Raw genomic sequence first — 57,671 nt, 5'->3', positions numbered from 1 at the left:
GTAGAATTTGATACTTAGATACATATATATCTTTAGGAGAGGCTAAATAATTAAAATTAGAGGATCTTAAAAATCCATAATTATTATCAGGTATTATTTCTAAAACACCTTCATTAAGATGTTTCTTAAGTTTTTTTTTAGGAATAGTAAAAAAATATTTTTTAGTAAAAATATATTCTCCTACTCCTACAATATTGAGAGTCTTCTCAATAATCATAGTTTTTTTGCTAGATAAAGATAAAATAATGAAAAAAAATTTTTTTTTCGAAAAACTTGAAAGCATAAAACATCGTTTTGATGAACTTTCAGAATTAATAATTAGCCCAGATATTATCGCAGATCATAAGAAATATGGATCTCTTCTACGTCAATTAAAAGACCTTGAAAAAGTCGTTGAGATCTATAGAATTTATAAAACTTATAAAGAAAACGTTTCAGAAGCAGATAAAATCTTAATCACAGAAGAAGATCCAAAGATAAAGGAATTAGCCCATATTGAGAGATATAAAGCTTTATCCGTTTTGTCTGATCTAGAAAAAGATATTCTGAATATTCAGAAAAAACAGGAAGATGATAATAATGCTATTATTGAACTTCGTGCTGGAACTGGAGGAAACGAAGCTTGTCTTTTTGTTGAAGATATTTACCGCATGTATACAATGTATTTCAAATACATGAGATGGAAATTTGAATTATTGAATGCGCAAGCGTCTGATGTTAAAGGATATAAACAAATCATTTTAAATGTTTTTGGAAAAGGAGCATATGGAATATTGAAATTTGAATCAGGGGTACATAGGGTGCAACGGGTTCCAAAAACAGAATCTCAAGGACGGTTACATACTTCAGCAATAACAGTTGCAGTTTTTCCAGAGATAGAAGATATAGAAGTTGATTTGAATCTTTCAGATATAAAAAGGGAAACTTTTCGATCAAGTGGAGCGGGTGGACAAAATGTTAATAAAATTGAATCTGCTGTACGTCTAAAACATATTCCAACTGGAATTTTTGTTGAATGTCAAGAAGACAGATCCCAACATAAAAATTATGAAAAGGCTATGAAAGTCTTGCGTTCACGTATTTATCAAATTGAATTGGATAGTAAAAAAAAAGAACGGGCTGTTGAAAGAAAATCTTTAGTTTCAACAGGAGACCGTTCTGCAAAAATAAGAACCTATAATTATCCCAAAGGACGGGTAACGGATCATAGGATAAATAAGTCTATTTATACTCTTGAAGAATTTATGAACGGAAATATTCAAGAAATGATTGATGCTTTTAGATCTATTGAAACTCTCGAAAAATTTATTTAACAACATACTAAAATTTTTTGTCTAAGACCATTAATAAGATCTTTTTTTTGCATTTTTCGTTTTCCCTCTATTTTAGCCTCAAAAACTAAAATATATCCATCTTTGGCAGAAATTTTTATTTCTGATGATGTTATTATTACTCGTCCTGAATACTCATTCTTTTCTGTAATTAAAGTTTTACCCCTATAAATTTTCATTCTTTTTTTATCTTTTTTCGAATATAGAAATGTCCAAGCGCTTGGATGTGGACTTAATCCTCTAATCTTATTGAAGATGACTTTTACTGAAGAATTCCAATTAATACGGCAATCCTGTGTTGAGATTTTTGGAGCAATTTGAAAATTTGAAGAAAGTTGAGGAAAAGGCTTTATTTTTTTTAGGAGTACTCCTTCTATAGTTTCTAGAACAAGATTAGATCCTATGTATGCTAAGCGATCATAAAGATCGCCAAAGGTTTCTTGCTTTCCAATCTGGACTTCTTTATTAAGAAGAATTTTTCCCATATCTACTTTATCGTTTATAAGAAATGTCGTTAATCCAGTATTATTTTCACCATGGATAATAGCCCAGTGGATGGGAGCTGCTCCCCTATATTCAGGTAATAATGAAGCGTGCAAATTAAAAGTTCCCATTTTGGTAAGGCTCCAAACTTCTTTTGGTAGAACTCTAAAAGAGACTACAACTTGTATATCTGCTTTCCATTTTTTTAAAGATTCTAAAAAAAAATATGATTTAAGATTTGTTGGTAATAACAAAGGGAATCCTAGGGATTTAGAAATTATTTTTATTATAGATTTATGCTTTTTAAAACCCCTACCATAGGTTTTATCAGGGGGAGCAATCACTCCCATTATAGGATATCCTTTTTCCCAAATTTTTTTCAAAGAAACTGCAGAAAAAATGGTTGTTCCAAAAAATACAATTCGTTTACTCATATTTAATATATTATAGTTATGCCAACGTGGACTTGTGAATTAATTGCTTATATTGCAGATTTTCCTGTAGAATCTACGAAATCTGAACTCATTGATTATGCGCACCGAAATGGAGCTCCTAAAGAGGTAATAGAAAACCTGAGAGAACTAGATGATTATCAGGTATATAACACAATTCAGGATATATGGCCAGATTGTCCAATATCTGATGAAGATTATCTCTACAATAAAGAAGAATATGAACTTTAAAAAAATATTTAATAGGTTTTTTGGGGGTAAAAACGAAAAAGAACTTAGAGTAATTAAAGAAAACTACTTAAATAAGATAAAAGAAAAAGAGCCTATTATAGCCTCGTTTTCTATAGAGAGATTACGCTCTAAGACTGAGGAATTTAAAATTCAAATTAGAGAAAATACCAAAAAAATTAGAGAAAAAATTAAAGAACTTGAAAAAAAAGTTCAAAATACTCATTTATACGCTAAAGAAAAAATTGAGATTGATAGATTAAAAAAAGAGCAATTAAAGATTGAAAGAAATACCCTAGAACTGATACTTCCTGAAGCTTTTGCTTTAGTAAAAGATACTGCACGAAGATTTAGAGAAAGTAATACCATTTGCGTTTTGGCTACGCAATTTGATCGACGTCTTTCTATAGAAAAAAACTATGTTACCCTTTTAGGTAATAAAGCTATATGGAAAAACACTTGGGATGTTTTAGGTAAAACGGTTGTTTGGGATATGGTGCATTATGACGTTCAGCTTATTGGAGGAGTAGTTCTACATCTAGGAAAAATTGCTGAAATGGCAACTGGAGAAGGAAAAACTCTAGTTGCTACTTTACCAATTTATCTGAATGCTCTTCTAGGTAGAGGGGTCCATATCGTTACTGTTAACGATTATCTAGCTAAAAGGGATGCTGCTTGGATGGCTCCAATTATGGAATTTCATGGATTAAGAGTAGATTGTATAGATAATCATACTCCTAATACTTACTCTAGGAGAAAAGCATATGAAGCGGACATTACTTATGGCACAAACAGTGAATTTGGTTTTGATTATTTGCGGGATAACATGGCAAAACTACCTGAAGAAGTAGTTCAACGTAATCTTCATTATGCAATTGTTGACGAGGTAGATTCAGTTTTAATAGACGAAGCAAGAACCCCATTGATTATCTCCGGATCCGGAGATAAAAACAATCGTAATATCTACGATAAGTTAAAACCTAAAGTAGTTCATTTAATTGAACGTCAGAGTATGGAACTTAGCAAAATTCTTAAAGAAGCTTGTTATCTCCTTAAATCAGGAGATAAGGAGAAAGGAGGATTTAAACTACTTCAAGTATATAGGGGATTACCAAAATTCAAAACCTTAATTAAGGTTTTACAGGAAGAAAATGTTCGTTTTCTTCTGCAAAAAACAGAAGAGAAATATATGCGGGACAACAATAGGGAAATGCCTAAAGTTGATTCTGGACTGTATTTTGTTATTGACGAAAAGAATAATTCTGTTGATCTTTCTGAAAAAGGAATTGAATCTATCTCTAAAGAGGAAAATGATCCTAATTTTTTTATTCTTCCAGATATAAATGCAGAGATTGCGCATCTGGAGAAAAAAATGCTTAATCTGGAAGAAGAAAATTTCCAAAAAGAGGAAATGTTAAAAAATTTTAACATTAAATTGGAGCGTTTGCATATACTTAATCAATTACTTAAAGCTTATACTCTTTTTGAGAGAGATGTAGAGTATGTTTTGATCGATGACCAAGTAAAAATTGTAGATAAAAAAACTGGACGGATTCTGGAAGGAAGACGTTATTCTGATGGATTACATCAAGCTATTGAAGCTAAAGAAAACGTTAAAATAGAATCTTGTAGCAAAAACTTTGCTACTATTACATTGCAGAATTATTTCAGAATGTATGAAAAGATTTCTGGAATGACGGGAACTGCAGCGACAGAGTCTAGCGAATTTGGGCAAATCTATAAACTAGACGTAATAGTTATCCCAACTAATTTTCCAGTACAGAGAGTAGATCATCAAGATCTTATCTTTAAAACAATGCGCGAAAAATACAATGCTATTATTAATGATATTTTTAGACTTTCTCAGAAAGAAAAGCGGCCAGTGTTAGTTGGAACTACTTCGATAGAAGTTTCTGAACTCCTTAGCAGAATGCTAAGTAGTAGAAATATTACTCATAATGTATTAAATGCTAAACAACATAAAAAAGAAGCTGAAATTATTTCTAAAGCCGGTATTTCTGGCGTTGTAACTATTTCTACAAATATGGCTGGGAGGGGAACTGACATTAAATTATCTCCAGATGTTAAAGATTCTGGTTTGGCTGTCTTGGGTACAGAGAGACACGATTCTCGAAGAATCGATAGACAACTAAGAGGGAGATCTGGACGTCAAGGTGATCCAGGTAGTTCTCAATTTTATGTTTCTATAGAAGATAATCTTATACGTCTTTTTTCCGGTTCAAGTAATTTAGCTAAAATAATGGACCGTTTTGGCTATAAAGAGGGTGATGTAATTCAACATCCTTTGGTATCTCGTTCGATTGAACATGCTCAAAAAAAAGTTGAAGAGAATAATTTCAGCATTAGAAAAAGATTACTAGAGTATGATTATGTAATGAATAAACAAAGAGAAATAATTTATAAAAAAAGACAAAATGTTTTATTTAGGGAAAATATTCATATAGATATTTCTATGATGCTTTATGATCTCCTATATGATTTACTTTTAAGTAAAGAGGTAAAAAATATTGAACAAAAGTTGAAGAGTCTATTAAAAATAGAATTTACCATTGATTTAGAGAAATTTTCTCCAAATGAATTCCTTGATGTAATATATCAAAAAATAATTAATATTTATATGGAAAGAAAAGAATCTCTATCTGAAAATATTAAAAAAATTATTTCCGGTATGAAACAATACCTTCAAGTAACCATTCCGATAACTGATGGAACTAGAATTTTTTATCTTACTTCAGATTTAGGGAGACTTTACGAAAGTAGTGCTTTTTTGGAAGATATTGAAAAAATGGTAATATTAGAAATAATAGACGAAAAGTGGCAAGATCATATTTATAATATGGATAATCTACGTAGTTCAGTTCAAAACTCTATTTACGAACAAAAAGATCCTCTTTTAATCTATAAAAGAGAAGCTTTTCATCTTTTTCAAAGAGTTATTTTTGAAATTAACAAAGGAGCTTTGTCTTTCCTTTTTAGGGTATACATTACTGAAGCCTCCCATTATTAAAGAATAAAAAACTAGCATAAAAAGTATCGATATTAAAAAAATATAATGATTATTTATTATACATTCCAATATTTTTACGAATACTTTTCCTTTTCTTTGGACGGTAAAATATAAACTTACTATAAAATTATTGAATGCATGTAATAGTATGCAATTTAATATAGAATAAGTAATTAAGTAAACGACTCCTATTGTAATCCCAATAATAAATCCACCTAAAAATTGCCCTGGATCCCCATGTAAAATACCAAACAAAAAAGAGGAAAAAAATAGAGCTTTAAATGTAGGAATTTTATTTTGTAAAAATACTTTGAGTATAATACCCCTGAAAAAAAACTCTTCCCATAATGGAGCAGCTAGGTTAGCTTTTAAAAGAAAAGGTATTAAATGATGAGAATCCAATTCTTTAATATTTTCACTTTTCTTTTGCACAATAATTTTTTTTTCAGAAAGATAATGATAAATGTAATGGTCAAAAAGCATTGTGAATAAAAAAAAAGTGGAATTTAGGAAAATCTCCGAAATATAAAATGCATTCCATCTAAAAATAAGAAATATAGACATAATGAAAGAAATTACTTCCCTGACTTATTTGCAATGGTTCCAAAATATGTTTTTCTGGAGAAGATTTGAAGATAAATGCAGATTTTTATATTTAAATCAAAAAATAAGGGGATTTTTGCATTTATATAATGGACAAGAAGCAATTCCAACTGGAATAATACATGCGATGGATATTACTAAAGATCAGATGATTACGGCTTATCGTTGTCATATTTTATCTATTGCTATTGGAGTGGGGCCTCATAAAGTAATGGCTGAACTTTTAGGAAAAATTACTGGAACTTCTAGAGGAATGGGGGGATCTATGCATATTTTCGATAAAGAAAAAAGATTTTATGGAGGATATGGTATAGTGGGAGGACAAATACCTCTAGGTGCAGGGATTGCTTTTGCAGATAAGTACTTCAATAGAAAATACGTGACGATTACACTTTTGGGGGATGGAGCTGTGCGCCAAGGTTCCTTACATGAGACTTTTAATATATCAATGACCTGGAAATTGCCTGTAGTTTTTATCTGTGAAAATAATAGATATGCTATGAGTACTTCTATCGATAGAAGTACTAATCTTAAAGAGATTTACAAAATTGGATACGCTTACGATATGCCTTCTTATCCAGTAGATGGAATGGATCCAGCAAAAGTAGCTAAAGCTGCTTATCTAGCAATAGAGAGAGCTCGTCTTGGAAAAGGCCCAAGTTTTTTAGATGTTCGAACCTATCGATATAGAGGACATTCCATATCCGATTCAGAAACTTATCGTTCTAAAGAAGAGGTGGAACAGTACAAAAAACAAGACCCTTTACTTAGGGTAAAAAAATTGATATTGATAAATCAATGGGCTTCAGAAAAACAATTAGAATATTTTGAAGAAAAAGCAAAATCAGAAGTGGAATACTGTGTTAAATTTGCGGAGTATTCTAATTTTCCGGAAAGAGAACAGATGTATGAATTTGTTTCAAAACAAAAAAATTATCCATTTGTTGATGAAATGGCTTGATATAACAAACATAAAAGTATGGCTGAAATAATAACTATGCCACGTTTGAGTGATACTATGGAAGAAGGAAAGTTGATCAGATGGTATAAAAAAGTTGGAGATAAAATTTCAGAAGGAGATATTTTAGCTGAAATTAAAACAGACAAGGTAAATCAAGATTTTGAAGTTGATGTTAGTGGAATATTGCTTTATGCTGGATTAGAGGAAGGTGAAAGTACTAAAGTAGATCAAATACTTGCTATTATAGGTGAAGAAGGAGAAGATATTAGCGAGCTAATACCCAATAAACGATATGTAGAGAAACATTACAGAGAGCCTCAAAGAATAGAAAAACATTCATCTACACGTAAAATTATATCAAAACGTTTAAGCGAATCAAAGTTTACAGCTCCTCATTACTATTTGACAGTGGAAATAGATATGGAGAAAATTCTTAAATTGAGACAGGAAGTAAATAAAAAACTTACAGATGTAAAAATTACCATTAATGATTTTATTATTAAAGCTTCTGCTTTAGCCATTCTTGAACATAAATTAATAAACGCTTTTTGGACAGAGGAAAACATTGTCTATAATGCTTATATAAATATAGGCGTAGCTGTATCCATAAAATCTGGATTGCTCGTTCCAGTAATTTTTCACGCTGATCAAAAATCTATAAAACAAATTTCTTTTGAAGTAAAAGATAAATCTAACCGAGCTAGAATTAAAAGAATTAAAGCTAAAGAAATAGAGGGAAGTAGTTTTACTATTTCAAATTTAGGAATGTTTGGAATCGAATCTTTTACTTCAATCATAAACCAGCCTAATTCTTGCATACAATCAGTCGGATCTATCGTTGAAAAACCCTTTATTAAAAGAGGTAGATTATCTATAGGCTATACAATGAAAACTACATTAGCTTGTGATCATCGTATAATAGATGGTTCTGTAGCAGCTGAATATTTACGGACATTTAAAAAATTTATAGAGGATCCTTTTATTAGTTTAATTTAAAAAAAGGATAAAACAATATTATTGTGTTAGCAATAGATAAAAAAAAATCTAAATACGTAGAGCTTTTAGCAAAAAAAAAGAATCTTTGGAAAAACTTTTCCCAAAAAAAGGAGAAAATTAATCTAAATCCTAATAAAATAATTACTAAAGAAGCCGATCTCCTTAAGTATGGATATTTTTCCATTAATTTTATTAAAAATTGAGCTAAAAATCTAATAGCTAAAATTCCTGAATAAATACCCAAGCATATTAGGAATAGATTACCTGAACAAGCGTATGCTGCAAAAACATTGTCCATAGAAAAAGCTAAATCTACGAATTCCATAAAAATTACTGTCTTCCAAAAATTTGAAAAAACTTTGTTAAGGACAGTTGACCTATAAAATTTTAATGGTAAAGGGGGAGGATCGTTTTTTCCACCTAAAAAAATCAAGTATATTCCACTTATAGGTTGAATCCACCAAATTGCCATTAAAGTAGTAACGAATATTAAAAATATACTTCTAAATAAATAAGCGCCAATTATTCCATAACGGAACGCTTTTTTACGATCTTTTTCTTTTTTAAAAGTTCTTAGCATTCCAGCTAAAACAGCCGTATTGTCTATTGATAGAATACATTCCATAAAGACTAAATTTACTCCAATAAATAGGGATTTAAGTGGATTTCCCACTATTTTTTTAAAATCATTTATGAAGCCTTTCATCATAAAAAAAATTATATATGATTATTGTAAAAAATACAACAGGAAATATTAAGGTCTCTATAGAAAATATTTTTCCTATGATTAAAAAATTTCTATATTCTGATAGAGAAATCTTTTTAAGAGAACTTATTTCCAATGCATCAGATGCTACTTCAAAGATAAAAACTTTGATCCAACTAGGAGAAGTAATAGAAGAGATGGAGAATCTAAAAATTGAAATTAAAATCAATAAAGAAACTAAAACCCTGCATGTAATTGATAAAGGGATAGGTATGACTTCTGAAGAAGTGGAAAAATATATTAATCAAATTGCTTTTTCAGGTGCTGAAGAATTCGTAGATAAATACAAAGAAAAAGGTAAAGATCATCTTCAATCAATAATTGGACATTTTGGATTGGGTTTCTATTCATCTTTTATGGTTTCTGAAAGGGTAGAGATTTTTTCTAAATCTTATAAAAACGTTTCAGCTGTTCATTGGATTTGTGACGGATCTCCTACATTTACAATAAAAGAAACCGATAAAAAAAAGAAACGAGGAACTGAAATTATTTTACATATTAGCGATGAAAGTAAAGAATTTCTAGAAGAAAATAGCATTAATGGACTTATTAAAAAATATTGCAAATATATATCTTTTCCAATAAAGTTTGGTTCTAGAGAAGAGAAAAAAAAAAACCAAGCTGGTATAGACGAAAAAATTATAGTGGACAATATTGTAAATTGTCCTAAACCTATATGGACAAAAAACCCAATAGATCTAAAAAATGAGGATTATTTGAAGTTTTATAGAGATCTCTATCCAATGCAATTTTCAGATCCTTTATTTTGGATTCATCTTAATATTGAGCATCCTTTCCATTTGAAAGGAGTCTTATTTTTCCCAAAAATTAAAAATGGGTTTACAGTAGATAAAATACAATTATATAAAAATAAAGTTTATGTTACCGATAATCTTGAAGGTATCGTTCCTGATTTTCTAAAAATGCTATTAGGGGTAATAGATTCTAATGATATTCCTCTAAATGCATCCCGCTCTAATATACAATCTGACTCAACTGTAAAAAAAATATCTAACTACATTACTCGAAAAGTATCTGATAAACTTGAAAAGTTATTTAAAAATAATCGAGAAGAATTAGAAAAAAAGTGGGAAAGCATGAAAATTATCATAGAATATGGTTTGATTACCGATGAAAAATTCTTTGAAAGATCTAAAAAATTTTACATTTATCCAAATGTAGATGGTAAGTATTTTACTTTTGAAGATTTTACGAACAGGATTAAAGATAGTCAAAAAGATAATAAAGGTAACCTTATATATCTCTATGCAAGCGATAAAGAATCACAGCACAGCTATATTAAATCAGCGAAAAAAAAAGGATATGAAATTCTTCTTTTGCAAAGTCCTTTGACATCGCATCTAGTTCAAAAATTGGAAATGAAAAATAATGGGATTTCTTTTGTTAGAGTAGATTCAGATCACATAGAAAAATTGATTGATAAAAAAGAAAATGGTACACTCTCTAATGTGGAAAAAGAAAAATTAAAAAAAATGATTGAAGTCTTATCTTTAGAGAATAATCTTAACATAAGATTAGAAACTCTTCAAAAGACAGATTTACCTTTTATGATAACCGTTCCAGAATTTATGCTCAGAATAAAAGAAATGAGTCTCGTAGAAAATAGAGTCGATTACTTGAATCTAAGTAATAGATACGAAAAATACAATCTAGTAGTAAATGTAAATCATCAACTTATGAAGAAAATACTTTTAGAAGAGGATGAATCTAAAAGGGAAAATATCATTAAAGATTCTATAGATTTAGCTTTGCTTTCAAAAAATATGTTATCTGGAGAACCTCTAACTAATTTTATATATAGATCTTTTGAAAAGATTTCTAGTGAAAATTCTTCCATCTAAATTTAAAAATTTTACCAGTGAAACTATGGCAAAAAGAAATTGAAATAAGCAAAGAAATAGAAAAGTTTACTCTAGGTTTTGAACCCGAATTTGATTTATTATTAGCTCCTTATGATGTAGTAGGTGCAATCGCTCATATCATTATGTTAGAGAAAATAGGCCTATTAAATAGTTACGAGTTGAGTGTTTTATGTAAAACTTTCCGTGAAATTCACGGAAAAATTTTGTCTGGAAAATTTAAAATTGAAAAAGGAGTTGAGGATATCCATTCTCAAGTTGAGATTTTTTTAACCAAACGTATTGGAGAAATTGGGAAAAAAATTCATAGTGGTCGGTCCAGAAATGACCAAATTCTCCTTGACTTAAGACTATTTATCCGTGCAGAAATACAAAAAATCGTATTTTTAATTAGAGATTTATTCGAAACTTTGATCAATCTAAGCGAACTATACAAAGAACTATTAATTCCAGGTTATACTCATTATCAAATGGCTATGCCTTCATCTTTTGGCCTTTGGTTCTCAGCTTACGCTGAGAGCCTAATAGATGATTTAGTCTTTATTAGATCAGCTTACCGTATTGTTAACAGAAATCCGTTGGGATCTGCAGCTGGTTATGGGTCTTCTTTTCCTTTAATTCGCTATATGACAAGTTCTCTTCTTGGATTCGAAACGCTAAATTATAATGTTGTATACGCTCAAATGGGCCGAGGTAAAACAGAGCGTATCACTTCATCCGCCATATCTTCAATAGCAGCGACTTTAAGCAAGCTATCTCAGGATGTCTGCTTATATATGAGTCATAATTTTAGTTTTATTAGCTTTTCGGACACATTAACTACTGGATCTAGCATAATGCCTCATAAAAAAAATCCAGATGTTTTTGAATTAATCCGTGCCCGGTGCAATAGATTAATAGCTTTTCCTAATGAAATTTATTTGATGACTGCTAATTCGCCATCTGGATATCAGAGAGACTTACAATTAATTAAAGAACGTTTTTTACCTATTTTTTCAGATTTAAAAAATTGTTTACGCATGGCTAATTATGTTGTAAATAAAATCATTCTTAAAAAAGATCTTCTTTTTGAAGATAAATATCAACAAATATTTAGTGTTGAAGTCGTTAATAATCTTACAATGCATGGAATGCCTTTTAGAGATGCTTATAAAAAAGTATATAATGACTTTAAAAAAGGTGTTTTTAAATTTTCAGTAGAAATAAATCATACCCATGAAGGGAGTATAGGAAATCTATGTAATAAAGAAATTTTTCAAAGTATGAAAAAAATTTTAGATTCTTTTCATTTTGAAAAAATTAATCAGGCAATTTATCAATTGCTTTATTTTGGACGCATTTGAGGAAAAAAAATAACTTCTTGAATAGAAGTTTGCTTTGTAAGTAACATCACCAATCTATCGATTCCAATTCCAATTCCAGCAGAAGGAGGCATTCCAAATTCAAGCGCTTGAATAAAATCTTTATCAAGAAGCATTGCTTCATCGTCGCCTTTTTTAGCGAGCTTTATTTGCTCTTTAAATCGGTATACTTGATCGATTGGATCGTTAAGTTCAGAATAAGCATTAGCTATTTCTTGCCCATTAATAATCATCTCAAAACGTTCAGAAAGTCCATATTTTTCTCTATGTTTTTTTGTTAGGGGGCTCATTTCTACTGGATAGTCCATAATGAAAGTTGGTTTAACATAATAGCTTTCACATCTTTTTCTAAAGATTTCATCTATGATTCTTCCTTTTCCAGGTTGGATTTCTATTCCAAGTTTATGACAAATTTTGTGTAAATCTTTTTCATTTATTTTGCTAATATCAAAACCTGTATATTTTTCAATAGCTTCAAAAATGGAAATACGAGTAAAAGGAACTTTAAATTCAATAATTTTATCCCCAAACTGAAGGGTTTCTTTTCCATTTATAGCTAAAACAAGATCCCTTATTAATTTTTCACTAAAATTCATCATCCAATGATAATCTTTGTAAGCAACGTAAAGCTCTAAAAGAGTAAACTCTGGATTATGTGTTTTGTCTATACCTTCGTTTCTAAAGTCTTTGGCAAATTCGTATACGCCTTTGAAACCACCTACAATAAGTTTTTTTAAATATAACTCGTTGGAAATACGTAGATATATAGGTATATTAAGTGTATTATGATGTGTTCTGAAAGGCCTAGCCTGAGCTCCACCAGGAATAGGTTGTAAAATAGGAGTTTCGACTTCAAGATAATCGAATTTATTCAAATATTGTCGGATAAATTGAATTATTTTACTTCGCTTGACGAAAATGTCCTTTACATTATCATTTACAATTAAATCAACATACCTCATTCTATATCTCTGTTCAATAGAGGAGAAAGCATCATGTACTATACCTTTATCGTCAGTTTTAACCTGAGGTAGTGTACGTAGAGATTTTGATAGCAGGGAAAAAGATTCAACGTAAACCGTTATCTTACCTACTTTTGTTTTGAATAAAAATCCCTCAATGCTAATAATATCTCCTATATCAAGGAGTTTCTTGAATAGAAAATTGTAAGCATTTTTTTTAATATTTTCAGAAACGTAAATTTGCACTCGACCACTATAATCTTTTATTTCTGCAAAAGCAGCTTTTCCCATAATACGAATACTCATTATACGTCCGTATAGACTTACCTTTCTTCCATTTTCGTAATTTTCAAAAATTTCTTTAGCACTTGTATTTTCCTTAGGAATTATCGCTGGATAAGGTTCTATGCCTAGATATTTTAATTGATCAATTTTATTTATTCGTATATTTTCTTGTTCAGACATAAAAAATTTAGACTAATTGTTTTCGAAAAACAATCCCTTCCTTACTTAAGAAGTCAAGAATAATAATATCGTTTTCCACTATTTTTACAGAAAGAATTTCTTTAGAAAGTTTATTTAGAACTTCGTTCAGAAGTTCTCTTTTTAAGGAACGAGCTCCAAAATATATGTCATATCCTTTTTCAGACAAATATTCAGAGGCTTCTTTGGTAATCTTTAAAAAGATTCCTCTTCTAGAGAACCTTTTGTTTATCATATTTAATTGTATTTGTACTATTTTTTGTATTTCGTAATGAAACAAAGGTTTAAATAAAATAATCTCATCAATACGATTGAGGAATTCAGGCAGGATTTGGTTATTTTTTGTATTTACAATTGTATCGCATATTTTCTTATCAAAAGACTCAAAATTTTCTTGAATTATTTCAGATCCAATGTTAGACGTCATAATAATAATGGTTTCTTTGAAATTAACGGTTTGACCTTTGCCATCAGTTAAATGGCCATCATCTAAAACCTGTAAGAGAATATTAAAAGCATCTATGTTCGCCTTTTCTATTTCATCAAGTAAAATTACAGAATAAGGACGCCTTCGAATACGTTCAGTTAATTGTCCTCCTTCATCATATCCTATATATCCTGGTGGAGCACCTATAAGTCTACTTACAGCATGAGATTCTTGGTATTCACTCAAATCTATACGGACTATATTGTTTTTATCATCAAACAAATATTCAGCCAATGCTTTCGCTAATTCTGTCTTTCCAACACCAGTTGGACCCATAAAAAGAAAAGAAACTCTAGGCCTATTTTCATCCTGAATTCCAGCATGAGACCTACGTATAGCATTAGAAACAGATTTTATAGCGTTTTCTTGCCCAATAATACTTTGACGCAATTTAATTTCAATGTTAAGTAGTTTTTCTCTTTCACTTTGTAACATTTTAGACAAAGGAATACCTGTCCATTTAGATACAACGTAAGCAATATCTTCTCTAACAACTTCTTCTTGTATAATTTTTTTTCCATTATCCTTCTCAAGGTTTTTCACTTTTTTCTCTTCTTCTTTAATCCTTCCATATCTAAGTTCAGAAACTCTACTGAAGCGCTCTGATTGATCCGCTTCAATTTTAAATCGTTCAATAGATTTCTGTATTCTTTCAATTAAATCTTTTTCTCCGAAAGATCGCTCGTTTAAAATAGCACATTGCTTATTAAGCTTTTTCAAGTATTTTTGAAGAACAAAAAGTTGTTTTTCGTCTTTTTCTCTTTTAATAGCTTCTATTTGAATTTCAAGATGCATAATCTTATGATAAATAGCGTCCAGAGATTCTGGTTTTGAATTTATTTCCATGCGCAATTTAGAAGCTGCTTCATCGATTAAATCGATAGCTTTGTCTGGGAGTAATCTATCGCTAATATACCTTTGAGAAAGTTCTACTGAAGCAATGATTGCTTCATCTTTAATACGGACTTTGTGATGATTTTCATATTTCTCTTTAACTCCTCTTAGAATTGAAACAGCAGAGGATGTATCTGGCTCGGCTACATAAACCTTCTGAAATCTTCTATCTAGAGCTTTATCTTTTTCTAAATATTTCTGATATTCTCCAAGAGTAGTTGCTCCAATTGAGCGTAATTCACCTCGAGCTAATGCTGGTTTAAGAATGTTTGCAGCATCCAGCTCTCCACTCACTAAAGTGTGAATTTCATCGATGAATAGGATAATTCTTCCATCAGATTGAGTAACTTCCCTAACTACAGATTTTAGACGCTCCTCAAATTCTCCTTTGTATTTAGCACCTGCTATCAATGCCCCTATATCCAGAGAAAAAATTTGTTTTTCTCTTAAGTTTTCTGGAATATCTACGTTAATTATTCGATTAGCTAATCCTTCCGCAATAGCGGTTTTCCCTACTCCAGGTTCTCCAATGAGAATTGGATTGTTTTTTGTTCTCCTAGATAATATTTGTAATACACGTCGTATTTCTTCGTCTCGTCCAATTACTGGATCAATAATACCTTCTCTTGCCAATTTATTTAAGTTCTTAGTGTATTTATACAAAGAGTTATATATTCTTTCAGAGTATTGAGATTGCACCTTTCCATCTTTCTTTCTCATTTCATCAATAAACTTTGCAATATTACTTTCGTAAATTCCTTGATCTTTTAAAACCTGTGAAGTGTAATCTCCTATTTTTAGGATAGACCATATTAGATGTTCAATAGAAATAAAATCATCGTTGAGTTTTTTGGCTAAAAAATAGGCATCAATGAACATCTTTATGCTTTGGCTTCTAAAGGAGGTTCTGGATGAAGCTATTACTTTTGGCAATTTTTTAATAGCTTCATCCAGATGTCTTTCTACGATTTTAGGATTTGCGCCAAGTTTCTTTAAAAGAAAAGGACATATATTTTCATCAACTTGGAAGACACCCTTAAGAATATGGGAAGTTTCTATAGATGGATGATTATGCTTTCGTGCAATTTCTTGTGCAGTTTGTATAGCTTCTTGAGATTTTATGGTTAATTTGCTAAAGTCCATATCTCATATTAGACTCATTCCACCATTTACGTTCAAAACTTCTCCACTGATATAACTAGACATATCAGAGGCTAAAAAAATACAAGCTTGCGCAATTTCCTTTGGATACCCAAACCTTTTCAGTGGAATATTATTTATCCATTCTTTGAGCATTTCCTCATCCATAGAAGCGAGCATTTCAGTATTAATAAATCCTGGGGAAACCACATTGCATCGAATGTTTCTAGACCCTAGTTCTTTAGATACTGATTTACTAAATCCAATAATTCCAGATTTAGACGTTGAATAATTCACTTGACCTTTATTACCTAGAACCCCAAATAGAGAACTTATGTTAATAATTGATCCTTTTTTTATCATTTTTTTTACAACTTCTTGTGTTAGGTAAAAAATGGAACTAAGATTGGTTTGAATAACTTCATTCCAGTCTTCTTTTCTCATTCTAATAAAAATACTGTCTCTAATGAGCCCAGCATTGTTTACTAGAATATCAATTTTTCCAAATTCATCAATAGCTTTTTTTACAAGTATTTTAGCTGATTGAGGCCTTCTTAAGTCAGCTTTATAAGCTTTAATTTTTGTTATTTTTTTTAAATTTTTCTCAAGATTTCTAGCTTTTTCCTTTGACTTTAAAAAGCTAAAAACAATCTGTGCTCCCTCCATAGCAAATGCTTCCACAATAGCTTTTCCTATACCTCTACTTCCTCCACTAATTAGAGCCGTTTTTTTCTCTAAAAGCTTCATTTATAGGACAACAAAAAATACTTTAAAAAAGCATCAATTTCCCCATTCATTACGGATTCCACGTCAGATGTTTCGTATCCGGTACGCAAGTCTTTAACGAGTTTATAAGGATGCATTACATAATTTCTAATCTGTGATCCCCATTCTATTTTTTTCTTTTTAGACTCAATTTCATTACGTTTAGCACTATTTTTTTTAATTTCAATTTCAAACAACCTAGATTTAAGTAAATGCAAAGCCTTTTCCTTATTCTTAAATTGAGAACGTGATTCTATATTTTCAATAACTATCCCAGTTGGGATATGACGTAAACGAACTCCAGTTTCTACTTTATTAACATTTTGACCACCTGATCCACTTGATCGAAAAGTTTCCCAAACTATTTCAGAATTTTTTACGTCTGCTTCAATAGGATCTTCTCCTAATGGATATACATAAACCGAAGCAAAAGAAGTATGACGTTTACCATTTTTGTCAAAAGGAGAAATTCTTACTAACCGATGCACACCATTTTCTCCTTTTAGAAATCCAAAAACATAAGGGCCTTTGATTTCTAGAGTTATTGATTTTATTCCTGAAATATCTCCAGGTTGATGATAAATTTCATTTACCTTATTCCCTTTTTTTTCTGCCCACATAAAGTACATACGCATCAACATATAAACCCAATCACAACTTTCTGTTCCTCCAGCACCAGCTGAAATATGCATAACTGCACTTAAAAAATCTGATTCTAAAGAAAGAAGATTTTTAAGCTCAAAATCTGAAAGAATATTTTCAATTTTTTGAAACTGATTTTGCAATTCTAGTTCAGAAATTTCTCCATTTTTGAAAAATTCAAAATAGAATTGCAATTCTTCTAAAATTAATCGAATATTATTATAGTCTTCGACCATTTTTTTTTCTTTATGCAAGCTTTTCATAATTTTTTGAGCTTTCTCAGTTTCCTTCCAAAAATCGTTAGATGCTATTTTTTTTTCCGTCTCACTAATTCCAACAAGTTTTTTTGGTATTTCGAACCTATCTAAAAGATTCTCAAAACGTTGAAAAATCTCTCTTATTTGTTCTTTTGTAATTGTCATATAATACATTAAAATGCATAAGATAAAGGTTGCTTTTTATACTATTGGATGTAAACTTAATTTTGCAGAAAGTTCTTCTATTTCAAGTAAATTTTCTAATAAAATTTATGAAATAATTTCTTTTAAAGAAACTTCCGATATTTATGTTATAAATACTTGTTCAGTTACTGAAACTGCTAATAAAGAATTTAAATATATTGTTCGTTCTTTTTTAAGAAAGAATCCGAAAGCATTTATAATAGCCGTAGGTTGTTTCGCTCAGCTTGAACCTGAAAAACTTTCTAAAGTTAAAGGAGTCGATCTTGTATTAGGAGCTACTGAAAAATTCAGAATTACTGACTATATAAATGATCTTTCTAAGAAAGATGTGGGAGAAGTCCATTCTTGGAAAAAAATTTTTTATGTTGGATCGCATTCTATTTCTAGAACTAGATCTTTTTTGAAAATCCAAGATGGATGCAACTATAAATGTTCATATTGCACCATTCCTTTAGCTCGAGGTGAATCTCGTTCTGAACCTTTAGAAAGCATTTTAAAAAACGTTCTAAAAATTTCTAAAATAGGGGTGAAAGAAATTGTATTAACTGGGGTTAATATAGGGGACTATGGAAGCAAAAGGGAAAATATTCTAGTTCTTTTGAAAAAACTAGAGAAAATAGAAGAGGTGAATAGATTTAGGATTTCTTCTATTGAACCAAATTTACTTAAAGATGAACTTATAGAGTTTTTGGCAAAAAGTAAACGTTTTGTTCCTCATTTTCACATTCCATTACAATCAGGAAGTGACAAAATACTGAAGATAATGCGTAGGAGATATCATAGTAGTTTCTATGCTAATAGAATTAGCACTATCCGATCTATAATGTATAATGCTTGTATCGGTGTGGATGTAATTGTAGGATTTCCTGGAGAAGATGACTTCTGCTTTTTGAAGACATATAACTTTTTGGATTCTTTAGATGTTTCCTACTTGCATGTTTTCTCTTATTCAGAAAGAAAAAATACCGAAGCATTTTATATGGATGGGATCATTCCTAATAATATTAGATATAAAAGGAACAAAATTCTACGTGTTCTTTCAACTAAAAAAAAAAGAATATTTTATGAACGTCAAATTGGAAAAATTCGTCAAGTTCTTTTTGAAAGCGAAAATAAAAATGGATTTATACAAGGATATACAGATAATTACGTTAGAGTAAAAGCTTCTTGGTCATCAGTTTTAGTCCATAAATTAAAAATGTTTGAACTTAAATATATAGACAGAGATGGGGTAATCGGTGTGTAGTGTAAGGCTGTGCTAAAGTGGTGTAGTAGGCTTAATAAATGGGAAAAGAAATGTAATGTTCGGTGTATAACACTTCTTGAAGAAGAAATTATTAAAAATAGTCAATGATTGAAGATTTCGGAGATCATTTCTATATAAAATTACTATTTAAAATGAAAATTGCGATAAATGGTTTTGGGAGGATTGGAAGTTTAGTATTTAAGTCGGCTATTGATAATAGAAGAATGGAAGTGATAGCTATAAATGACTTGGTTTCCTCAGAATATATTGCTTATATGCTTAAACATGATTCTATACATGGAAAGTTTAAAGGAGAGGTTTATATAGAGGAAGGAAATTTAGTGGTTAATGGAAAATTAGTCAAAATAACTTCTGAAAAGGATCCAAGTAAACTAGCTTGGGGAAAATTAGGAGTAGAATGCGTTGTAGATTCTACCGGGCATTTTCTAACGAAAAAAAAAGCCCAAGCTCATATACAATCTGGTGCTAAAAAAGTTGTTATTTCTGCGCCTTCTAAAGATAGCACTCCAATGTTCGTTATGGGAGTTAATCATACATCTTTGAAAAAGGATCAGAATATCGTTTCCACTGCATCTTGCACAACTAATTGTTTAGCACCAATAGCTAAAGTTCTACATGAGGAGTTTGGAATTATTGAAGGATTAATGACTACTGTTCATGCAGCAACTGCTACACAAAGAGTAGTGGATAGCACTTCTGTCAAAGATTGGAGAGGAGGAAGATCTACCCTGGTTAACATTATTCCCAGCTCAACAGGAGCAGCTGAAGCTTTAGGTAAAATCATTCCTGATCTTAATGGAAAACTTACTGGAATGGCCTTTAGAGTACCAACTGTTGATGTTTCAGTAGTTGATTTAACCGTTAGGTTAAAAAAAGAAACAAACTATGAAGCAATAAAAGAATCAATGAGACGAGCAGCTAATGGTGAGTTAAAGGGGATTCTTGGTTATACGGAAGAAGATGTAGTTTCTATGGATTTTTTAGGAGATAATAGGACCTCTATTTTTGATGCTAATGCTGGAATAATGTTAAATCCAAATTTCGTAAAGGTAATTTCTTGGTATGACAATGAGGTGGGGTATTCCAGTAAACTCGTAGATTTCCTAGAATACATGTTTTAATTAGGAGGAATAGAAAAAAGTTTTTGGTTCTTGCCGTCAAATTTATAAAAAATATGCTTTAATCCGTTAGTTATCATCAGGTAAGAACTTTTCAAAATCATATGATAAAGAATAATTTGTTCTAAATTTTTTTGGGTAATTCTTCCGAATGGAGATTTACATTCTACAATAATATAGGGGTATTCTCGTTTATATACTATGATATCGGCTCTCTTTCTACTTTTTAAAAAATGTAGGGGAACTTCTACATAAATGCTTATTGGATTATATTTTTTCTCAAAAATAAAAAAATGTAGTGTATGTTGTCTTACCCATTCTTCTGGGGTAAGCAAATAAAAATTTTTTCTAATAATGCAAAAAATATAAATTTTATTATTTTTTTTCTTTTGAAAACGGAAATTATAAGCAGGAAAATTTAGCAAAATCATAAAGATGATGTCTTTCAAATTCTATTGTGGTTCTTATTGATAAAAAACATCGATCATCTTATATGCAGAAAATACAATTTATGATACAATATTACTTATTAGCATAAATCTATTTGTAATTATTTTCTTGTGTTAAATTGATTCAAAAAGTATGTTAGGTGATAATATTTTAAATTGCGTTATTCTTGGATCTGGACCTGCTGGATATTCTTCAGCTATATATGCAGCACGAGCTGATTTAACCCCTATTTTGTATACAGGGATGGAACCTGGGGGAAAATTAACTACTACCTCTATTGTAGAAAACTACCCAGGTTATCCTGAAGGAATAAATGGTTCTAAGTTAATGGAGAAACTTGAAGAACAAGCAAAACGTTTTCATACTTTCATTAAAAAGCAAGAAGCTGTATCTTTTGAGTTTTCCACTACCAAAAAGGTAGGAGTAATTAATCAAATTAAGATTGATGATGGAAATATAATAAAAACTAGAGGATTAATTATTTCCACTGGAACTACTCCAAAATATCTTGGCCTTTATAGTGAAAAACGTTTTATTGGATTTGGGGTTTCCTCTTGTGCTACTTGCGATGGGTTTTTATACAGAGACAAAAATGTGGCTGTTATTGGAGGAGGAGATACTGCAATTGAAGAAACAATCTACTTATCTAAAATTTGTGCTAAAGTTTACTTATTTGTAAGAAGAGGGTATTTTAGAGCTTCTAAAGTCATGCAGTATAGAATTTCTACTCTATCAAATGTAGAAACTTTATTTAATAATGAAATTGATGAAATTTTAGGGTATAAAACAGTAAAAGGAATAAGAGTCGTTAATAATAAAACAAATAAAAAAAAACATTTTTCTATAGAAGGACTATTTCTAGCTATTGGTAATACACCAAATACACTATCTTTAGTAGATAAGCTAAAAATGGATGATAAAGGATATATACTTACTGAAAAAGTAAGTACAAAAACGAATACACAAGGTGTTTTTGCGGCTGGAGATGTTCAAGATCCTATATATCGTCAAGCAATTACATCAGCTGGAACAGGATGCATGGCCGCCTTGGATTTAGAACGATATCTATCAATAGTTAAATAACATCTATAAAAAAATATCTTCTGGATAGCGAATCCTTTTCAAAGATAAACCTGAGGCAGGAGCTGAATTACCTGCAAATCTTCGATCCTTTGCTTCAATAATCTTAGAAAAATCTGAAAGATCAATTTTTCCTATTCCTACCTCAATAAGAGTTCCAACTATTGCGCGAACCATATTCCTTAAAAAGCTATTTGCTTCTATAATGAAAAACAAAGATTTTTTCCTTTTAAACCATTGAGCTCTATAAATTTTACAGGTACGTTTTTTATTATTTTCAATAAGTTTACAAAAACTGCTAAAATCCTCATATTTCTTCAATATATCAGTTGCCTTATTCATTTTTTTGATATCTAAAGGACTTTTAAACCACAAACTCCCTCCGATTTTAGCTTTATCAAAGGAAATATGATACTGATAAGTTCTACTTATTGCATCAAATCTAGCGTGAGCATTCTCTCTAACAGGAGAGAGACGAGATACTTTAATTGTTTTAGGTAAAAAATAATTTATTCTCCTAATCTCCTTTAAATTTAAAGGGTATTTTGAATCAAAATGTGCAAACATTTTAAAAGCATGTACCCCACAATCTGTACGCCCTGCGCCATAAATTTTTATGTAGGTCTTTAGAAGTTTAGATAATTTATCTTCAATAACTTCTTGCACAGATATTCCATTTTTTTGTAATTGCCATCCGTTATAATCCCTGCCATTATAAGATAATTCCATAAACAATCTCACACGTTTAACGTTTAAAGTACCATATGTACAAAATAAATAGCCTATGAATCCAGAAAATGAAAAAAACAAAATTTCTGGCTCATCTCCAGATAAAAAAAAAATAGATTACGAAAAACATATGGAGAAAATAAAAGAAGAAAAAGACAAATTTATACGTCTATTTGCTGAATTTGAAAACTATAAAAAACGAACCCAAAAAGAACGTTTTGAACTATTCAAAACTGCTCATCAAAATTTAATCATAGATCTCCTACCTGTTTTAGACGATTTTGAAAGAGGAATTAATGAAATAAAACAATCAAAAGGAATAATGCTTATTAGTGAAAAATTTATTAAAGTTCTTCAAGAAAACGGATTAAGAAAAATAGAAATAAAAAAAGGAGATAATCTCAATACTGACTTACATGAAGTAATTACACAAGTACAAGCTCCAAAAGAATACTCTATGAAAATTGTAGAAATTATAGAAGCCGGATATATGATGGAAAATAAGGTAATTAGACATGCTAAAGTCGTTGTTGGTAAATGATGGAAAAAATGGCAAAAAGAGATTATTACGAAGTTTTAGGAGTTTCTAAAAATGCCTCATCTGAGGAAATAAAAAAAGCTTACAGAAAGGTAGCTATAAAATATCATCCAGATAAAAATCCTAATAATAAAAAGGAAGCTGAAGAAAAGTTCAAAGAAGCAGCAGAGGCGTACAGCGTTTTGAGCAATCCAGAAAGAAGACAGAGATATGACCAATTTGGTCATTCTGATTCTAGCAGTAGATACTATGATGGGACATCAGAAGGCATGAACATGGAAGATATCTTTAGCAGTTTTGGAGATATTTTCGGAGAAGCGTTTGGGGAAAGAGGTTTTGGATTCGGAGGAAAACGATCCATAAAAGGTAACGATTTGCGGATTAGAGTGAAACTAACGCTGAAAGAAATATCTCAAGGTATAGAGAAGAAAGTTAAGGTTAAACGGATGAAAGTCGCACCAGGTGTTCTATTAAAAAAATGTGATATATGCAATGGTAGTGGAAATGTTACACATTTTACAAACACATTTATAGGTAGAATGCGTAGTACTAGTTTATGCAAAAAATGCCAAGGAGTGGGAAAAATTATTAATTATCTTCCTAAGGGGGCTAATAGTCAAGGACTCATAAAAGAAGAGGAACTTGTTAGTATTGAAATTCCGTATGGTCTTTTCGATGGAGTGCACCTAAAGGTTTACGGAAAAGGTAACGAAGCTCCTTTTGGAGCTGGTGATCCAGGCGATTTATTAGTCCTCATTGAAGAAATGCCCCACAAAAACCTTAAAAGAGAAGGACATAATTTACATTATGACCTATACATTTCTATATCCGATGCGGTTTTAGGATCTTTCAAAGAAATCCCAACTATTAATGGAAAAGTTCGTGTTCAGATAGATTCTGGAACTCAGTCTGGAAAAACTCTTCGTCTAAAAGGAAAAGGACTCCCTTACTTTGAATCTAAAAAATATGGAGATCTCTTAATTCATGTAAATGTTTGGACTCCAAAAAAGTTGACTTCTGAACAAAAATATTTTTTCGAAAAAATGAAGAATGCTGAGAATTTTATTCCCAAACCTAGCCGTTTAGAAAAATCTTTTTTTGAAAAAGTTAGAGAAATGTTCTAAGATGTCCCATAAAAAAAGAGTTATTGTTGGTATTTCAGGTGGAGTAGACTCTAGTGTAGCTGCTTTTTTACTCCAAAAACAGGGGTATGATGTTATTGGAATATTTATGATAAATTGGCAAGAGGAAGGAAAATGTACTTGGATTGAGGATAAAAATGATGCTCTTCTAGTAGCTGAAATGCTAAAAATACCATTTCAATTAATTGATTTCAGTCTTCAGTATCAAGAAAAAATAGTAGATTATCTGTTTTCAGAGTATGAAAAAGGGAGAACCCCTAATCCAGATATTCTCTGCAATAAAAAAATAAAATTTGATCTTTTTTTGAAAACTGCTATTTTTCTTGATGCTGATTTTATAGCAACGGGACATTATGTACGAAAAATAAGCTTTTTTAAAAATGGACAAAAAATTTATCGTTTGCTCTCAGGAAAAGACCAAGAAAAAGATCAATCGTATTTTCTTTGCCAACTCAATCAATACCAGTTAAGCAAAGCTCTTTTCCCATTAGGTCAAATAACTAAAAAAAATGTTCGAAGAATAGCTTCTGAAATAGGCCTTTTCACAGCTAAAAAAAAAGATTCTCAAGGTATTTGTTTTATTGGTAAAATACGATTGTTTGATTTTTTAAAATTTAGACTGAAACCTAAAATTGGAGATATTGTAGAAATATCTTCCGACTCTCCTATATATCATCCCCCTACTACCTTTTTAAAAAGGGAGGAGGAATTAATTTTTCTTTCCAAAAAAAAAATATATAAAAAAACAGATGGAAAAATAATAGGCCAACATCCTGGAGCTTATTATTTTACCAAAGGTCAACGAAAAGGTCTAAAAGTAGGAGGATATAAAAAAGCTCTTTTTGTCCTAGAAATTGATATAAAAGAAAACATTTTATATGTTGGTATGGGAAAGAATCATCCTGGATTATACAAAAAAGCTTTTTTTGTCAAAAAAAAAGATATGAATTGGATCCGTCAGATAGAATACTCTTCCAATGAAATGAAAATAGAAATTCCTGTATTTTGTAGAGTTCGTTATCGACAGTCCGTACAAAAAGCTGTCTTCCATCCGCTGTCTGATGTAATTTATACAGAATTTGAGGATTTTCAAACTTCCATTTCTGAAGGACAGTTTGCCACTTGGTATATAGGAGAAGAACTTCTTGGATCTGGGGTTATTTCTTCATAAATTCTTTCTCGTTCTTCTTTTGCTAAATCAGAATCGATAAGTATTCGTCCGCTGTTTTCATCAATAACTATTTTTTCTTTATTAGAGATTTCTAACCTTAGTTGAGGTGGAATTAATAAATAAGAACCCATTGAAGCTCCTTTTTCTACCGGAACAACAGCTCTCCCGTCTTTTACTTTTTTACGAATTTTCTTATAAATAGTAAGAAGACTATTATCTATTTTACTGTTAAAAAAATATGCTTTTTTACTAAGAACATCCACTTTTTTTTTATTTTTTGTATTTTTTTTTAATTTTAAAATGTTTTTCTTAAACAGAATCTTTTTATTCTCATAATTTTCTTTGAAATTTTTAAATTCTTCTTTTTTTTCATTAATTCTTAGCTTATATTCTTTTATCCTTTTAGAGGCTAGTTCTATTTCTAATTGATGAAACTCAAGTTCCTTATTATCCCACTTTTTTGAATTTTCTTGATTCTTTGAATTTTCTAGTTTTTTTTCTTCTATGCCTTCTGCCAAATAAGCAATAACCTTTTTTATGCTGTTCATTTTTTTACAAAACTCCTTTAGTTTATCTTCCAATACTTGTATTTCTAAAGGAAGAACTTGAACTAGTTCCCTTAATTGATCGATTTGAGAATCCACTAATTGAAGCCTGTATAAGGCCCTCAATTTTTTTTCAACTGTTTTCATATTTTTAAAATTATTAGATGGATGGAAAAGCCTGAATGGATTAGGGCAAAATTTACAATGGGAGAAAATTATCGAAAGATAAAAGAAACCATTGAGAATTATAAACTGAATACTATATGCCAAAGTGGTAGTTGTCCTAACATGGGAGAGTGTTGGAATAAAGGAGTTGCAACTTTCCTTATATTGGGGAATATTTGTACTAGATCATGCAGTTTTTGTGGAGTGAAAACAGGGCGGCCTAATACAGTAAATTGGGAAGAACCTGAAAGAGTTGCTTATTCCATAAAAAGCATGAAAATTAAACACGCTGTTATTACATCGGTAGATAGAGACGATCTAAAAGATATGGGATCTTTAATATGGACAGAAACTGTTCAAGCAATTCGTAGAATTAGCCCTAGTACAACTATTGAAACACTCATTCCTGATTTCCAAGATAATAAATCTATTATAGATAGAATAATTTACGTAAAACCTGAAGTTATATCCCATAATTTGGAAACTGTGCGAAGATTAACTAAAAAAGTGAGAATTCAAGCTAAATATGATAGAAGTTTAAATGTACTTCGCTATTTGAAAGAAAATGGTAAAATAAGGACGAAAACAAGCATTATGCTTGGACTGGGCGAAAATAAAGAAGAAGTATATCAAGCTATGCTTGATATCAAAAAAGCTCAAGTAGATATTATAACTATTGGGCAGTATTTGAAACCAAAAAATGGACGTATTTCAGTGCACGATTTTATTCATCCAGATCAATTTAAAAAATACAAAGAAATAGGGATAGATATGGGGTTCCGTTATGTAGAAAGCGGAGCTCTAATACGTTCATCTTACAACGCCTATAAACATGTTAACTAACCCTAACTCCTCTCCCTTACTCAATATAAATTTATAAGCAGCGTCAAATTCATTAGAAATTTCCCCTTCTAAAATTGCTGTTTTTAGAGATTTTTTAATGAGTCCAACTTGCTTGGACGGTTGAATCTTAAATAGATTCATAATATCATTTCCTGATATTGGAGATTTCCAATTTCGGAGTCTATCTTTTTCTTCAAGTTTCTGTACTTTTAAGGAGACTAAAGTAAAATTATCTTTATATTGACGCTTTTTCATTACATTTTTTGTAGTTATATCGGATTTACAGAGAAGCATAAGATCTTCCAATTCCTTTCCAGCATCAAAAATAAATCTACGTATAGCAGAATCTGTGGTATGATCGTCGACTAAAGAAACTGGTCTAGAACTGTATCTTACTATTTTTTGAACATATCTCATTTGCATTACTGGGGAAAATTTTAATCTTTTAAAGATTTTCGGTATCATATTAGAACCAACGAATTCATGTGAATGAAAACTCCACCCTATCTTTGGGAAATATTTTTTTGTTATCTTTTTTCCTATATCGTGTAATAGGGCTGCCCATCTTAACCACAAAGAATAACTTTTTCTGCTAACATTATCAACTACTTCTATTGTATGGAAAAAATTATCCTTATGTCTATATCCGTCCTTTTCTTCTATACCTTGAAGGTCTGTTACTTCTGGAAGAAGAATAGATAGCAATCCAGCTCCATAAAGTAAACGAATACCTTTAGAAGGTTGGTCAGATAAAAGAATTTTATGGAATTCCTCCATTATGCGTTTTATAGGAACGATAGATATCCGATTGATATTTTTTTTAATGGAATAGAACGAAGATTTTTCTATTCTAAATTTTAATTTAGATCCCAAACTAAAGGCGCGTATCATTCTTAATGGATACTCTAAATAGGTTGGATACGGATCTAAAGGCGTTCGGATTATTTTATCTTTCAAATCTTGAAATCCATTAAAAGGATCGATCAATTGTCCGAAATCATTTACATTTAATCCTATGGCCAAAGAATTTATGGTAAAATCACGTTTTTTTTGATCTTCCTCTAAAGCATCCTTTTTATCTCCTAAAAATTTTATTTCTTTATTCTCATATTTAAGAAAAGCTGTTCCAAAACGTCGGTAAATACGAATTCTACCTTCTATTTTTTTAGAAACTAGTTTGGCTAAAAGAATTACATCACCTAGTGTGAAAATATCTATGTATTTTGTTTCTTTTATTCTTCCTATTATATAATCTCGTACATATCCACCAATAACATAACCATTATTTCCAATTTCTTGAAAAGATTGTCTTATAATTTTAAATACTTTTTTATCAAGAGCTTTATTGAGATTCATGTAAAATATTTTAAACATTTTATATAAAACAGAATATAAGCCTTTGTATGAGTATGAAAAATTTTTTAATAGAATTCTATTTGGGAGAGAAAGGAAAACTTCTTCTTTTTCAAATCTATTTCTTATTTTCTTAAGGCAATCCCATTCAAGTTGAACTCCTTTACTATTATCTTCTGACCATACAAAGGTTCTAAGATTTATATAAAAATCATTAAAACTTGTTATTTTAACAATAACTAAAGGTAGATCAATTTTTTTTTCTTCGTATGTTCTACCATCAATACAAAAAGGATGTTTTTCTACTTCTTCTTTGATAATCTTTATAGCCAAATCTATCTTAGAATTATAAGAAATTTTAAGATCTATGTTTTTTCTAACTCTTCTGTCTCCAATATCATTATTGATAATCATCTCTTCGTTTATTTTACTGTTCGGTACAAAAATTTTTTTATTATTTACAGTTCTTATAACTGTGTGTCTTAATGTTATTTCCTGAACATATCCGTAAAAACCTTTTGATGTTTCAATGTAATCCCCCACACGAAAAGGTTGAGATATTAAAAGAGAAATGCTACTTGAAAAGTCAATAAAAAACTTTTGATATGCTAACCCAATAACCCCTATTAAAATAGCAGATCCAGTTAGTAGTTTATCCCCAAAATTTTTCAAAGGGGGGATATTTTGAAATATGAAAATTATTGAGAGGAAAAATAGGAGGTAACTCATGCAATTCTTCAAAACCGAGGATTTTGTTTTATCAAATTTTTGATGAAACGTTTTATTAAAATTTTTTTTAAAAAAAAAATCTACTATAAAAGCTACAAGTAAAATGGATAAACTTTCGAACAAGTATCCTATAACTCTCCAACTTAAGAGTTTTTTCCAATTTAGTAAAAAATTCCAAAACATCCAACAAAAATGAAAAGTAATCATAAAAAAAGGAATAAAAAATCTCTGAAAGGATAACTTTAAACTAATATTTTCCTACCTTTTGATCTTCTTCTTTTCAAGACTTTTTTACTCCTTTTAGTACTCATTCTTTTCATAAAACCATGTTTTGAGGCTCTTTTTATTCTAGAAGGTTGATATGTTCTTTTCATCTTTTTTCACACTTTGAATTATTGCAGTTTTCTCCCTATTTTCTACTATAAAAATGTAGGTATTATAATGTATTTTGTATACAGTAAAAGGCCTATTTATGGTACTTAGAAAATTTATTTTTCCAGCGTGGAAAAGCCAAATAAAATCTCTATTTTTATTTTGGGGTACGTAAAATTTACAAAGAATTTCTTTGCTACTGAGATCATTCAAAACTCTTTTATTAGAAGAATACATGATAATCAATCCTAAAATCACTCCCAAAGAAAAGAACCCTAAACGCTTTAAAAAAATCATATGTATTACGTTTTTAATAACTTAGTTAATATACGAATTAAAATATTTTTTGTTTTTTTGGGGAACTATAAGAAAGGTTCTGCTCAGATAACAATGAAATTATGAGCATACTAGTTAGTAAAAATTCTAGAATTATTGTACAAGGATTCACGGGAAAAGAAGGAAGCTTTCATTCTGAGCAAATGATTGCATATGGAAGTTCTATTCTTGGTGGAGTTTCTCCAGGAAAAGGAGGAAAAAAACATCTAGGGAAACCTGTATTTGATACAGTTGATAAAGCCGTTAGAGAAACAAGCGCCGATGTTAGTGTTATTTTTGTTCCCCCTGCATTTGCTGCAGATGCTATTATGGAAGCGGCTGAATCTAATATTTCCCTTATTGTTTGTATTACCGAAGGTATTCCTATTTATGATATGATTCAGGTGAAAAGATACCTTAGAGAAAAAAAATCTAGACTAATTGGACCAAATTGTCCAGGTGTAATTACAGTTGGAGAATCCAAAGTTGGAATTATGCCTGGATTTATTTTTGAGAGAGGTCCAATTGGGATAGTGTCAAAATCTGGAACGCTAACTTATGAAGCAGCTGATCAAATAGTGGCATCTGGACTTGGAATATCAACAGCAGTTGGAGTTGGTGGAGATCCTATTATTGGGAGTAGCATGCAAGAAATTGTTTCGTTATTTATGGAAGATGATGCTACCGAAGTGATTGTTATTATAGGGGAAATTGGGGGAAAAATGGAAAAAGACGCTGCGCTTGGGGTTAGAGAAATAGGTAATAAGAAACCGGTTATTGGGTTCATAGCTGGCCAAACAGCTCCAAAAGGAAGAATTATGGGACATGCTGGAGCTATTGTTGGAGGAGAAGAAGATACGGCTAAATCCAAAATAAAAATAATGAGAAAATGCGGAATACATATAGCAGATACTCCTTCAGAAATTGGACAAAAAGTACTTGAAATATTCAGAAAAATAAAACAAAAAAGCGGATATTAGAGTTTCAGCTGCCTAAACTGTTTTTATGTATTCAGAATTACACGCTTTACAATTGTGTTTGTAAATGTCATTCTTATATTATAGACAAGGAACTATGGAGAAGTTTGTTTATGTTAATCAGGCGCTGAATAAAAGCGTAGCAAAAACCTAGATGATAAATTTCATCCATTATATGGAATCTATTGCTAGAAAAGCTCTACATCAATGCTACAATATTACTTCTTTAAGGCCAGAAATTCAGTACACCAAATTAGGGGATATTACTTGGGTAATATTTACCTTGGAAAAGAAGATAAAAAAATCTCTTAGAGAAATAGGAAAAGAAGTTGGAAATTCTGTATTAATTAACACAGATATTTTTGAATCTTTTCAGTTGATTCAAGGTTTTCTTAATTTTATTTGGAAAGATGATTATTACTTAGAGTTGTTTAAAAGTATGATTGAAGATGACTTTTTCGTCGAAAAAAACAAAAAAAAGTACTCTGTAATGGTGGAATATTCATCACCTAATACCAATAAACCTCTTCACTTGGGGCATATGCGGAATATTCTTTTAGGAGATTCTATATCAAGAATTTTTAAAGCAAACGGTAAAAATGTAATTAAAACTCAAATTATCAACGATAGGGGAATTCATATATGCAAATCTATGATCGCTTGGGAAAAATTTAGCAATGGGGAAACTCCTAAAAGTAGTGGGATCAAAGGAGATCATTTTGTAGGAAAGTATTATGTTCTCTTTGAGAAAAAATGGCAAAAAGAGGTCGCATTTCTATGCGCTAATGGGTATAAACGTGAAATAGCTGAGAAAAAATCAGAAATAATGAGGGATGCCAGAGAAACCTTAATAAAATGGGAATACGGTAAAAATGAAACATTAAATCTATGGAAGAAAATGAATAAATGGGTTTACGATGGATTTGATAAAACTTATCGAAGATTAAACGTTCATTTTGATGAAATACAATATGAAAGTAAAACCTCTATTCTAGGTAGGGACATTATTAAAAAAGGTATTGAAAATGGATTTTTTTTTAGAGAAAAAGACGGGTCAATATGGGTGTATTTTAAAGGACTAGAGAAAAAGCTTCTTCTTCGTTCAGATGGAACGTCTTTATACATTACTCAAGATCTTGGAACAACTCTTGAACGATTTAAAAAACATTCTATTGATTCTATGATCTACGTTGTTGGAGAAGAACAAAATTCCCATTTTCAGGGATTATTTCTTATCCTAAAAGATTTAGGATATCCTTGGTCTATATTCCATTGTTCTTATGGAATGGTTGATCTACCATCAGGTAAGATGAAGTCTAGAGAAGGAACTGTTGTTTATGCTGATGATTTAATGGATAAGATGCATAGAACCGCTAGAAAATTAACTCAATATCTTGGAAAGATTCCATCTCTATTGGAAATCATTGGAATAGGTGCTTTAAAATATTTTATTCTAAAAGTTGATCCCAAAAAAAGAATTCTTTTCCATACAGAAAATTCCATAGAATTGAAAGGAAATACAGCTACTTACATTCAGTACACATATGCAAGGATTCGTTCTCTTGAACTAAAAACAAAAATATATAACACTTTTTTAGAGAATGATTTTTCTTTGACCTATTTTGAGAAAAAAATTATAAAAATTCTTGAGCGATATTCTTTTTACTTGAAAAATGCGGAAAGAACTTTAAATCCCTCAATAATTGCTAACTATGTTTATGATTTAGCTAAAAGTTTTAACGAATTTTATCAGAATATAAACATTTTGAACTCGAAAAACATTCATCAAAGAAAGTTTCGTATTTATTTATCCTCTATAAGTGCAAAGGTTATAAAGAGGGTAATGGATCTATTAGGGATTAAGATGCTGGAAAGAATGTAGCCGTTAAAAAAAAAATAAAAATGTTTGAATCACTAAAAAAAAATCTAGAAAAAGCCATCCATTTTTTAACAGTACATGGAAAAATAAATGAAAAAAATATTTCAGAATCTCTAATGGAAGTGCGTATAGCATTATTGGATGCAGATGTTAATATTAAAGTAGTTAAAAAATTTATTGAAAGGGTAAAAAAAAAGGCGTTAGGTAAAAAAGTTTTTGAATCTTTCAATAAAAGGAAACTTTTAATAAATATTATTCATGATGAACTTGTTGAATTAATGGGTATACGAAATTATGAAATTGATTTATCAAAAGATTTATCTGTTGTTTTTATTTTCGGACTTCAAGGAAGTGGTAAAACGACTTTTTCAGTAAAACTAGCTCATTTTTTAAAAAAAAAAAGAAAAAAAACACTTATTTCCACAACGGACATATATAGACCAGCTGCTATTCATCAAATAAAAGTTCTATCCGACCAAATAGGGGTTACTGTTATTTCCCAAAATGGGAATGAAAATACTTTAGAAATTGCTAAAAGATCTGTCGCTTTTGCTAAAGAAGGTAATTATGATGTGCTAATAATTGATACGGCTGGACGATTATCTATTGATAAAGTAATGATGGACGAAATGAAGCGTATTTATAAAGCGATTCGTCCATCAGAAAGCCTTTTTATTGTAGATGCAATGACTGGACAAGATGCCGCAAATACCGCAAAAAATTTTAAAGATGTACTGGATTTTAACGGAGTCGTATTGAATAAACTAGATGGTGATGCTAAGGGAGGAGCTGCTCTCACTGTTTGTTCCATTTCTAAAAAGCCAATAAAGTTTATAGGAACTGGAGAAAAAATAGAGGATTTAGATATTTTCTATCCAGAAAGAATAGCGAAAAGCCTACTTGGAATGGAGGATGTAATCTCTATGGTGGAAAAAGTTAATGAGCAATTAAGTAAAGAACAAGCAGAAGAACTACATAGGAAGATTGATCAAAATAAATTTGATTTTAATGATTTTTTAAGTCAAATTCATAAGGTAAAAAAGATGGGACCCGTAAAAGATCTATTAGGAATGATGGGTATGGGAAATATTTTTCATAAAATTGAATTAAAAGGGGATCTTTTTAAAAAGACCGAATCAATTATATATTCTCTAACGGAAAAAGAACGTAAAAATCCGGAACTCATAAACGAAAGTCGAAAGATTCGTATTTCCAAAGGATCTGGAAATACTATCGAAGAAGTAGATGATCTTTTGAAAAAATTTCAGTATATAAAGAAAATAATTCTAAAAATATGATTATTCGTTTTCCTAATGGCAAAGGAATTCCTAATGGCAAAGTAATAACTCCCGCTAAAATAGTTAAAGGTATCAGTCATAGTTTTTCAAAAAGAGTTTTATCAGCTAGTATTAACGGACAACAAATTGAATTAGATATAGAAATATTCGAAGATGATGAATTATCTTTTTATACATGGCATAATAGCCTAGGTAAAAAGGCTTTTTGGCACTCTTCAGCTCATTTGTTAGCTCAAGCTATTTTAAATTTTTATCCTAAAGCAAATTTACATATTGGTTTTCCAATTGAAAATGGTTTTTACTCTGATCTAGATTTTGGAGAAGCGAATTTAAAAGATTTCAATAAGATTGAGAAAAAAATTATGGAAAACGCTCTAAAATCAACCACTTTTAAAAGTGATACATTTTCAAAAAATGAAGCTATAAAACATTATGAAGGAAACAAATATAAAATTGAATTAATCGAAAGTTTTCAAGTTATTACTTTTTGCACTTATGGAGATTTCACATATTTATGCAAGGGCGTACATATTCCGCATACTGGATTGATAAAAGCAGTAAAAATTCTCAATACATCCGGATCCTATTGGAAGGTAAATGAACAGCTTACTCGCATTTACGGAATTTCTTTCCCTAGAAAAGAATATTTAGAAGAGTATCTTCTTATTTTGGAGGAAACTAAAAAGCGTGATCATAGGAAATTAGGTAAAGAACTTGGTTTATTTATTTTTTCTGAACGTGTAGGATCTGGATTGCCTTTATGGGGACCTAAAGGTACCGACTTACTTAAACGTATGGAAAATTTTCTAATAAAGTTGCAAAAAAAATCTGGGTATGAAATGGTTATTACGCCCCATATTGGGCATAAAATACTTTATGAAACTTCAGGCCACTGGAAAAAGTATGGAAAAAATTCTTTTAAACCAATAAGGACTCCTAATAAAGAAGAGGAATTTCTTTTAAAACCAATGAATTGTCCACATCACTGTGAAATTTATCGAAATAAAAAATTCTCATACAGAGATTTGCCAAAACGTTTAGCTGAATTCGGGACGGTATATCGATATGAAAAAAGCGGAGAGCTACATGGGATTTCTCGTACTAGATCCTTCACTCAAGATGATGCCCACATATTTTGTACTCAAGATCAGTTGTCTATTGAAATTCAATCTGTGATTGATATGATCTTTTATGTATTTAGGGTCTTTGGATTTAAAGAATATACGGCAAAGATCTCTCTAAGAGATAATAGAAATTCTTATATAGGTTCTGAAGAAAATTGGAAAAAATCAGAAGAAGCTATTATTCACTCTTCAAGAATGAAAAACTTAAAAACTATTTTAGCATATGGAGAAGCAGCTTTCTATGGCCCTAAACTAGATTTTATGGTTAAAGATTCTCTAGGTAGAAATTGGCAATTAGGTACAATCCAAGTAGATTACAATTTACCTGAATGTTTTGATTTATCCTATAAAGGTATAGATAATAAATTTCATCGACCAGTTATAATTCATCGTGCACATTTTGGTTCTTTAGAACGATTTTCAGCGATTCTTTTGGAACACACAGTGGGAAATCTCCCACTTTGGCTTGCTCCAACCCAAGTTATTTTGCTTCCAATTAAAAAAAAAAATCTTAAATTTGCAAAAAAAGTTTTAGATTTGCTATATATTTATGGGGTAAGGTCTATCTTGGATGAGAGAAATGAAAATATCTCTAAAAAAATTAGAGATGCCGAAACCTATAAAATACCTATAATAGCTGTAATTGGAGACAAGGAACAAGAAAAAGGTACAATCTCTGTACGCAGACATATAATAGGAAATTTGGGATCTATTTCGATAAATCTCTTTCTAGACTTTCTAAGAAAAGAAATTAATTTTTATAAAAACATTTAAATCTTGCATAGAAAATTTTCTAAAAAAAAAAGTAATATCCATAGGATTAAAGTCAATAAGGAAAAAAATCTTCACCCAATTAATGAGCATATTTACTCAAAAGAGGTTAGGTTAATTAGTGAAGATGGAAGTGGGGTTTTTCCTATTTTAGAAGCTCTAAAAATAGCTAAAGATCAAGGGTTAGATCTAGTTGAAGTTGATTCAGTATCTAGGCCCCCTGTTTGTAGGATTCTAAGTTATAAAAAGTTTTTATACGACCAAAAAAAAAAGAAAAAGCAGTTAAATAGAGATAAAAAACGGATAATAAAGGAAATCCGCTTTGGACTTCAAACTAGTTCACATGATCTAGAATTCAAGATAAAAAATGCTGAAAGATTTTTGAAATCGAAAGAAAGAGTTAAAGTTTCTCTATTCTTTAAGGGGAGGAACATTCTCCATAAAGGGAAGGGCGAGGAAATGATCAATAGATTTGTTGATGTTTTGAGTCCATTTGGTCGTATAGAACAAGCGATAAGAACGGAGGGTAAACGAATGTTTATAATTCTATCTCCTAAATGAATAAAATAAAAATTTAGTATGCCAAAATTGAAAAGTAAATCTGGAGCCAAAAAACGTTTCCAGTTAACTTCTAATGGAAATATTAAGAGAAAGCATGCATTTAAAAATCACATTCTAACTAAAAAAACTCATAAAAGAAAAAAAAGACTGACCCATTTTACATCGGTAAACCCTGCAGATTTTAAAAATATCAAACGTCAACTTTTGACGTAAAACTATGGCAAGATCGGTAAATTCTGTAGCTTCTAGAAATAGAAGAAAAAAAATTTTAAATTTAGCAAAAGGTTATTATGGAGCTAGAAGTAAAGTATATACTGTAGCTAAAAATGCTGTAGAAAGGGCTCTTCAATATGCTTATACAGGTAGAAAAAAAAAAAAGAGATTTTTTAGATCTTTGTGGATCCAGCGTATTAATGCAGGGGTTCGTATTCATGGGATATCTTATTCAAGTTTTATGGATAAAATAAAGAAGGTAAATATTGGATTAAACCGAAAAGTACTATCTGATTTAGCAACGAATTTTCCAGAAGTTTTTAAGGAAATAGTAGAATCTGTAGCTTAAAGTGTGAATTTTACTTCATTATTTTATATTTTGTTTTTACTTTACCTAGATAGATTTCTTTTAGCTTATTTTTTAGGAATTCAGGGGGAAGATAATCGATAAATAGTTTACCTTCAATATGATCATATTCATGTTGAATTACTCTGGAGTTTAAGCCATCTAAAATTTCTTTATGTTTTATCCAATGTTCGTTATAATACTCAATTTCTATGTGTGTGGGTCTTTCTATCTCTTCAAAGATAGATGGGATGCTTAAACATCCTTCTTGTAATTTAGAATTTTTCCCATATATCTTTAAAACTTTAGAGTTTATGAAAACTTTAGTTTCGATAATAAATAATCGAACATTCTGCCCAATTTGAGGTGCAGCTAAGCCTATCCCTTCTGCTTTATCCATCGTTTCAAACATATCTTCAATCATTTTTTTTAAAGAAGGATAATGGGGATTTATATCTTTACATTTTTTTCTCAAGATAGGATTACCGTAAAGTATGATTGGGTGAATCATCATCTATAGATTGAGGAAAATCTTTCTCTATCTAGAAAAGATTGCAAAATAATTGCAGCACTTATTTTATCTACAATAGATTTATCCATTCTTTTTTTCCTTTTTAGATAACTTTTTGCAATTGTATATTTAGCTAATTTTGAAGTAAAACATTCGTCAATACGAACTATTGTAAGTTCTTCAGAATGTTTTTTTCTAAATTCATTAATAAATTTTTGAATAACTTTTTCCAAAGATAATTCTGTTCTAGGAAGACCTAGAACAATTTTTTTTATAGATTCTTTCTTGAAATATTCGTTTAGAAAGTAAAATAACTTTTTTGTTGGGACTGTAGTTAATCCGCAAGCAATAAAATTAAACTCATCCGTAATGGATATTCCAGTCCTTTTCACACCATAATCTATGCCTAATATTTTTGACATTTTTAAAAATGAAAAAAAGATTTAAAAAGGTAATAGAGGAAAACTGGATGGATAAGAAATCATGGAAAGAAGATTCTGTGAAAAATGTTGTTTTTGAAATAATTGAAAAACTTGATCAAGGAATTCTTAGAGTATCTGAGCCATTAAACCTAGAAACATGGAAGGTTAACGAATGGATCAAAAAATCCATATTAATGTATTTTTCTATACAAAAAATGGAAGTATTTAAATCAGGAAATTTAGAATTTCATGATAAAATTCCATTAAAGGGTAGATATAGAGAAAAAAATATTAGAGTGGTTCCCCCTGCTATTGCACGATATGGATCTTATATCTCTTCTGGAGTTGTGCTAATGCCTTCCTATGTAAATATTGGAGCTTATATTGGAGCATCTACTATGATAGATACTTGGGCCACTATAGGTAGTTGTGCTCAAATTGGGCAAAGGGTACATATTAGTGGAGGAGTAGGGATAGGAGGCGTTTTAGAACCTATTCAGAAATCCCCAGTAATTATTGAAGATGATGTCTTTGTAGGTTCAAGATGTATCGTAGTTGAAGGAGTCCATATAAAGAAAGAAGCTGTTTTAGGTGCTAATGTAGTTTTGACCTCTTCCACTAAAATTATCGATGTGACAAAGTCTCAATCCAAACTAATGAAAGGAATCATTCCAGCTCGTTCTGTGGTAATTCCTGGATCTTATCCTAAGGAATTCCCAACTGCCGGTACTTATCATATTCCATGTGCCCTAATTATTGGAAAGAGAAAAGAGAGTACCGATAAAAAAACCTCTTTAAATGAAGCTTTAAGGGAATATAAAGTCTCTTTCTGATTACCTTTTTTCTTTAATTAGAGCTTTCTTTCCTTTTAGGTTTCGTAAATAATAAATCCTAGATCTTCTCACTTTACCTTTTTTGTTTATTTCAATTTTTTTAATTGAAGGTTGATTTATCATAAATATTCGCTCAATACCAATATCCCCACTCTTTTTACGAAGAGTAAAGGTTTTTACAAATTTTTTTCCTTTTTTCTGAATAACTACCCCCTTAAAAGACTGAGTTCTATTCTTTTCTCCTTCTATAACTTCAGAGTGAATTGTTATCGTATAACCAGATAGGAAAACTGGGAATTTTCTTTCCTTTATTACGTATTTTTCTTGCACGTATTTTATAAGACTATGCATAAGCAAATGCTTTTTTGATGATCTATTATTTACCTATACAAAATTTTGAAAAAATGTTTTCCAGTAAATTATCTGTACTTACATCTCCTGTAACCTCTCCTAAAAAATGTAGAGCCTGACGAATATCCATTGCGATCAAGTCTTCGGAAAGACCTCGTTCAATACCTTTTCGTATTTCATAAATAGAGTCCAAAGTTCCTATAAATGCTTCATAATGTCTCCATTGTGAAATAACCATCTTTTGATCTAAAATTTTCCTATCTACAAAATTAGACAGAGCATTCTTCAATCCATTAATCCCTATCCCTAATTTAGCGGATATTTGGAAAAAAGAAGAAAGATCAATCTTAATCATCTTTAGATCAATCTTATTAGCTAGATCAATCTTATTAGCCACAATAAAGATTCTAGAAGCTCTAATTTTAGAAATATCATTAAGGATTCTTTCTTCTTCAAAAGAAGTTGCGTCAAAAAGATAAATAATCAATTGTGCTTTCCTAATTATTTCAATAGTTTTTTGAATACTTATTTTCTCAATATCATCCTCTGTTTGTCTTATGCCAGCAGTATCTATAAACCTAAAACGGATCCCATCTAAGATAAGACTCTCTTCAATAACGTCACGTGTCGTTCCCGGAATTTTTGAAACTATAGATCTATTTTCCTTCAATAGAGCATTAAACAATGTGGATTTTCCAGAGTTTGGAGCCCCAACTAGTACAACAGAAACTCCCTGCTTTAGCGCGTTACCTAAGGAAAAAGAATCAATCAAACCTTTTAATTTATTTTCAAGCTTATCCAAAAGCTTATATAGATCTTCCTTACTGTAAAATTCTACATTTTCTGAAGAAAAATCCAACTCCAACTCAAGAATAGAAGCGAATTGAATAAGTTCTTTACGTAACTCTTTAATAATAGGAAAAATGCCTCCTCTCATCTGCATCATAGCAATACTATGAGATGACTCAGATTCCGCATAAATAAGATCTGCGACAGCTTCAGCCTGAGATAGATCCATTTTTCCATTTATAAAAGCACGCATAGTAAATTCACCTGGACGAGCCATTCTAGCTCCTTTTTCTAGAAGCAACTGTAAAAGCTTATCTCGTATATAAGAAGATCCATGACAAGAAATTTCTACCATGTCTTCCCCAGTGTAGGAATGCGGAGACCTGAATAAAGAAACTAACACTTGATCTAAATCCTTGCCATTATTTGATAAATATCCTAAATGGACACTATGAGATTTTTGATTTCTCAAAATTTTTCTTGAATTAACTGGTCTAAAAATATTTTCGACTATGTCGATAGATTCTTTTCCGGATATCCTAACTAGAAAAATAGCCCCAAGTCCGCTACTTGATGTAGCAGGAGCTGCTATAGTTTCTTTATTAATCATATTATTCCTCTCGTTTACACCTCCAATACTCCCTATATTTAGCTCTGTTTATTTCCCTTCTTCGTATATAAGAAGGCTTTATATAGTATTTACGATCCCTTATCTCTTTCAGTAGATGTATCTTTTCAATCTTTTTTTTGTACTTTTTTAAAGCCTTATCGAGAGATTCTCCTTCTTTAAGGAAGGTAGTTAACTTCATATTTATTGATTTTTTTATGATTTACCTATATTGATTAATTCTATGCACTTTGAAGCTTCTTTGTAACTGTCTACCGTCGTTTTAAACGACTATTGGCTTCAAAAAAAGTATAAGAGATTCTGGAAATGTATTCAAAATAGATGTTATAGAATTGGTAACATATTTAAGTTCCCTATTATTAGGAGCATTTGATATGATTTCTACAAAATCAACTTTGCATTCCAGCATATGTTCCACTCTATCATAAAGAACATTTATTATTCTATAAAACTTGCATCAATATGAATTTTTTCTTATACTGTACATATGCTAGGCCTCGTAGCTTTAATTTGGATAGAGCATCTGAATACGGATCAGAAGGTTTGCGGGTTCGAATCCTGTCGAGGTCACTTAACTATTTAAGCTATGAAAGATTTGATATACGCCATGCGTATACGAACTATCCCTTTATCTCTTTCAGGGGTAATTTTAGGAGCTTTTCTTGCTAAAGCTCAGGGATTTTGGAATTCTAAAGTTTTTTTTTGGTCTTTTTGTACAGCCATTCTTTTTCAGGTTTTATCCAATTTTTCTAATGACTACGGAGATGGAGTTGGAGAAAAAAGAGTTATGCAAAAAATGATAAAGTATATATACTTATTAATTTTTTTATCTATTATTTCTTCTTCAATTTTAATATTCCAATCTTTTGATTTTGCCCATTTTTGGGAATGGTTATTCTTCTTTTTAGGGGGATTAGTGTGTATTTCGGCTTCAATAAAATACACAATAGGTCCTTATCCATACGGATACTGGGGCCTTGGAGATGTCTCTGTGTTAATTTTTTTTGGATTAGTTCCCGTTAATGTAACTTTTTATCTATATTCTCATATTTTTGAATATGATCTTTTTCTACCTGCTAGTGCAGTAGGACTTTTAAGTATGGCTGTTCTAAATTTAAATAATATTAGAGATATAAAAAGTGATAGAAAAAATGGTAAGAAGACTTTAGCCGTAAGATTAGGTTTCATAAAAGCTAAAATATACCATATATTAATAGTTTTTGGAGCCTTTTTTTGTAGCTTAAAGTTCATTTTAAGAAAAAAAAATCCTAGGAATATCTATCAATTTATGTTTTTAATATCATTTTTTCCAATGGCAATTCATCTTAAAAAAGTTATTCTAACGAAAGAAGAGAAAAAATTTGATTCGGAATTGAAGAAATTGTCTATAAATACTCTAATTTTTTCCTTATTATTAGGATTAGGACAACTAATCTAATATTCTTTATTGAAAAGGGATTCAATAAACAAATCTCTATCGAAAGGTTGTAAATCAGAAATTCCCTCTCCTATTCCAAGATACTTTATCGGTATCTTAAATTCATCAAAAATTCCAATAATGAATCCTCCCTTAGCAGAGCCATCTAGTTTTGTAATTGCTAAAGAAGAAACTCCAGTAAAAGACAAGAATTTCCTCACTTGTTCAAAAGAATTCTGTCCTATAGTTCCGTCTAAAACGAGCAGAACATCATGTGGAGCTTTAGGAATTAATTTTTGCATAACTCGTTTAATTTTAGAAAGCTCGTTCATAAGATTTACTTTATTATGCAACCGTCCAGCCGTATCTATTAAAACTATATCATCCTTTCTATATTTAGCTGATTTGAGCGTATCAAAAGCTACCGAAGCTGGATCAGATCCCATATTCTGTTTTATTAAAGGAACATCTGCACGATCTGACCAAATCTTAAGCTGTTCAATGGCAGCTGCCCGAAAAGTATCAGTTGCCCCAATAATAACATTAAGCCCAGATTTTTTAAACTTCCATGCTAATTTTCCAGTCATTGTAGTTTTCCCCACTCCATTAACCCCAACGATCATTATGACATAAGGGCCTTCAACTCCTTGCCCTATGCTTGGAATTTCTTTTGCTTGTAAAAGAAAATAGACTTCTTCCTTAAGAATACCTTGAATGTCTTCAAGGTTCAAGTATGCGCGATTTTTTATATTTTCAATGATTTTTAGACTAGTCTTTACTCCAACATCAGAAGAAATCAACACCTCCTCTAGTTCCTCTAGAAATTTTTCCTCTATCTTAGATTTTCCTATTTTTCCTAATTTGGAAAAAAAAGAATCCCTCGTTTTTTCTAGGCCTCTATTTAAAAGATTTTTTGCAGATGAGAATAAATTACCATAAATACTCATATTTATTTTGTATTTTCTCGTTTTTTATCATCCAAGAAAATGCTCACTTTATCAACATCAAGGATCTTTTCTTCGAAAGAATAAGCTTTCGTTTTAGACGATTTTAAAAAAATAATTACCTTGCACTTTTTTTTATTCATAAACTGTATGAGATTACTTTATCTCTTTGTGTAGAGTATGTCTCCTTAGAATGGGATTATATTTTTTTAATTCCATTCTATTAGGCGTATTCTTCCTATTTTTCATCGTTATGTAACGAGATATTCCAGGAATATTACTTCTTCTATGCTCCAGACACTCTAGGATCACTTGGATCCTATTAGATTTTTTTTTAGACACCTTACGTTTTTTTTTTCAAAGCTTTCTCTATACCCACCTTATTTATAGTCTTTATCCCTGAAGCTGAAACTTTCAGAGTAATCCAACGATTTTCAGATGTTAGGAAAAATCTCTTCTTACTTATGTTAACACTGAAATAACGCTTCGTCTTTTTATTGGAATGAGAAACCCTATTTCCTATAATCAATCGTTTTCCTGTTATATGACAAATTTTAGACATTTTTTTATATGATATCTAGATAAATTAAATTAGCTAAATATGTAACGAGCAATTCCTATGCTCAAGAATACATTATCCATGAATACACAATTACTACATAACAAATGTTACTAACTTCTTTCATTAGAGAATATAAAAAAAAGGTATTAATTGGACTGAATAAACGATTTTTTCCTAAAACGGATCTACTTAATGAAGTATTAATTTTGGACGAAAGTAAAAAAAAACTACAAATAAAATTAGAACATATTTTATCTAAATCTAAAAATTTCTCTAAATTTTTAGGTAAAAAAGATAAAATAAACTCAACTGAGTTTAAAAAAGAAATTAAGTCTCTAAGAGACCAACTGGTCGATATTTCTGAAAAGCTTTCAAAAAAACTATTGCAAATACCCAACATTCCTGATGAATGCGTAAAAACCGGTAAATCAAAAGAAGAGAATGAACTTATTTATCAAGAGGGAGATTTTCCAACTCTGAGTAAATCATCTCTTCCACACTGGAATTTGGAAAAAAAATTTAGAATTTTCGATTTTGAAACTGGAACAAAGATTAGCCAAAAAGGATTTCCTATTTATTTAGGACAAGGGGCTCGATTCCAGCGTGGATTAATTCAATACTTTCTAGATAAAAACACAGAATCTGGGTATTTTGAATATGAGCTTCCATACCTTGTTAACGAAATAAGTGTCCAAAGTACCGGACAACTTCCGGATAAAGAATTCCAAATGTACCATCTTGGAAAAGACAATCTTTACTTAATACCAACTGGAGAAGTACCTTTAATGAACATATTTAGAAATAAAATATTGGAAAAAAAACAACTACCCATTAAAGCAACCACTTATACTCCTTGTTTTAGGAGAGAAGCTGGATCTTATGGAAATCCAGTTAGAGGTTTAAACAGGATCCATCAATTCCATAAAGTGGAAATTATACAAATTACTGAACCTAAAAAGTCAAATTTTGCATTTGAAGAAATGAAAGAACATATTATAAGACTTTTAAGAAGTTTAGAACTACCTTTTCGAGTGTTAAAACTTTGCGGAGGTAATCTGGGATTCACCGCTTCAATAACTTATGATTTTGAAGTTTATTCAGCAGCCCAGCATAGATGGCTAGAAGTAAGCTCTTTATCTAATTGCACTGATTATCAAAGTAATCGTCTTCATCTTCGATATAGAACAGATGAAGGAAAAAAAACACTTTGTCATTCCTTAAATGGAAGTGCTTTGGCTATACCAAGAGTTTTAGCTGCTTTGATGGAGAATAATCAAAAAAAAGAATATATTACCCTACCTAAGGTATTAGTTCCTTATACAGGTTTTGAAGTTATTAAAAAATGAAAGTAATTGAACATATTACCAGAACTAAAAAAACATTGTTTTCCTTTGAAATCCTTCCTCCTATCTTTAAAGGATCAATAGAAATTGTTTTCGATACTTTAGATCCTTTAATGGAATTTCGTCCACCCTTTATCCATGTAACCTATCATCGGTATGAGTGTTTTAGAAAAAGTAGGCAAGGAACTATAGGTAGTTGTGCTGCTTTAACGAAAAAATATAATGTTGAAACTGTCCCTCATTTGCTTTCTTCTGTATTTTACAATAATAACATCGAAGCTCCTCTCCAGTTTCTGGGAATAGAAAATCTATTCTACCTTAGAGGAGATTATATAAAGTGCGAAAAAGTGGGTAAAAAAAAAATTATATGCCCTGGATTTACTGAAGCAAGTACCTGATACTATCAATAGTAAAACATTTGATTTCTGCATTGGAGTAGCTGGATATACTGAAAAACATTTTGAATCTCCAAATACAGAAATGGATTTACATTATCTCAATAAAAAAATTGAAGCAGGGGCTAATTATATAATAACTCAAATGTTTTTTGAGAACAAAAAATATTTTGAATTTATCAAAATCTGCAGAGAGAAAGGGATATCCGTACCTATAATTCCAGGTATTAAACCAATATACTGCAAAGCTCATTTAAAACGTTTGCCATATAATTTTTATGTATCTCTTCCAAATGAGCTTGTAAAAGAAGCGAAAAACGAAAAATATATAGAAAAAATAGGAATAGAATGGAGTATAAAACAATCTAAAGAATTAAAAGATTCTGGAGTAGAAATAATTCATTATTATACTATGGATCGTCCTAATAATATTGGCAAAATTATTCAAATGATCTATCAATAAAAAAATTTAAAATATGGAAAAATTAGATTTAATCATAAAATCTGGAGAAAAAAATATGGAAAAATCTCTAGAATACCTAAAGATGGTCTTTGTTCGAATCCGTTCTGGTAAATCTAATCCAATTCTCTTAGAGAGTATAAAAATTGAATGTAATGGAAAAATGATTACTCTTAAAAAAATAGCTAATGTCAGTTCTCCAGATTACATGACTCTAAAAATTCAACCTTGGGATCGTTCTATGCTTTCATTTATAGAAAAATCTATAATTAATGCTAATTATTCTCCAATAAACAATGGGGAAAATATACTGATTCGTTTGCCTAGGATAACTGAAGATGGTAGAAAAAATCTAGTAAAGAAAACAAAAGCTGAGTTGGAAAATATTAAAGTAAGAATCAGAAATATCCGAAAAGAGGTACACAAAAATCTTAAAAAATTAGAAGGTATTTCTAAAGACAATATGAAAAGTGCAGAAGAAAGGATTCAAAAAATAACTAATGAATACATAAAAAAAGTGGAAGATCTCTACACAATAAAAGAAAAGGAAATTATGAGCATTTAATGCATTTTTCTACATAATAATGAAAATATCTAGTGTAAAAGAAATTCTAAGGAAAGAAAATATTTCTAATAAAATACGAACAAAAGGATGGATCCGTAGTTTTAGAAATAGACGATTCATTATACTTTATGATGGTTCATCTATAAAAAATTTGCAGATTATCATAGATAGATCATCCTTTAATGAATATTTTTTGAGAAAAATGAACATAGGAACTTCTATTAAAGTAAAAGGGATAATCGTTAAGAGTCCTGGAAAAGAACAGTATATTGAAATACATGCGGAAGAAATTGAAATATGCGGAGAAGCTAAAAAGGAGGAGATACAAGGAACTATTTTACAGCCAAAGAGACATAGTTTGGAAAAACTTCGGGAACAATCTCATCTGCGATTTCGCACTAATATTTTTGGAGCGATTATTCGTATACGCCATCATCTTTCTTTTTCTGTGCATGAATTTTTTCACAAAAACGATTTTTTTTACATTCATACTCCTATCATAACGACAGCTGATGCTGAAGGTGCTGGAAAAATGTTTAGTGTATTAAATGATTTTTTTGGTAAACAAGCTTATCTAAGCGTATCAGGTCAATTGGAAGCTGAAACAGCTGCTTTAGCTTTTGGAAAAGTTTATACTTTTGGACCAACTTTTCGGGCAGAAAATTCTAATACGCCTAGACATTTAGCTGAATTTTGGATGGTTGAACCCGAAATAGCTTTTTGCACACTTAAAGAGAGTATGACTTTAGCTGAAATGTTTTTAAAACATCTCATTTCGCATATATGCAAAAATTGCAAAGAAGACCTGGAATATCTAGAAATATATCATTCTTTTGAAGAAAAACAGAAAAATAAAGGAAAATCGCTTTTAGATAAATTGAGTATCGCATTGATGCATCCTTTTATAAAACTCAGTTACACTGAAGCTATAAAAATACTTAAAAAAAGCAATAGAAAATTTATATATCCTATTCACTGGGGTATGGATTTTAAATCAGAACATGAAAGATATCTAACCGATAAATATTTTAAATCCCCATTAATCTTATTTGACTATCCAAAAATAGTTAAGCCTTTTTATATGCGGCTGAATGATGATGAAAGAACTGTTAAAGCTATGGATATTTTATTTCCCAGAATTGGAGAAATAATAGGAGGCTCTGAACGAGAAGATCGTTATGATATATTAGCACATAGGATGGTAGATTGTGGAATTAATAAAAAAATTTTATGGTGGTATATGGACACTAGGCGTTTTGGATCTACACCCCATTCAGGCTTCGGTATGGGCTTTGACAGATTTACTCAATTTGTTTCAGGAATGAGGAACATACGTGATGTTGTACCCTTTCCAAGGACACCTGGAAACGCAGAATTTTAAGGAGAGGTGGCTGAGTGGTAAAGGCGCATGCTTGGAAAGTATGTTCACTTTATGTGTCAAGGGTTCGAATCCCTTTCTCTCCGCTTTTAATAATAAGACGCATTCCTCTATTGTATCTATAATATTGAATGATCCAATTTGTTAAAGTAATCATTCTATTCCTAAATCCTTCCAACTTCATAGAGTGAACGAATATCCATATGATCCAAGCCAACATACCCTTTATCCTAAATTTAGGAAAATCACATACAGCTTTGTTTCTACAAATAATAGCCATTGATCCCAAATCTTTATATATGAAAGTATGCATTTCTTTACCTTCCGCCATTCGATTTAAATTTTTAGCAAGGAGAACTCCTTGTTGTATAGCAGGCTGAGCTAACATAGGATAAGGATCATCTTTCATTAGAGCAATATCACCTATTGCGAAAACACTATCTTCAAAACCTTTTACACGATTGAAAGAATCTACTAATAGACGCCCTTTTTCTATTTTGTCCGAATTAAAACCATCTATTAATGCACCTTTTACGCCAGCTGCCCAAATAACATTAGAAGTTTCTATAAAAGACTTCTTCTCTATCTGTAAAATTCTACCATTATAATCTTTAACCATACAATTTACCAATATATTTACCCCCATTTTTTTCAGTTCTTTGAAAGCTTCAATGGAAGATGATTCCGACATTCCATCTAGAAGTCTAGATGAAGCTTGAACTAGATGAATGTTCATAATCTTCCGAACGTTCAAATCTGGATAATCTTTAGACAAAACGTGCATCTTCATCTCAGATAAAGAACCTGCTAGTTCCACACCAGTTGGCCCTCCCCCAACAATAACAAATGTCATTAGACGATTTTTATCTATTGAATTCTTAGTAAACAAAGCGTTTTCAATATTTTGAAATATTGAATTTCTCAGGTAAATAGCTTCGAATATGGATTTCATTGAAAAGGAAAACGTTTCCATATTTTTGTTTCCAAAAAAGTTAGTCTTTGACCCCGTTGCTAAAACCAAATAATCATATCCCAAATTTCCCCTATTTGTTTTAATATTTTTTTTATTGAGTTCTACGTAATGCACATCCGCCATTCTAAAAAAGAAATTCTCCGTATTCTTAATGATAGATCGTATGGGACAAATAACTGAATCAGGTTCCAAAATTGCAGTAGCTACTTGATAAAGCAAGGGTTGAAAAGTATGATAATTATTTCTATCTATGAGAACAACTTGAAAGTTATTTCTTTTAACCAACTTTACTACTTGAAGACCGCCAAAACCCGCTCCAATAACCACAACTCTTTTTAAATCTGTTTTTGGAATATTCATTTTTTTTTTAATTTTATTTAAAAGATATAAAAAACGTATTATGCAAATAATGCATATTAAACAAAAATAAAAATAATATTTTAACTGTTACTTATATTTCATCAGACATTTAAAAAATAATAAACTTTTTTTTTAATCCATAACAAACGTGAAAAATATCTCTATACTTCCCACATCTGTGTTTTTTGGGGAAGAGGCATACCAACAATTGCATATTTTTTACCATAAAAGGTATCTCTCGAATATTTTTATTTTGGTTGATTCAAATACAAGAGAACATTGTCTTCCATATTTGCATGATCGCGTAACCTTTTTAAGAAAAGCTAAAATTGTAGAGGTACCTTCAGGTGAAAAAGAAAAAAATCTACAGAATTGTATTAAAATTTGGAAAGAATTTGAAAAACAAAATTCCGATAGAAAGAGTCTCCTTATTAATCTTGGAGGTGGGGTTGTTACAGATATGGGAGGGTTTTCAGCTTCAGTTTTCAAAAGAGGAATAAGTTTTTTAAATGTTCCAACTACCCTTCTTTCTATGGTAGATGCTTCGATAGGAGGAAAAACTGGGATTGATTTTAACGGAATAAAAAATGAAATAGGTCTTTTCAAAGAAGCGGAATTAGTTTTAATTGATCTTAATTATCTAAAAACTTTAGGAAAAAGGGAATTAAAATCAGGAATGGCAGAAATCTTTAAATATGGACTAGTTGCAGATTCATCTTTTTGGAAAGAAGTAAATATTTTATCCAATAATTTAATTGGGAGATCTTTTATTGAAAGATCCATTTTTATAAAAACCAGAATGGTTCGTAATGATCCAAAAGAGAAATTTGGATTAAGAAAAATTCTTAATTTTGGTCACACTATAGGCCATGCTATAGAAGCATTTTTTCTTTATAGGCATTCTCCTATTTCACATGGAGAAGCTATTGCTTTTGGAATGATTTGCGAATCTTGGATTTCTTGGAAAATAAATTGCCTAACAGAAAAACAATATGATGAAATCAGTAAAAATCTTTCGAATACTTATCCAATAAAGGAAATTGACCAAAAAACCACAGAAACTCTTTTGAGTTTCATGCGTAATGATAAAAAAAATGAGGTAGGAAAAATTTGCTTTTCCCTTCTTAGAACTATAGGAGAATGTAACTACGACAAAAAAGTAGGCGATGTAATCATTAAAGAAAGTTTGGAACAACTAAAAAAGTTTATTAAAAATAATTAATTATGAAATTTTTAAAAAAAATAAATGAATATGAAGAGTAGAGAAGGAAAGATTATTACTATTGATATAGTAAATGAAATGAAATCTTCATACATCGATTATTCGATGTCAGTAATTATTTCAAGAGCTCTCCCTGATGTAAGAGATGGACTAAAGCCGGTGCATAGACGTGTGCTTTTTGGAATGTATAAACTTAATGTTCTCTCTAAGAGTCCATATAAAAAATCCGCTAGGATAGTTGGGGAAGTATTAGGAAAATTTCATCCACATGGTGATAGTTCTGTTTATGAAGCTATCGTACGTATGGCGCAAGATTGGTCGTTGCTATATCCGTTAATTGATGGTCAAGGAAATTTCGGATCGTTAGATAACGATCCACCTGCAGCGATGAGGTATACAGAAATTCGATTAAGTAATTTTTCTGAAGAAATGCTGGTTGACCTTGAAAAGGAAACTGTGGATATGCAACTAAACTTTGATGATTCAATGGAAGAGCCAACCGTCCTACCTACTCGTATTCCTAATCTCCTTATTAACGGAGCATCAGGCATAGCGGTTGGAATGGCCACAAATATGGCACCTCATAATTTGAAAGAATCCATTGAAGCTATTTGCGCATACATTGATAACAAAAATATTTGTATTGACGAATTAATTAATTATATTAAAGCGCCAGATTTTCCTACTGGAGGGATTATTTATGGATATCAAGGAGTTAAAGAAGCTTTTCACGTGGGAAAAGGTCGTATTTTACTAAGAGCTAGGGTTCATTTTGAAGATATTCAAGGACGTAAATGCATTATTGTAGACGAAATCCCATATCAGGTAAACAAGGAAGACATGATCGAAAAAACTAAAAATCTTTTAAAAGAAGGTAAAATAGAAAACTTGTCGCAGATTAGAGACGAATCTGATAGGCGTGGAATGCGCATCGTATATATGCTAAAACAAGGGGCTGAACCTCAAATAATTTTGAATAAACTTTATAAATACACTGATCTTCAGACTTCGTTTAGTGTTAACAATATTGCTTTAGTTAAAGGAAAACCGGTTCAGTTAAATATTAAAGATATTATTCAATATTTTGTAGATCATCGTAATGATGTTATTATAAGACGTTCCAGGCATGATCTACGTAATGCGAAAGAACGTCTTCATATCCTTAAAGGATTTATTATTGCTTTAGATAGCTTTGATACAGTTTTTCAACTGGTTAGTTATTCAAAAACACCAAAGGATGCTATCGAAGAACTTACAAAGGAATTCAATTTTTCAGAAATTCAAGTACGATCTATTCTGGAAATGCGTTTGCATCGGTTTACTAATCTTGAAAGGAACAAAATTAGATCAGAATATGAAGAGGTGAAGAAAACTATAGAAAAACTGAACAATATCCTAAATCTGGAAATGCTGCGCATGCAGCTTATAAAAAGTGAACTAATAGAAATCAAAGAAAAATATAGCGATAAACGGAGAACTGAAATTGATTATTCAGTAAACGCTAAGGAACTTGTGGATGAAACACCTGTTGTACTCACTATATCTCATAAAGGATATATAAAACGCACTCCTTTATCTGCGTATAAACCTCAATCTAGAGGCGGAATAGGGAATATTGGAGCTGGTGCGCATGAAAAAGACTTTATGGAACACTTACTCTTAGCAAAAAAGAGGCCATATATGCTTTTATTTACGAAAAAAGGAAAATGTTTTTGGCTTAGGGTATTTAAAATACCAGAAAGTGCAAAAACGTCTAAGGGGAGAGCTATACAAAATTTTATCGAAATTGATAGTGATGATCAAGTTAAAGCTTATATTTTAAGTGGAAATCTAAAGAACTTTGACTATATCAATAGTCATTACGTAATTCTGGTTACAGAAAAAGGAATAGTAAAAAGAACCCCACTTAAAAGCTATTCTCATCCTAGAAAAAGAGGAATACAGGCAACAATCATTCGACCTGGTGATTCTCTAATAGAAGCAAAACTTACTGCAGGAAACAGTGACATTCTTATTGCTATAAAAAGTGGAAAATCTATTCGATTTACGGAAAAAAAAATTCGTTTAATGGGTAGAAATTCTTCTGGAGTTAAAAGTATATCATTAGCCTCTGATAAAGATTCTGTTATTGGAATGGTTTGCGTTAAAAACAGGGAAAAAGAAAATATATTGGTCGTTTCAGAAAATGGATATGGAAAACGTTCCAATTTAGGATCTTTTCGCAGAACTGATAGAATTGGAAAGGGAATAAAAACAATCAATATAACTGAAAAAACTGGAAAATTAATCGCTATTAAGAATGTAACGGATAAAAATGATTTAATGATTATGAATAAATCTGGTATTATAATTCGCATTCCAGTATCAGGTATTAGCGTTATGGGTAGAAACACGCAAGGAGTCCGATTGATCAATCTTAAAAAGGATAAAATTGCTTCGGTGGCTAAGGTTCCAGATTGAGACGTAATATGCGAATTATTTCTGGAAAATTAAAAGGTAGAAAATTTGATCCACCGAAAAATATTTACGTTAGACCTACGATGGATAAAGCTAAAGAATCTTTATTCAACGTATTATCTAATTATTTAGAAAATAATCTTCTTGTTCTAGATATATTCTGCGGAACAGGAAATATTAGTTATGAATTTATTTCTCGAGGTGCTTTGATGGTTTATTGCGTTGACGTAAATTGCCTTTGCACAAAGTATATAAAGGAAACTTCTAAGAAGTTTAAAATTTACAATAAAATGCAAATATATTGTGAAAACGCTTTTCATTTTTTGAATAAAAATATTCCTACTTTCGATATAATTTTTGCTGATCCTCCTTACCATATAGATAATCGTAATTTGGAGTTATTGTTTCAATTAGTTTTGAAAAAAAATGGATGTATAAAAAAAAATGGTTTAATGATTTTGGAACATTCAGCTAAGAAAAATTCTTTCGTAATGAGACTCCCCTATTATCTGGATACTAAGAAATCCGGAGATACTTATTTTAGTTTTTTTAAAAATTTATAAAAAAAATAACATGAAAAACAAGAAAAAAATAGCAGGTGTAGAGGGAAATTTAAAAAAAATCTATACGGAAACTATCCCAGATATTCAAGAATGTAAAATATATAAAGGAGTTATATCCCATATTTCCAATATGGAAGCAATAGTGGACATTGGTTTTAAATCTGAAGGGGTGATTCCATTAAGAGAATTTAAAAAAAAACAAGAGCTAAAAATTGGGAGCATTGTCGAGGTAATGATTGAGAAGATGGATTATAAAGGTCAATGCATATTCTCACATAAAAAAGCAAAAATTCTTAAAAATTGGGAACGTATTAACAATAGTTATGAAAAAGATGAAATAATTTTAGGAATTGTATTAGCTAGAACTAAAGGTGGATTGATAGTAAAAGCTCTAGAAATTGAATGTTTTTTACCTGGATCACATATAAATGTGAAGCCCATACGAGATTTTGACCAATACGTAGGAAAACCTATAGATGTAAAAGTAGTCAAAATCAATAAAAAAACGAAAAATATTGTTGTTTCCCATAAAATATTGATGGAGCGAGATATTGAAGAACAGAAAAAAGAGATAATCGCTTGTATGGAAAAAGGGCAAGTAGTTGAAGGCACGGTAAAAAATATTACGAATTACGGGGTTTTTGCTAAAATAGGAGGAATAGATGCTTTGATTCACATAACTGATATGAAATGGAATAGAATTGATCATCCTTCAGAGTTGGTAGAGATTGGTCAAAAGGTTAAATGTGTTGTACTAAATGTTGATCATATCAAGAATCGAATTCAACTTGGATTAAAACAGTTACTTACACATCCTTGGGATGCCTTGGATCCTAACGTTGGAGTTGGATATAAAGTAAAAGGCGTAGTAACTTTACTGTCTGATTATGGGGCTTTGGTAGAAATTTTTCCTGGAATTGAAGGATTGATCCATACTAGTGAGATGACTTGGGATTTCAATCTTCTTTCTGCACAAGATTTTCTAAAAATAGGGGATAAAGTAGAAACTATAATTACAGGAATAGACCGTAAAGAAAAAAAAATGTATTTGAGTATAAAAAGGATCACTCCAGATCCTTGGATGAATATTTACGATAAATATCCCATAAATTCAAAACATACCGGAATTATTCATAGTTTTGCTAATTTTGGGGTTTTTGTAGAATTGGAAAAAGGGATTAGTGGAGTCGTATCGTCTAAAGACCTTACTTGGTTCAAGAAGATAAAACATCCTTCAGAATTTTGCAAAAAAGGAGATAAAATGGAGGTGGTTATCTTAAATTTAGATGTTAATAAGAGACGTATAAATCTAGGACATAAACAGCTTATGGAAAATACATGGGATCTATATGAAAAAATCTATGTATTGGATAGTCTACATTATGGGCTACCTATAGAGTTTTTTGATAAAGGAGCAACTATATTGCTCGGATGTCAAAAAAAAATTTTGGTAGAAGCTTTTGCTCCTGCTCGTTTTTTAGAAAAAAATATTAAAAAAAATGATAAATTTAAAATTATTGAATTTAATAAGGAATTCAAAAGAATAATAGTCTCACATGCTAGCACAGCCACCAAGACCAAGAATAGATAATATTCTTGGTGGCTTGCTACAAATAAAAAAAAGTTCTTAAATCATTCCACCTCCCATTCCGACTCCAGGTGGAGTAGGAGGTTCATCTTTTTTAATTTCGGTAACTACACATTCAGTAGTTAAAAGCATGGAACCTACTGAAGAAGCGTTTTCCAAAGCAACGCGTGTTACCTTTGTTGGATCGATTATTCCAGCCTGAATCATATTTTTATATTGACCTAACTTAGCATCATATCCAAAATCGTCTATTCCCTCAGCCACTTTGGCAACAACTACAGATCCTTCTTCTCCAGCATTAGCAACAATTTGACGTAAAGGTTCTTCTAAAGCTCGTTTAACTATTTGAACTCCTGTATTTTGATCTACATTATCAGTTTGGATATTTTGAAGAGCTTTTATAGCTCGGACTAAGGCTACTCCTCCTCCAGCTACAATTCCTTCCTCTACTGCTGCACGAGTAGCATTTAGTGCATCATTTACTCTATCTTTCTTCTCTTTCATTTCTACTTCAGAAGCAGCACCAACGTAAAGAACAGCTACGCCCCCTGCTAATTTAGCTAAACGTTCTTGAAGTTTTTCTTTATCATAATCAGAAGTGGTATTCTCTATCTGAGTTTTTATTTCATTAATCCTTCCTTTTATACTTTCTTTATTTCCATATCCATTTACAATAGTTGTATTGTCTTTGTCTATGGTAACTCTTTCTGCACGTCCTAGCATATCTATTTTCACATCTTCAAGCTTTTGCCCTGTTTTTTCAGAAACCATTATTCCTCTAGTGAGAATCGCAATATCTTCAAGCATTGCTTCCCTACGATCTCCAAAACCTGGAGCTTTAACAGCAGCTACTTTTAAAGTACCTCTAAGCTTATTAACTACCAAAGTGGCTAAAGCTTCCCCTTCAACTTCTTCAGAAATGATCAAAAAAGGTTTTCCTGATTGAGCTACAGATTCTAAGATAGGCATAAGATCTTTCATTGAAGATATCTTTTTATCGTAGATAAGTATGTATGGATTATCTAGCTCCGAAACCATTTTTTCTGAATTTGTAACAAAATATGGAGATTGATATCCTCGGTCAAATTGCATTCCTTCAACAACATCTACTGTGGTTTCCATGCTTTTTGCCTCTTCTACAGTAATTACCCCTTCTTTTTTTACCTTTTCGAAAGCATTAGCTATTAAAGAACCTATTTCCTCATCATTGTTAGCAGATATAGAAGCTACTTGTTTAATTTTTTCTCCTTTTTCACCTACTTTTTGGGATTGACTTTTTAGATTTTCTACTACTATTTCCACAGCCTTATCTATTCCTCTTTTCAAATCCATAGGATTTGCACCGGCTGCTACATTTTTTAAACCCTCTCTAATGATAGCTTGAGCTAAAACAGTAGCTGTTGTTGTTCCATCCCCAGCTACATCATTGGTTTTAGAGGCTACCTCTTTAACCATCTGTGCCCCTAAGTTTTCAATGGCATCTTCTAATTCAATTTCTTTTGCTACAGAAACCCCATCTTTTGTTACATGAGGACTTCCAAAAGATTTTTGTAAAACTACATTTCTTCCTTTCGGACCTAAAGTTACTTTTACAGCATTAGCTAGGACATCTACACCTGTTTTCAATCTGTCCCTGGCTCCTACGTCAAATTTTATATCTTTAGCCATAAGAATTTTAATTTAAATAATTGCAAAAATGTCAGATTCACGCATAATAAGGTAATCTTTCCCGTATATTTTCAATTCAGTGCCTGAATATTTTCCATACAATACTTTATTACCCTCCTTTACTGTCATAGATTCATTTTTTTTTCCAGGTCCAACCGCAACAACTATACCAGCTTGAGGTTTCTCCTTAGCTGTATCAGGAATTATAATTCCTGATGCAGTCTTGCTTTCAGCAGGCACAGGTTCCACAATAACGCGATCTGCTAAAGGTTTAATTTTTAATTCTTCCATACAAATTATTTGAAACTATCTGTTTTTTAAAATAAAATTATAAAAATAAATCAAAATAAAAATGAAAATAGCTAAAATCCAAGTAAGCTTTTCCCAAAAATTTACAACACGTTGAACCCCGAATATTTGAATGCTTCTATCTCCTAAATTAGAATAAGAAAGAGAATCCCTTTTAGGATTTTGTATTAATATTACAAATGTAAGTAGTAAACAAGTCAAAATAAGAATTACCGCCAAAAATACATAAAGAAACATAAAATGTTTTCTATTTTCAAGAATTCCCATCTTCCCTTAGATTCAATAAATTTTTACTCTTTAGCAAAAAATCGTTACCATATATACTAATGTTTTAAAACTTCCCCTATTAAAGTAGCAGCCGTACAATCATTAATTTTTACTTTAACCAAGTCTCCTAAATGATAATTATCTTTTGGAAAAACTACAACCGCGCTTTGAGAGTTTCTTCCATACCAATGAAATTTACTTTTTTTTGATTCACCTTCAATTAAAACTTCCTGTACCTTTCCAACATGTCTCTGTATTCGTTCAGAAGAATGTTTTCGTTGTAAATCTATAATTTCAGAAAGTCTACGTTTTTTAATTTTTTCAGGAACGTCATCTTTAAGATTTTTTTCAGCAAAGGTTCCAGGACGAGATGAATAGGCGAACATGTAGCCAAAGTCATACTTCACGTATTCCATTAAACTCAATGTATCATTATGATCTTGGTCCCTTTCTCCACAAAAACCTGTAATTATATCATGCGATATGGAACAATCAGGAAGGATTGTTCGAATCATTCTAATTAAAGAAAGGTATTCCACGCGAGTGGATCTGCGATTCATTCGTTGAAGTACTCTAGTGCTTCCAGATTGGACTGGTAAATGTATGTGTTGGCAAATATTCGTATTCCGAGAAATTGTTTCCAAAACTTCTACCGACATATCACAAGGATTGGAGGTAGAAAAACGGATCCGCATGGCTGGAACAGCTTTAGCGATAAACTCAAGGAGTTTAGCAAAATTTATAGATGTATATTTTT

59 protein-coding genes, 2 tRNA genes and 1 pseudogene (2 of these 62 running past the window's edge) are annotated in these 57,671 nt (G+C 30.6%); 33 read left to right on the top strand and 29 right to left on the bottom strand.

Annotation, left to right across the window (positions count from 1 at the left end):
• Positions 1–217, bottom strand: partial view of a transcription termination factor Rho gene (gene rho / locus VE128_01385; protein HZD84186.1) — the 5' portion only. 1,031 nt of this gene lie to the left of the window's left edge; 217 of the gene's 1,248 nt are visible here — the first part of the coding sequence; the start codon lies at positions 215–217; its stop codon lies beyond the left edge, outside the window.
• A 28-nt stretch (positions 218–245) separates the two neighbouring features.
• Here rho and prfA point away from each other — a divergent pair, with 28 nt between their 5' ends.
• A complete protein-coding gene (gene prfA / locus VE128_01380; GenBank protein ID HZD84185.1) occupies positions 246–1,313 on the top strand; it encodes a peptide chain release factor 1 in 1,068 nt (355 codons plus the stop codon).
• Here the strand turns inward: prfA and fmt are convergent.
• On the bottom strand, positions 1,310–2,248 hold the full coding sequence (gene fmt, locus VE128_01375; protein HZD84184.1) for a methionyl-tRNA formyltransferase: 939 nt from the start codon (positions 2,246–2,248) through the stop codon (positions 1,310–1,312). The two genes, prfA and fmt, sit on opposite strands and share 4 nt — an antisense overlap.
• 18 nt (positions 2,249–2,266) lie before the next feature.
• Between fmt and VE128_01370 the strand changes: the two genes are divergently transcribed.
• Both VE128_01370 and VE128_01365 read left to right on the top strand, forming a co-directional pair.
• On the top strand, positions 2,267–2,497 hold the full coding sequence (locus VE128_01370) for a DUF2795 domain-containing protein (GenBank protein HZD84183.1): 231 nt from the start codon (positions 2,267–2,269) through the stop codon (positions 2,495–2,497).
• Positions 2,487–5,522, top strand: a complete 3,036-nt coding sequence (locus tag VE128_01365; protein ID HZD84182.1) for a DEAD/DEAH box helicase — start codon at positions 2,487–2,489, stop codon at positions 5,520–5,522. The genes VE128_01370 and VE128_01365 overlap by 11 nt, the downstream gene beginning before the upstream one ends.
• Here the strand turns inward: VE128_01365 and VE128_01360 are convergent.
• Positions 5,409–6,086 (bottom strand): CPBP family intramembrane glutamic endopeptidase, encoded by a 678-nt coding sequence (locus VE128_01360; protein HZD84181.1) that lies wholly within the window; start codon positions 6,084–6,086, stop codon positions 5,409–5,411. The genes VE128_01365 and VE128_01360 overlap by 114 nt on opposite strands.
• A 1-nt stretch (position 6,087) precedes the next feature.
• Between VE128_01360 and pdhA the strand changes: the two genes are divergently transcribed.
• Positions 6,088–7,086 (top strand): pyruvate dehydrogenase (acetyl-transferring) E1 component subunit alpha, encoded by a 999-nt coding sequence (gene pdhA / locus VE128_01355; GenBank protein HZD84180.1) that lies wholly within the window; start codon positions 6,088–6,090, stop codon positions 7,084–7,086.
• 18 nt (positions 7,087–7,104) lie between these two features.
• Positions 7,105–8,082 (top strand): dihydrolipoamide acetyltransferase family protein, encoded by a 978-nt coding sequence (locus tag VE128_01350; GenBank protein HZD84179.1) that lies wholly within the window; start codon positions 7,105–7,107, stop codon positions 8,080–8,082.
• On the opposite strand, the gene VE128_01345 is transcribed toward VE128_01350, so the two are convergent.
• Positions 8,069–8,788, bottom strand: coding sequence for a DUF475 domain-containing protein (locus VE128_01345; GenBank protein HZD84178.1), 720 nt, complete (start codon positions 8,786–8,788; stop codon positions 8,069–8,071). The two genes, VE128_01350 and VE128_01345, sit on opposite strands and share 14 nt — an antisense overlap.
• 17 nt (positions 8,789–8,805) lie before the next feature.
• Between VE128_01345 and htpG the strand changes: the two genes are divergently transcribed.
• The gene (gene htpG, locus VE128_01340; GenBank protein HZD84177.1) at positions 8,806–10,710 is read left to right on the top strand and encodes a molecular chaperone HtpG; all 1,905 of its coding nucleotides are present in this window, start codon (positions 8,806–8,808) and stop codon (positions 10,708–10,710) included.
• 17 nt (positions 10,711–10,727) lie between these two features.
• Positions 10,728–12,071, top strand: coding sequence for an argininosuccinate lyase (gene argH, locus VE128_01335; GenBank protein HZD84176.1), 1,344 nt, complete (start codon positions 10,728–10,730; stop codon positions 12,069–12,071).
• Here the strand turns inward: argH and lysS are convergent.
• Genes lysS through prfB form a run of 4 tightly spaced genes read right to left on the bottom strand, consistent with a single transcriptional unit; the run spans position 12,053 to position 17,884 of the window.
• Positions 12,053–13,516: a lysine--tRNA ligase gene (gene lysS / locus VE128_01330; protein HZD84175.1), complete on the bottom strand. Its 1,464-nt coding sequence runs from the start codon at positions 13,514–13,516 to the stop codon at positions 12,053–12,055. The genes argH and lysS overlap by 19 nt on opposite strands.
• Positions 13,517–13,523: 7 nt before the next feature.
• Complete coding sequence (locus tag VE128_01325; GenBank protein ID HZD84174.1) at positions 13,524–16,058, bottom strand: ATP-dependent Clp protease ATP-binding subunit; 2,535 nt, start codon at positions 16,056–16,058, stop codon at positions 13,524–13,526.
• 3 nt (positions 16,059–16,061) lie between these two features.
• On the bottom strand, positions 16,062–16,802 hold the full coding sequence (fabG, locus tag VE128_01320; GenBank protein HZD84173.1) for a 3-oxoacyl-[acyl-carrier-protein] reductase: 741 nt from the start codon (positions 16,800–16,802) through the stop codon (positions 16,062–16,064).
• Positions 16,799–17,884 carry a peptide chain release factor 2 gene (prfB, locus tag VE128_01315; GenBank protein ID HZD84172.1) on the bottom strand — a complete coding sequence of 362 codons (1,086 nt, stop codon included), beginning with the start codon at positions 17,882–17,884 and terminating at the stop codon, positions 16,799–16,801. Before prfB ends, fabG begins: the two co-directional genes overlap by 4 nt.
• Before the next feature lie 13 nt (positions 17,885–17,897).
• Here prfB and mtaB point away from each other — a divergent pair, with 13 nt between their 5' ends.
• Both mtaB and gap read left to right on the top strand, forming a co-directional pair.
• Positions 17,898–19,169 (top strand): tRNA (N(6)-L-threonylcarbamoyladenosine(37)-C(2))-methylthiotransferase MtaB, encoded by a 1,272-nt coding sequence (gene mtaB, locus VE128_01310; GenBank protein HZD84171.1) that lies wholly within the window; start codon positions 17,898–17,900, stop codon positions 19,167–19,169.
• Between the two features lie 152 nt (positions 19,170–19,321).
• On the top strand, positions 19,322–20,311 hold the full coding sequence (gene gap / locus VE128_01305) for a type I glyceraldehyde-3-phosphate dehydrogenase (protein ID HZD84170.1): 990 nt from the start codon (positions 19,322–19,324) through the stop codon (positions 20,309–20,311).
• Here the strand turns inward: gap and VE128_01300 are convergent.
• Positions 20,308–20,739, bottom strand: coding sequence for a type I restriction enzyme HsdR N-terminal domain-containing protein (locus VE128_01300; protein HZD84169.1), 432 nt, complete (start codon positions 20,737–20,739; stop codon positions 20,308–20,310). The genes gap and VE128_01300 overlap by 4 nt on opposite strands.
• Before the next feature lie 151 nt (positions 20,740–20,890).
• Here VE128_01300 and trxB point away from each other — a divergent pair, with 151 nt between their 5' ends.
• Positions 20,891–21,841, top strand: coding sequence for a thioredoxin-disulfide reductase (trxB, locus tag VE128_01295; protein ID HZD84168.1), 951 nt, complete (start codon positions 20,891–20,893; stop codon positions 21,839–21,841).
• 3 nt (positions 21,842–21,844) lie between these two features.
• On the opposite strand, the gene truA is transcribed toward trxB, so the two are convergent.
• The gene (gene truA / locus VE128_01290) at positions 21,845–22,567 is read right to left on the bottom strand and encodes a tRNA pseudouridine(38-40) synthase TruA (GenBank protein HZD84167.1); all 723 of its coding nucleotides are present in this window, start codon (positions 22,565–22,567) and stop codon (positions 21,845–21,847) included.
• A 55-nt stretch (positions 22,568–22,622) separates the two neighbouring features.
• On the opposite strand from truA, the gene VE128_01285 reads away from it, so the two are divergent.
• The 3 genes from VE128_01285 to mnmA are packed head-to-tail and all read left to right on the top strand — an operon-like array spanning position 22,623 to position 25,418.
• The gene (locus VE128_01285) at positions 22,623–23,108 is read left to right on the top strand and encodes a nucleotide exchange factor GrpE (protein HZD84166.1); all 486 of its coding nucleotides are present in this window, start codon (positions 22,623–22,625) and stop codon (positions 23,106–23,108) included.
• 8 nt (positions 23,109–23,116) lie between these two features.
• Positions 23,117–24,229, top strand: a complete 1,113-nt coding sequence (locus VE128_01280; protein HZD84165.1) for a DnaJ C-terminal domain-containing protein — start codon at positions 23,117–23,119, stop codon at positions 24,227–24,229.
• Between the two features lies 1 nt (position 24,230).
• Complete coding sequence (gene mnmA, locus VE128_01275) at positions 24,231–25,418, top strand: tRNA 2-thiouridine(34) synthase MnmA (protein ID HZD84164.1); 1,188 nt, start codon at positions 24,231–24,233, stop codon at positions 25,416–25,418.
• Here the strand turns inward: mnmA and VE128_01270 are convergent.
• Complete coding sequence (locus VE128_01270; GenBank protein ID HZD84163.1) at positions 25,337–26,110, bottom strand: hypothetical protein; 774 nt, start codon at positions 26,108–26,110, stop codon at positions 25,337–25,339. The two genes, mnmA and VE128_01270, sit on opposite strands and share 82 nt — an antisense overlap.
• A 21-nt stretch (positions 26,111–26,131) precedes the next feature.
• Here VE128_01270 and lipA point away from each other — a divergent pair, with 21 nt between their 5' ends.
• Complete coding sequence (gene lipA, locus VE128_01265) at positions 26,132–26,971, top strand: lipoyl synthase (GenBank protein HZD84162.1); 840 nt, start codon at positions 26,132–26,134, stop codon at positions 26,969–26,971.
• Here lipA and VE128_01260 read toward each other — a convergent pair.
• The 3 genes from VE128_01260 to VE128_01250 are packed head-to-tail and all read right to left on the bottom strand — an operon-like array spanning position 26,939 to position 29,722.
• Entirely contained in the window at positions 26,939–29,236 is a 2,298-nt protein-coding gene (locus VE128_01260; GenBank protein ID HZD84161.1) for a mechanosensitive ion channel domain-containing protein, read from the bottom strand. The two genes, lipA and VE128_01260, sit on opposite strands and share 33 nt — an antisense overlap.
• A 59-nt stretch (positions 29,237–29,295) precedes the next feature.
• Positions 29,296–29,427, bottom strand: a complete 132-nt coding sequence (gene rpmH, locus VE128_01255) for a 50S ribosomal protein L34 (protein ID HZD84160.1) — start codon at positions 29,425–29,427, stop codon at positions 29,296–29,298.
• Complete coding sequence (locus VE128_01250; GenBank protein HZD84159.1) at positions 29,402–29,722, bottom strand: hypothetical protein; 321 nt, start codon at positions 29,720–29,722, stop codon at positions 29,402–29,404. Before VE128_01250 ends, rpmH begins: the two co-directional genes overlap by 26 nt.
• A gap of 101 nt (positions 29,723–29,823) precedes the next feature.
• On the opposite strand from VE128_01250, the gene sucD reads away from it, so the two are divergent.
• The 7 genes from sucD to rplT all read left to right on the top strand — a co-directional run bounded on the left by sucD (position 29,824) and on the right by rplT (position 36,912).
• A complete protein-coding gene (gene sucD, locus VE128_01245; protein HZD84158.1) occupies positions 29,824–30,720 on the top strand; it encodes a succinate--CoA ligase subunit alpha in 897 nt (298 codons plus the stop codon).
• 151 nt (positions 30,721–30,871) lie between these two features.
• The gene (gene argS / locus VE128_01240; protein HZD84157.1) at positions 30,872–32,599 is read left to right on the top strand and encodes an arginine--tRNA ligase; all 1,728 of its coding nucleotides are present in this window, start codon (positions 30,872–30,874) and stop codon (positions 32,597–32,599) included.
• Positions 32,600–32,619: 20 nt separating this feature from the next.
• On the top strand, positions 32,620–33,894 hold the full coding sequence (gene ffh / locus VE128_01235) for a signal recognition particle protein (protein ID HZD84156.1): 1,275 nt from the start codon (positions 32,620–32,622) through the stop codon (positions 33,892–33,894).
• A complete protein-coding gene (thrS, locus tag VE128_01230) occupies positions 33,891–35,792 on the top strand; it encodes a threonine--tRNA ligase (GenBank protein ID HZD84155.1) in 1,902 nt (633 codons plus the stop codon). The genes ffh and thrS overlap by 4 nt, the downstream gene beginning before the upstream one ends.
• Before the next feature lie 3 nt (positions 35,793–35,795).
• On the top strand, positions 35,796–36,350 hold the full coding sequence (gene infC / locus VE128_01225) for a translation initiation factor IF-3 (protein ID HZD84154.1): 555 nt from the start codon (positions 35,796–35,798) through the stop codon (positions 36,348–36,350).
• A gap of 18 nt (positions 36,351–36,368) precedes the next feature.
• The gene (rpmI, locus tag VE128_01220) at positions 36,369–36,563 is read left to right on the top strand and encodes a 50S ribosomal protein L35 (protein HZD84153.1); all 195 of its coding nucleotides are present in this window, start codon (positions 36,369–36,371) and stop codon (positions 36,561–36,563) included.
• A gap of 4 nt (positions 36,564–36,567) precedes the next feature.
• Positions 36,568–36,912 (top strand): 50S ribosomal protein L20, encoded by a 345-nt coding sequence (gene rplT, locus VE128_01215; GenBank protein HZD84152.1) that lies wholly within the window; start codon positions 36,568–36,570, stop codon positions 36,910–36,912.
• Positions 36,913–36,922: 10 nt separating this feature from the next.
• On the opposite strand, the gene def is transcribed toward rplT, so the two are convergent.
• Positions 36,923–37,420: a peptide deformylase gene (def, locus tag VE128_01210; protein HZD84151.1), complete on the bottom strand. Its 498-nt coding sequence runs from the start codon at positions 37,418–37,420 to the stop codon at positions 36,923–36,925.
• A complete protein-coding gene (gene ruvX / locus VE128_01205) occupies positions 37,420–37,842 on the bottom strand; it encodes a Holliday junction resolvase RuvX (protein ID HZD84150.1) in 423 nt (140 codons plus the stop codon). Before ruvX ends, def begins: the two co-directional genes overlap by 1 nt.
• A gap of 8 nt (positions 37,843–37,850) precedes the next feature.
• Between ruvX and VE128_01200 the strand changes: the two genes are divergently transcribed.
• Positions 37,851–38,675: a 2,3,4,5-tetrahydropyridine-2,6-dicarboxylate N-succinyltransferase gene (locus tag VE128_01200; GenBank protein ID HZD84149.1), complete on the top strand. Its 825-nt coding sequence runs from the start codon at positions 37,851–37,853 to the stop codon at positions 38,673–38,675.
• Here VE128_01200 and rplS read toward each other — a convergent pair whose 3' ends face one another.
• The 4 genes from rplS to VE128_01180 form a co-directional block, all read right to left on the bottom strand.
• A complete protein-coding gene (gene rplS, locus VE128_01195; GenBank protein ID HZD84148.1) occupies positions 38,676–39,026 on the bottom strand; it encodes a 50S ribosomal protein L19 in 351 nt (116 codons plus the stop codon). It lies immediately after the preceding gene.
• Positions 39,027–39,051: 25 nt separating this feature from the next.
• Positions 39,052–40,425, bottom strand: a complete 1,374-nt coding sequence (gene mnmE / locus VE128_01190; protein ID HZD84147.1) for a tRNA uridine-5-carboxymethylaminomethyl(34) synthesis GTPase MnmE — start codon at positions 40,423–40,425, stop codon at positions 39,052–39,054.
• A gap of 1 nt (position 40,426) precedes the next feature.
• Positions 40,427–40,624, bottom strand: coding sequence for a 30S ribosomal protein S21 (gene rpsU / locus VE128_01185; protein HZD84146.1), 198 nt, complete (start codon positions 40,622–40,624; stop codon positions 40,427–40,429).
• Positions 40,625–40,705: 81 nt separating this feature from the next.
• Positions 40,706–40,852 (bottom strand): hypothetical protein, encoded by a 147-nt coding sequence (locus VE128_01180; GenBank protein ID HZD84145.1) that lies wholly within the window; start codon positions 40,850–40,852, stop codon positions 40,706–40,708.
• Between the two features lie 84 nt (positions 40,853–40,936).
• On the opposite strand from VE128_01180, the gene VE128_01175 reads away from it, so the two are divergent.
• Positions 40,937–41,013 (top strand) — tRNA-Arg (locus VE128_01175).
• Between the two features lie 16 nt (positions 41,014–41,029).
• Positions 41,030–41,881, top strand: coding sequence for a 1,4-dihydroxy-2-naphthoate octaprenyltransferase (menA, locus tag VE128_01170; GenBank protein ID HZD84144.1), 852 nt, complete (start codon positions 41,030–41,032; stop codon positions 41,879–41,881).
• On the opposite strand, the gene ftsY is transcribed toward menA, so the two are convergent.
• The 4 genes from ftsY to rpmB are packed head-to-tail and all read right to left on the bottom strand — an operon-like array spanning position 41,878 to position 43,366.
• Positions 41,878–42,807, bottom strand: coding sequence for a signal recognition particle-docking protein FtsY (ftsY, locus tag VE128_01165; GenBank protein HZD84143.1), 930 nt, complete (start codon positions 42,805–42,807; stop codon positions 41,878–41,880). The genes menA and ftsY overlap by 4 nt on opposite strands.
• 2 nt (positions 42,808–42,809) lie before the next feature.
• Entirely contained in the window at positions 42,810–42,947 is a 138-nt protein-coding gene (locus VE128_01160) for a DUF4295 family protein (protein HZD84142.1), read from the bottom strand.
• A gap of 13 nt (positions 42,948–42,960) precedes the next feature.
• On the bottom strand, positions 42,961–43,146 hold the full coding sequence (gene rpmG / locus VE128_01155) for a 50S ribosomal protein L33 (GenBank protein HZD84141.1): 186 nt from the start codon (positions 43,144–43,146) through the stop codon (positions 42,961–42,963).
• A 1-nt stretch (position 43,147) separates the two neighbouring features.
• Positions 43,148–43,366, bottom strand: coding sequence for a 50S ribosomal protein L28 (gene rpmB / locus VE128_01150; protein HZD84140.1), 219 nt, complete (start codon positions 43,364–43,366; stop codon positions 43,148–43,150).
• Between the two features lie 104 nt (positions 43,367–43,470).
• On the opposite strand from rpmB, the gene serS reads away from it, so the two are divergent.
• The 5 genes and pseudogenes from serS (at position 43,471) to VE128_01125 (ending at position 47,593) form a co-directional block, all read left to right on the top strand.
• Positions 43,471–44,712 carry a serine--tRNA ligase gene (serS, locus tag VE128_01145; protein ID HZD84139.1) on the top strand — a complete coding sequence of 414 codons (1,242 nt, stop codon included), beginning with the start codon at positions 43,471–43,473 and terminating at the stop codon, positions 44,710–44,712.
• Positions 44,709–45,567 (top strand): annotated as a pseudogene (locus VE128_01140) (methylenetetrahydrofolate reductase). Before serS ends, VE128_01140 begins: the two are co-directional and overlap by 4 nt.
• Before the next feature lie 13 nt (positions 45,568–45,580).
• Entirely contained in the window at positions 45,581–46,129 is a 549-nt protein-coding gene (locus tag VE128_01135; protein ID HZD84138.1) for a ribosome-recycling factor, read from the top strand.
• 19 nt (positions 46,130–46,148) lie between these two features.
• A complete protein-coding gene (gene asnS, locus VE128_01130; protein ID HZD84137.1) occupies positions 46,149–47,510 on the top strand; it encodes an asparagine--tRNA ligase in 1,362 nt (453 codons plus the stop codon).
• Positions 47,511–47,593, top strand: a tRNA-Ser gene (locus VE128_01125).
• Here the strand turns inward: VE128_01125 and VE128_01120 are convergent.
• Positions 47,560–48,840 (bottom strand): NAD(P)/FAD-dependent oxidoreductase, encoded by a 1,281-nt coding sequence (locus tag VE128_01120; protein ID HZD84136.1) that lies wholly within the window; start codon positions 48,838–48,840, stop codon positions 47,560–47,562. The genes VE128_01125 and VE128_01120 overlap by 34 nt on opposite strands.
• Before the next feature lie 148 nt (positions 48,841–48,988).
• Between VE128_01120 and aroB the strand changes: the two genes are divergently transcribed.
• Genes aroB through VE128_01100 form a run of 4 tightly spaced genes read left to right on the top strand, consistent with a single transcriptional unit; the run spans position 48,989 to position 54,673 of the window.
• Positions 48,989–50,062: a 3-dehydroquinate synthase gene (gene aroB, locus VE128_01115; protein HZD84135.1), complete on the top strand. Its 1,074-nt coding sequence runs from the start codon at positions 48,989–48,991 to the stop codon at positions 50,060–50,062.
• Positions 50,063–50,086: 24 nt separating this feature from the next.
• Positions 50,087–52,522: a DNA gyrase subunit A gene (gyrA, locus tag VE128_01110; GenBank protein ID HZD84134.1), complete on the top strand. Its 2,436-nt coding sequence runs from the start codon at positions 50,087–50,089 to the stop codon at positions 52,520–52,522.
• An 8-nt stretch (positions 52,523–52,530) separates the two neighbouring features.
• Entirely contained in the window at positions 52,531–53,082 is a 552-nt protein-coding gene (locus VE128_01105; protein HZD84133.1) for an RsmD family RNA methyltransferase, read from the top strand.
• A 10-nt stretch (positions 53,083–53,092) separates the two neighbouring features.
• A complete protein-coding gene (locus VE128_01100; protein ID HZD84132.1) occupies positions 53,093–54,673 on the top strand; it encodes a S1 RNA-binding domain-containing protein in 1,581 nt (526 codons plus the stop codon).
• Positions 54,674–54,709: 36 nt separating this feature from the next.
• Here VE128_01100 and groL read toward each other — a convergent pair whose 3' ends face one another.
• The 4 genes in view from groL to miaB are tightly spaced (at most 56 nt apart) and all read right to left on the bottom strand, a layout consistent with a single transcriptional unit that may run on beyond the window.
• The gene (groL, locus tag VE128_01095; GenBank protein HZD84131.1) at positions 54,710–56,338 is read right to left on the bottom strand and encodes a chaperonin GroEL; all 1,629 of its coding nucleotides are present in this window, start codon (positions 56,336–56,338) and stop codon (positions 54,710–54,712) included.
• A gap of 12 nt (positions 56,339–56,350) precedes the next feature.
• On the bottom strand, positions 56,351–56,629 hold the full coding sequence (locus VE128_01090; GenBank protein HZD84130.1) for a co-chaperone GroES: 279 nt from the start codon (positions 56,627–56,629) through the stop codon (positions 56,351–56,353).
• Positions 56,630–56,644: 15 nt separating this feature from the next.
• Positions 56,645–56,914, bottom strand: a complete 270-nt coding sequence (gene secG / locus VE128_01085) for a preprotein translocase subunit SecG (protein HZD84129.1) — start codon at positions 56,912–56,914, stop codon at positions 56,645–56,647.
• Positions 56,915–56,970: 56 nt separating this feature from the next.
• Positions 56,971–57,671, bottom strand: the 3' portion of a protein-coding gene (gene miaB, locus VE128_01080) for a tRNA (N6-isopentenyl adenosine(37)-C2)-methylthiotransferase MiaB (protein HZD84128.1). It continues 697 nt past the right edge of the window; 701 of the gene's 1,398 nt are visible here — the last part of the coding sequence; the start codon falls outside the window, past its right edge; the stop codon is at positions 56,971–56,973.

Origin of the sequence: Candidatus Angelobacter sp., from assembly GCA_035643775.1 — a bacterium.
Classification (GTDB): Bacteria; Bacteroidota; Bacteroidia; order Flavobacteriales; family Blattabacteriaceae; genus DASQPV01.
The sequence above is the reverse complement of the archived record's forward strand: the minus strand, read 5'-3'. Positions and strand labels throughout refer to the sequence as shown.

Coding starts and splice junctions, on each gene's coding strand:
- mtaB (HZD84171.1), top strand. CDS start 17,898: ATGCATAAGATAAAGGTTGCTTTTTATACTATTGGATGTAAACTTAAT.
- ffh (HZD84156.1), top strand. CDS start 32,620: ATGTTTGAATCACTAAAAAAAAATCTAGAAAAAGCCATCCATTTTTTA.
- rplT (HZD84152.1), top strand. CDS start 36,568: ATGGCAAGATCGGTAAATTCTGTAGCTTCTAGAAATAGAAGAAAAAAA.
- VE128_01135 (HZD84138.1), top strand. CDS start 45,581: ATGGAAAAATTAGATTTAATCATAAAATCTGGAGAAAAAAATATGGAA.
- VE128_01105 (HZD84133.1), top strand. CDS start 52,531: ATGCGAATTATTTCTGGAAAATTAAAAGGTAGAAAATTTGATCCACCG.
- argS (HZD84157.1), top strand. CDS start 30,872: ATGATAAATTTCATCCATTATATGGAATCTATTGCTAGAAAAGCTCTA.
- lysS (HZD84175.1), bottom strand. CDS start 13,516: ATGTCTGAACAAGAAAATATACGAATAAATAAAATTGATCAATTAAAA.
- VE128_01360 (HZD84181.1), bottom strand. CDS start 6,086: ATGTCTATATTTCTTATTTTTAGATGGAATGCATTTTATATTTCGGAG.
- VE128_01325 (HZD84174.1), bottom strand. CDS start 16,058: ATGGACTTTAGCAAATTAACCATAAAATCTCAAGAAGCTATACAAACT.
- trxB (HZD84168.1), top strand. CDS start 20,891: ATGTTAGGTGATAATATTTTAAATTGCGTTATTCTTGGATCTGGACCT.
- truA (HZD84167.1), bottom strand. CDS start 22,567: ATGGAATTATCTTATAATGGCAGGGATTATAACGGATGGCAATTACAA.
- prfA (HZD84185.1), top strand. CDS start 246: ATGAAAAAAAATTTTTTTTTCGAAAAACTTGAAAGCATAAAACATCGT.
- ruvX (HZD84150.1), bottom strand. CDS start 37,842: ATGTCAAAAATATTAGGCATAGATTATGGTGTGAAAAGGACTGGAATA.
- secG (HZD84129.1), bottom strand. CDS start 56,914: ATGGGAATTCTTGAAAATAGAAAACATTTTATGTTTCTTTATGTATTT.
- serS (HZD84139.1), top strand. CDS start 43,471: ATGTTACTAACTTCTTTCATTAGAGAATATAAAAAAAAGGTATTAATT.
- sucD (HZD84158.1), top strand. CDS start 29,824: ATGAGCATACTAGTTAGTAAAAATTCTAGAATTATTGTACAAGGATTC.
- VE128_01250 (HZD84159.1), bottom strand. CDS start 29,722: ATGATTTTTTTAAAGCGTTTAGGGTTCTTTTCTTTGGGAGTGATTTTA.
- ftsY (HZD84143.1), bottom strand. CDS start 42,807: ATGAGTATTTATGGTAATTTATTCTCATCTGCAAAAAATCTTTTAAAT.
- VE128_01260 (HZD84161.1), bottom strand. CDS start 29,236: ATGTTTTGGAATTTTTTACTAAATTGGAAAAAACTCTTAAGTTGGAGA.
- mnmE (HZD84147.1), bottom strand. CDS start 40,425: ATGATTAATAAAGAAACTATAGCAGCTCCTGCTACATCAAGTAGCGGA.
- htpG (HZD84177.1), top strand. CDS start 8,806: ATGATTATTGTAAAAAATACAACAGGAAATATTAAGGTCTCTATAGAA.
- VE128_01370 (HZD84183.1), top strand. CDS start 2,267: ATGCCAACGTGGACTTGTGAATTAATTGCTTATATTGCAGATTTTCCT.
- VE128_01090 (HZD84130.1), bottom strand. CDS start 56,629: ATGGAAGAATTAAAAATTAAACCTTTAGCAGATCGCGTTATTGTGGAA.
- rpsU (HZD84146.1), bottom strand. CDS start 40,624: ATGAAGTTAACTACCTTCCTTAAAGAAGGAGAATCTCTCGATAAGGCT.
- mnmA (HZD84164.1), top strand. CDS start 24,231: ATGTCCCATAAAAAAAGAGTTATTGTTGGTATTTCAGGTGGAGTAGAC.
- VE128_01345 (HZD84178.1), bottom strand. CDS start 8,788: ATGAAAGGCTTCATAAATGATTTTAAAAAAATAGTGGGAAATCCACTT.
- groL (HZD84131.1), bottom strand. CDS start 56,338: ATGGCTAAAGATATAAAATTTGACGTAGGAGCCAGGGACAGATTGAAA.
- asnS (HZD84137.1), top strand. CDS start 46,149: ATGAAAATATCTAGTGTAAAAGAAATTCTAAGGAAAGAAAATATTTCT.
- gap (HZD84170.1), top strand. CDS start 19,322: ATGAAAATTGCGATAAATGGTTTTGGGAGGATTGGAAGTTTAGTATTT.
- VE128_01120 (HZD84136.1), bottom strand. CDS start 48,840: ATGAATATTCCAAAAACAGATTTAAAAAGAGTTGTGGTTATTGGAGCG.
- prfB (HZD84172.1), bottom strand. CDS start 17,884: ATGACAATTACAAAAGAACAAATAAGAGAGATTTTTCAACGTTTTGAG.
- fabG (HZD84173.1), bottom strand. CDS start 16,802: ATGAAGCTTTTAGAGAAAAAAACGGCTCTAATTAGTGGAGGAAGTAGA.
- fmt (HZD84184.1), bottom strand. CDS start 2,248: ATGAGTAAACGAATTGTATTTTTTGGAACAACCATTTTTTCTGCAGTT.
- rpmI (HZD84153.1), top strand. CDS start 36,369: ATGCCAAAATTGAAAAGTAAATCTGGAGCCAAAAAACGTTTCCAGTTA.
- VE128_01180 (HZD84145.1), bottom strand. CDS start 40,852: ATGCTGGAATGCAAAGTTGATTTTGTAGAAATCATATCAAATGCTCCT.
- rpmB (HZD84140.1), bottom strand. CDS start 43,366: ATGTCTAAAATTTGTCATATAACAGGAAAACGATTGATTATAGGAAAT.
- VE128_01300 (HZD84169.1), bottom strand. CDS start 20,739: ATGATTTTGCTAAATTTTCCTGCTTATAATTTCCGTTTTCAAAAGAAA.
- def (HZD84151.1), bottom strand. CDS start 37,420: ATGATTCACCCAATCATACTTTACGGTAATCCTATCTTGAGAAAAAAA.
- gyrA (HZD84134.1), top strand. CDS start 50,087: ATGAATATGAAGAGTAGAGAAGGAAAGATTATTACTATTGATATAGTA.
- VE128_01100 (HZD84132.1), top strand. CDS start 53,093: ATGAAAAACAAGAAAAAAATAGCAGGTGTAGAGGGAAATTTAAAAAAA.
- VE128_01350 (HZD84179.1), top strand. CDS start 7,105: ATGGCTGAAATAATAACTATGCCACGTTTGAGTGATACTATGGAAGAA.
- VE128_01270 (HZD84163.1), bottom strand. CDS start 26,110: ATGAAAACAGTTGAAAAAAAATTGAGGGCCTTATACAGGCTTCAATTA.
- VE128_01285 (HZD84166.1), top strand. CDS start 22,623: ATGAATCCAGAAAATGAAAAAAACAAAATTTCTGGCTCATCTCCAGAT.
- rplS (HZD84148.1), bottom strand. CDS start 39,026: ATGCATAGTCTTATAAAATACGTGCAAGAAAAATACGTAATAAAGGAA.
- thrS (HZD84155.1), top strand. CDS start 33,891: ATGATTATTCGTTTTCCTAATGGCAAAGGAATTCCTAATGGCAAAGTA.
- VE128_01365 (HZD84182.1), top strand. CDS start 2,487: ATGAACTTTAAAAAAATATTTAATAGGTTTTTTGGGGGTAAAAACGAA.
- lipA (HZD84162.1), top strand. CDS start 26,132: ATGGAAAAGCCTGAATGGATTAGGGCAAAATTTACAATGGGAGAAAAT.
- VE128_01160 (HZD84142.1), bottom strand. CDS start 42,947: ATGAATAAAAAAAAGTGCAAGGTAATTATTTTTTTAAAATCGTCTAAA.
- pdhA (HZD84180.1), top strand. CDS start 6,088: ATGAAAGAAATTACTTCCCTGACTTATTTGCAATGGTTCCAAAATATG.
- VE128_01200 (HZD84149.1), top strand. CDS start 37,851: ATGAAAAAAAGATTTAAAAAGGTAATAGAGGAAAACTGGATGGATAAG.
- menA (HZD84144.1), top strand. CDS start 41,030: ATGAAAGATTTGATATACGCCATGCGTATACGAACTATCCCTTTATCT.
- rpmH (HZD84160.1), bottom strand. CDS start 29,427: ATGAAAAGAACATATCAACCTTCTAGAATAAAAAGAGCCTCAAAACAT.
- VE128_01280 (HZD84165.1), top strand. CDS start 23,117: ATGGCAAAAAGAGATTATTACGAAGTTTTAGGAGTTTCTAAAAATGCC.